General features: G+C 66.4%; 46 protein-coding genes. 28 read left to right on the forward strand and 18 right to left on the reverse strand.

The window, feature by feature from the left end; translation table 11 throughout:
• The coding region (locus F8S09_RS15615) for an IS630 family transposase (RefSeq protein WP_152872387.1) at window positions 1-644 on the forward strand (644 nt) is incomplete at its 5' end.
• Window positions 645-744: 100 nt separating this feature from the next.
• On the opposite strand, the gene F8S09_RS15620 is transcribed toward F8S09_RS15615, so the two are convergent.
• From F8S09_RS15620 to F8S09_RS15630, 3 genes are all read right to left on the reverse strand, one after another.
• On the reverse strand, window positions 745-2,040 hold the full coding sequence (locus F8S09_RS15620; RefSeq protein WP_092265861.1) for a DUF2254 domain-containing protein: 1,296 nt from the start codon (window positions 2,038-2,040) through the stop codon (window positions 745-747).
• On the reverse strand, window positions 2,037-2,990 hold the full coding sequence (locus F8S09_RS15625; protein WP_092265860.1) for a mechanosensitive ion channel family protein: 954 nt from the start codon (window positions 2,988-2,990) through the stop codon (window positions 2,037-2,039). Before F8S09_RS15625 ends, F8S09_RS15620 begins: the two co-directional genes overlap by 4 nt.
• 327 nt (window positions 2,991-3,317) lie before the next feature.
• The gene (locus F8S09_RS15630; RefSeq protein ID WP_152872388.1) at window positions 3,318-4,103 is read right to left on the reverse strand and encodes a hypothetical protein; all 786 of its coding nucleotides are present in this window, start codon (window positions 4,101-4,103) and stop codon (window positions 3,318-3,320) included.
• A gap of 351 nt (window positions 4,104-4,454) precedes the next feature.
• On the opposite strand from F8S09_RS15630, the gene F8S09_RS15635 reads away from it, so the two are divergent.
• From F8S09_RS15635 to F8S09_RS15665, 7 genes are all read left to right on the forward strand, one after another.
• Complete coding sequence (locus F8S09_RS15635) at window positions 4,455-5,933, forward strand: SEL1-like repeat protein (RefSeq protein ID WP_152872389.1); 1,479 nt, start codon at window positions 4,455-4,457, stop codon at window positions 5,931-5,933.
• 141 nt (window positions 5,934-6,074) lie between these two features.
• Entirely contained in the window at window positions 6,075-6,488 is a 414-nt protein-coding gene (locus F8S09_RS15640; protein WP_152872390.1) for a response regulator, read from the forward strand.
• A gap of 146 nt (window positions 6,489-6,634) precedes the next feature.
• On the forward strand, window positions 6,635-7,078 hold the full coding sequence (locus F8S09_RS15645; RefSeq protein ID WP_152872391.1) for a hypothetical protein: 444 nt from the start codon (window positions 6,635-6,637) through the stop codon (window positions 7,076-7,078).
• Window positions 7,079-7,106: 28 nt separating this feature from the next.
• Entirely contained in the window at window positions 7,107-7,625 is a 519-nt protein-coding gene (locus F8S09_RS15650; protein ID WP_227978741.1) for a WapI family immunity protein, read from the forward strand.
• Window positions 7,626-7,741: 116 nt separating this feature from the next.
• On the forward strand, window positions 7,742-8,605 hold the full coding sequence (locus F8S09_RS15655) for a hypothetical protein (protein ID WP_152872392.1): 864 nt from the start codon (window positions 7,742-7,744) through the stop codon (window positions 8,603-8,605).
• A complete protein-coding gene (locus F8S09_RS15660; RefSeq protein ID WP_152872393.1) occupies window positions 8,602-9,891 on the forward strand; it encodes a DUF4139 domain-containing protein in 1,290 nt (429 codons plus the stop codon). The genes F8S09_RS15655 and F8S09_RS15660 overlap by 4 nt, the downstream gene beginning before the upstream one ends.
• 110 nt (window positions 9,892-10,001) lie before the next feature.
• The gene (locus tag F8S09_RS15665; RefSeq protein ID WP_152872394.1) at window positions 10,002-11,657 is read left to right on the forward strand and encodes a tetratricopeptide repeat protein; all 1,656 of its coding nucleotides are present in this window, start codon (window positions 10,002-10,004) and stop codon (window positions 11,655-11,657) included.
• 4 nt (window positions 11,658-11,661) lie between these two features.
• Here the strand turns inward: F8S09_RS15665 and F8S09_RS15670 are convergent, their stop codons facing one another.
• Both F8S09_RS15670 and F8S09_RS15675 read right to left on the reverse strand, forming a co-directional pair.
• Window positions 11,662-12,291 carry a hypothetical protein gene (locus F8S09_RS15670; protein WP_152872395.1) on the reverse strand — a complete coding sequence of 210 codons (630 nt, stop codon included), beginning with the start codon at window positions 12,289-12,291 and terminating at the stop codon, window positions 11,662-11,664.
• Window positions 12,288-12,674, reverse strand: coding sequence for a hypothetical protein (locus F8S09_RS15675; protein WP_152872396.1), 387 nt, complete (start codon window positions 12,672-12,674; stop codon window positions 12,288-12,290). The genes F8S09_RS15670 and F8S09_RS15675 overlap by 4 nt, the downstream gene beginning before the upstream one ends.
• Before the next feature lie 382 nt (window positions 12,675-13,056).
• On the opposite strand from F8S09_RS15675, the gene F8S09_RS15680 reads away from it, so the two are divergent.
• Complete coding sequence (locus F8S09_RS15680) at window positions 13,057-14,445, forward strand: hypothetical protein (RefSeq protein ID WP_152872398.1); 1,389 nt, start codon at window positions 13,057-13,059, stop codon at window positions 14,443-14,445.
• Between the two features lie 577 nt (window positions 14,446-15,022).
• Window positions 15,023-15,349 (forward strand): hypothetical protein, encoded by a 327-nt coding sequence (locus F8S09_RS15685; protein WP_152872400.1) that lies wholly within the window; start codon window positions 15,023-15,025, stop codon window positions 15,347-15,349.
• A gap of 823 nt (window positions 15,350-16,172) precedes the next feature.
• Here F8S09_RS15685 and F8S09_RS15690 read toward each other — a convergent pair.
• From F8S09_RS15690 to F8S09_RS15710, 6 genes are all read right to left on the reverse strand, one after another.
• On the reverse strand, window positions 16,173-17,396 hold the full coding sequence (locus F8S09_RS15690) for a phosphotransferase (RefSeq protein WP_152872401.1): 1,224 nt from the start codon (window positions 17,394-17,396) through the stop codon (window positions 16,173-16,175).
• 11 nt (window positions 17,397-17,407) lie between these two features.
• Window positions 17,408-18,100 (reverse strand): HAD family hydrolase, encoded by a 693-nt coding sequence (locus tag F8S09_RS15695; protein ID WP_152872403.1) that lies wholly within the window; start codon window positions 18,098-18,100, stop codon window positions 17,408-17,410.
• 73 nt (window positions 18,101-18,173) lie between these two features.
• Window positions 18,174-18,341 carry a hypothetical protein gene (locus F8S09_RS17765; RefSeq protein ID WP_194165392.1) on the reverse strand — a complete coding sequence of 56 codons (168 nt, stop codon included), beginning with the start codon at window positions 18,339-18,341 and terminating at the stop codon, window positions 18,174-18,176.
• A gap of 93 nt (window positions 18,342-18,434) precedes the next feature.
• Window positions 18,435-18,965 (reverse strand): DUF6174 domain-containing protein, encoded by a 531-nt coding sequence (locus F8S09_RS15700; RefSeq protein WP_152872404.1) that lies wholly within the window; start codon window positions 18,963-18,965, stop codon window positions 18,435-18,437.
• Window positions 18,966-19,141: 176 nt separating this feature from the next.
• Entirely contained in the window at window positions 19,142-19,489 is a 348-nt protein-coding gene (locus tag F8S09_RS15705) for a hypothetical protein (RefSeq protein ID WP_152872406.1), read from the reverse strand.
• Entirely contained in the window at window positions 19,486-19,836 is a 351-nt protein-coding gene (locus F8S09_RS15710) for a hypothetical protein (RefSeq protein WP_152872408.1), read from the reverse strand. The genes F8S09_RS15705 and F8S09_RS15710 overlap by 4 nt, the downstream gene beginning before the upstream one ends.
• Before the next feature lie 260 nt (window positions 19,837-20,096).
• Between F8S09_RS15710 and F8S09_RS15715 the strand changes: the two genes are divergently transcribed.
• The 3 genes from F8S09_RS15715 (at window position 20,097) to F8S09_RS15725 (ending at window position 24,081) form a co-directional block, all read left to right on the forward strand.
• On the forward strand, window positions 20,097-21,635 hold the full coding sequence (locus tag F8S09_RS15715; RefSeq protein ID WP_152872410.1) for a hypothetical protein: 1,539 nt from the start codon (window positions 20,097-20,099) through the stop codon (window positions 21,633-21,635).
• Window positions 21,632-22,237, forward strand: coding sequence for a hypothetical protein (locus F8S09_RS15720; RefSeq protein WP_152872412.1), 606 nt, complete (start codon window positions 21,632-21,634; stop codon window positions 22,235-22,237). The genes F8S09_RS15715 and F8S09_RS15720 overlap by 4 nt, the downstream gene beginning before the upstream one ends.
• A gap of 104 nt (window positions 22,238-22,341) precedes the next feature.
• Entirely contained in the window at window positions 22,342-24,081 is a 1,740-nt protein-coding gene (locus tag F8S09_RS15725) for a DUF4153 domain-containing protein (protein WP_152872414.1), read from the forward strand.
• A gap of 18 nt (window positions 24,082-24,099) precedes the next feature.
• Here F8S09_RS15725 and F8S09_RS15730 read toward each other — a convergent pair whose 3' ends face one another.
• A complete protein-coding gene (locus F8S09_RS15730) occupies window positions 24,100-25,302 on the reverse strand; it encodes a DUF6624 domain-containing protein (protein ID WP_152872416.1) in 1,203 nt (400 codons plus the stop codon).
• Between the two features lie 260 nt (window positions 25,303-25,562).
• Here F8S09_RS15730 and F8S09_RS15735 point away from each other — a divergent pair, with 260 nt between their 5' ends.
• The 12 genes from F8S09_RS15735 (at window position 25,563) to F8S09_RS15790 (ending at window position 36,822) form a co-directional block, all read left to right on the forward strand.
• Window positions 25,563-26,669, forward strand: a complete 1,107-nt coding sequence (locus F8S09_RS15735; RefSeq protein WP_152872418.1) for a hypothetical protein — start codon at window positions 25,563-25,565, stop codon at window positions 26,667-26,669.
• 193 nt (window positions 26,670-26,862) lie between these two features.
• Complete coding sequence (locus tag F8S09_RS15740; protein WP_152872420.1) at window positions 26,863-27,777, forward strand: hypothetical protein; 915 nt, start codon at window positions 26,863-26,865, stop codon at window positions 27,775-27,777.
• Between the two features lie 23 nt (window positions 27,778-27,800).
• Window positions 27,801-28,352, forward strand: coding sequence for a hypothetical protein (locus F8S09_RS15745; RefSeq protein ID WP_152872422.1), 552 nt, complete (start codon window positions 27,801-27,803; stop codon window positions 28,350-28,352).
• Between the two features lie 107 nt (window positions 28,353-28,459).
• On the forward strand, window positions 28,460-29,830 hold the full coding sequence (locus tag F8S09_RS15750) for a replication initiator protein A (protein WP_194165393.1): 1,371 nt from the start codon (window positions 28,460-28,462) through the stop codon (window positions 29,828-29,830).
• Window positions 29,831-30,981: 1,151 nt separating this feature from the next.
• Entirely contained in the window at window positions 30,982-31,923 is a 942-nt protein-coding gene (locus tag F8S09_RS15755) for a recombinase XerD (RefSeq protein ID WP_152872425.1), read from the forward strand.
• A 347-nt stretch (window positions 31,924-32,270) separates the two neighbouring features.
• Window positions 32,271-33,209 carry a type IV toxin-antitoxin system AbiEi family antitoxin gene (locus tag F8S09_RS15760; protein WP_152872426.1) on the forward strand — a complete coding sequence of 313 codons (939 nt, stop codon included), beginning with the start codon at window positions 32,271-32,273 and terminating at the stop codon, window positions 33,207-33,209.
• On the forward strand, window positions 33,206-33,529 hold the full coding sequence (locus tag F8S09_RS15765) for a hypothetical protein (protein WP_152872427.1): 324 nt from the start codon (window positions 33,206-33,208) through the stop codon (window positions 33,527-33,529). The genes F8S09_RS15760 and F8S09_RS15765 overlap by 4 nt, the downstream gene beginning before the upstream one ends.
• 35 nt (window positions 33,530-33,564) lie before the next feature.
• Complete coding sequence (locus tag F8S09_RS15770) at window positions 33,565-34,008, forward strand: nucleotidyl transferase AbiEii/AbiGii toxin family protein (protein WP_194165394.1); 444 nt, start codon at window positions 33,565-33,567, stop codon at window positions 34,006-34,008.
• A 13-nt stretch (window positions 34,009-34,021) separates the two neighbouring features.
• Window positions 34,022-34,210: a hypothetical protein gene (locus tag F8S09_RS15775; protein WP_152872429.1), complete on the forward strand. Its 189-nt coding sequence runs from the start codon at window positions 34,022-34,024 to the stop codon at window positions 34,208-34,210.
• Window positions 34,211-34,391: 181 nt separating this feature from the next.
• A complete protein-coding gene (locus F8S09_RS15780; protein WP_227978742.1) occupies window positions 34,392-34,787 on the forward strand; it encodes a hypothetical protein in 396 nt (131 codons plus the stop codon).
• 78 nt (window positions 34,788-34,865) lie between these two features.
• Window positions 34,866-35,681: a hypothetical protein gene (locus F8S09_RS15785; RefSeq protein WP_152872430.1), complete on the forward strand. Its 816-nt coding sequence runs from the start codon at window positions 34,866-34,868 to the stop codon at window positions 35,679-35,681.
• 565 nt (window positions 35,682-36,246) lie between these two features.
• Window positions 36,247-36,822, forward strand: a complete 576-nt coding sequence (locus F8S09_RS15790) for a gluzincin family metallopeptidase (protein WP_152872431.1) — start codon at window positions 36,247-36,249, stop codon at window positions 36,820-36,822.
• Here F8S09_RS15790 and F8S09_RS15795 read toward each other — a convergent pair.
• Window positions 36,814-37,911, reverse strand: a complete 1,098-nt coding sequence (locus tag F8S09_RS15795; protein WP_227978745.1) for a transposase — start codon at window positions 37,909-37,911, stop codon at window positions 36,814-36,816. The two genes, F8S09_RS15790 and F8S09_RS15795, sit on opposite strands and share 9 nt — an antisense overlap.
• Here F8S09_RS15795 and F8S09_RS15800 point away from each other — a divergent pair.
• The 3 genes from F8S09_RS15800 (at window position 37,855) to F8S09_RS15805 (ending at window position 41,085) form a co-directional block, all read left to right on the forward strand.
• The gene (locus tag F8S09_RS15800; protein WP_407643670.1) at window positions 37,855-39,093 is read left to right on the forward strand and encodes a M3 family metallopeptidase; all 1,239 of its coding nucleotides are present in this window, start codon (window positions 37,855-37,857) and stop codon (window positions 39,091-39,093) included. The two genes, F8S09_RS15795 and F8S09_RS15800, sit on opposite strands and share 57 nt — an antisense overlap.
• Window positions 39,094-39,112: 19 nt before the next feature.
• Complete coding sequence (locus tag F8S09_RS18220) at window positions 39,113-39,238, forward strand: hypothetical protein (RefSeq protein ID WP_265469104.1); 126 nt, start codon at window positions 39,113-39,115, stop codon at window positions 39,236-39,238.
• 116 nt (window positions 39,239-39,354) lie between these two features.
• On the forward strand, window positions 39,355-41,085 hold the full coding sequence (locus F8S09_RS15805) for a hypothetical protein (protein ID WP_152872434.1): 1,731 nt from the start codon (window positions 39,355-39,357) through the stop codon (window positions 41,083-41,085).
• A gap of 309 nt (window positions 41,086-41,394) precedes the next feature.
• Here F8S09_RS15805 and F8S09_RS17770 read toward each other — a convergent pair whose 3' ends face one another.
• The 5 genes from F8S09_RS17770 to F8S09_RS15825 form a co-directional block, all read right to left on the reverse strand.
• A complete protein-coding gene (locus F8S09_RS17770) occupies window positions 41,395-41,589 on the reverse strand; it encodes a 3'-5' exonuclease (protein ID WP_194165397.1) in 195 nt (64 codons plus the stop codon).
• A 78-nt stretch (window positions 41,590-41,667) separates the two neighbouring features.
• Entirely contained in the window at window positions 41,668-41,994 is a 327-nt protein-coding gene (locus F8S09_RS17775; protein ID WP_194165398.1) for a CorA family divalent cation transporter, read from the reverse strand.
• Window positions 41,988-42,158: a hypothetical protein gene (locus F8S09_RS17780; RefSeq protein ID WP_194165399.1), complete on the reverse strand. Its 171-nt coding sequence runs from the start codon at window positions 42,156-42,158 to the stop codon at window positions 41,988-41,990. The genes F8S09_RS17775 and F8S09_RS17780 overlap by 7 nt, the downstream gene beginning before the upstream one ends.
• 2 nt (window positions 42,159-42,160) lie before the next feature.
• Window positions 42,161-42,988: a DUF2785 domain-containing protein gene (locus tag F8S09_RS15820; RefSeq protein ID WP_194165400.1), complete on the reverse strand. Its 828-nt coding sequence runs from the start codon at window positions 42,986-42,988 to the stop codon at window positions 42,161-42,163.
• Between the two features lie 720 nt (window positions 42,989-43,708).
• Window positions 43,709-44,644, reverse strand: a complete 936-nt coding sequence (locus F8S09_RS15825; protein WP_194165401.1) for a leucine-rich repeat domain-containing protein — start codon at window positions 44,642-44,644, stop codon at window positions 43,709-43,711.
• Window positions 44,645-45,137: the final 493 nt, after the last annotated feature.

Consider the following 45,137-nt stretch of genomic DNA (forward strand, 5'->3'; position numbering starts at 1 on the left):
CGAATTTCCTCTGCGAGATGGAACGCGTTCTGGACGTGTACTCTCGGCCCTACGACGACCGTTTTCCCGTGTTGTGCTTCGATGAGCAACCCTGCTTCCTGATCGGTGACGTCATGGCCCCGGTTCCGATGGAACCGGGGCGAGTCGCCAAACAAGACTACGAATACCAGCGCTTTGGGAGCGCTGCTGTGTTGCTGGCCGTCGAGCCGAAAACAGGCCGACGGTTTGTTAAGGTCTGTGCCCGACGGACCGCCGAGGAGTACACCGCCTTCATGCAGGACTTGGAACAGGCCTATCCGGCAGCCGTCCAGATCACTCTGGTTCAGGACCACCTCAATACGCATCACGGCGGCAGTTTCTACAAGTTCATGTCGCCACAGGCGGCCCACCGTCTGGTGGGCCGTTTCGAGTGGGTCCATACCCCCAAACATGCCTCTTGGCTGAACATGGCGGAATTAGAATTCAGTGCCCTTCAGCGGCAGTGCTTGAACCGGCGTATTCCAGTGCTGGAACGGCTTCGGTCGGAAGTCGAGGCTTGGGTGGCAGCGCGTTCACGCGCGGGCGTTACCCTCAACTGGCAGTTCTCCACCCAGGTCGCCCGGCGGACGCTCGGACGGCACTACGAAGCCATTCGTATTAAATGAACGCTGTACTAGGACGGAAAGACCCCCGCAACCTCCACTGACCATACCCGACCCCCGAGCGGCGCCCCCTCTCCTCTGGGCAAACGGTGAAGCCTGTCTCTCACCCGGCCGTCCCTTGCACGGCCGCCTGAAAGCGGCGGAACCGCTTCTCCAGGTCGCGCCGGTCGGCTTCCTCCCCGGTTTCGCGCAGGGCGGCCCGCAGGGTCAGGGCCGCGTGGCGGCGCAGGCTTGAACGCCGCCCAGGGTCGCGCTCCTGCTCAGCCACGATCGCCAGCACCTCCAGCAGCCGCAGCATCACCGCCGGGTGCGAAGCCCCGTTCTGCCGGATCTGGTGGAACATCACGTCGGTGAGGCCGCCGTAGTCGGTCGCCGGAATGACCAGACGGACCTGGCCGCCTTGGGCGTGCTCCCGCTGGGGCATCTCCCGCCCGCTGACCCGGCACAGGGCCGCACCCAGATGGTCGAGGACGGCGATGGCGGTGAAGGGGTCGTTGATGCCGGGCGACAGCGCCCGTACCGCGACCTCGACCAGTTGCTGGACCGCGAACTCCACGTCCTGCGGGGAGGTGCGCCGGGGCCCCGTGACCAGGGCTGCGCGGACCTGTCCCAGCGCTGCGGGCGCGGTGTGGGCGACGACCATGCCGGGAAAGACGAACTGGCCGGGGCGCACCGTCAGCCGGATCACGGCCCCGTGCCGCCCAGCCAAACGGAGCAGGCCCGCCACGTCCAGCGCTTGCAGGTAGCCGCCAGCACTGGCCCGCACTTCCCTGGCGTGGGCGGGGTCAGCGGGCGCGGCCGCCGCAGCCGGGGCCGGGTGGTCGCCCCGCTCCGGAAACTGCGCTTCAATGGTGCTCACGAGTTCGTCCGACACCAACCGGACCACCCGACCCACGTTGATGCTGCCCGCGATGTGCGCGATGAAATAGATCAGGATGGCCAGACTCACCAGCGCCAGCCCCAGCCCGAGGGTGACCGCCACATGCGGCACGAAGGGACTCTCGTCGCCGCCGCGCACGGTGCGCAAGACCAGCAAACAGTAGGCGAAGGTGGCGATGAAGGTGCCCAGCGTAATCTGGTTGCCCCGGTCGCGGGTGAAGTGCTCCAGCAGGCGGGGACCCATCTGACTGCTGGCGAGCGAGAGGGCCGCGATGGTGATGGAAAAGGTCGTGCCCGCCACCCCGATCACCGACCCCGCGATGGCCGCCAGCATCGAGCGCGCGCCGTCCGCGCTGCCGCCGTACACCCAGGGCCAGGCGCGCAGCGTCTCCAGTTCCACCCGCTCGTCCGCGTTCACGGCCCCCTCGGCGAGGAGGACGGCCAGCCCCACCATGACGGTGGGCAGGAACCAGAAGCTGTCCCGGAGAGTGGTCCACAGGACCGCGAGGCGGCCCCTCACTCCGCGTCCTGCCCGGTCTTCTCGGCCAGCACCCGCCAGCGGGGCCGGGGCGCGTCACCCTTCCCGGCGGGCCAGCCCTCGCGCTGCGCCGCGCGGTCACCGTCCGCGGCCTCGGTCTGGTCGTGCCACAGAATCTGCCGCGTCGGAAAGGGCAGGTCGATGCCGTGGGCCAGCAGGGCTTCCTTGATCCGCTGCAAGACCTCGTCCTGGCTGTCGAGCGCGTCCTTGCGCCGGGGCGGATCGATCCACCAGCGCACCCGCAGGTTCACGCTGCTCTCCGCGAGGTCCACCACCAGGACTTCCGGGGCCGGGTCCTGTCGAATGAGCTTCAGGCCCGCGAGCGTGTCCTGAATGACGCGCTTGGCCGTCCCGATGTCGTCGCCGTAGCCGATGCCCACGTCGTACTGAAGACGCCTGACCTCGTAGGCCGTCTTGACGGTGACCCGGCCCGTGAAGAGGTCAGCGTTGGGAATCACGACCTGAAGGTTGTCGTAGGTGCGGATGATGGTCGCGCGGACCTGAATGTCCTCCACGGTGCCCTCAGTGTCCCCCACGACGATCTGGTCTCCCAGCCGGAAGGGCCGGGTGAGCAGCAGCAGGATGCCCGCGAGCAAGTTTTGCAGGATGTCCCGGAAGGCGAAGCCGATGGCGACCCCGCCGACCCCCAGCAGGCTGAACAGGCTGGCGGGCGTGACCGAGGGAAAGACGATGGTCAGCCCCACCAGCACGCCCAGCGTCAGGATGCCCCCGGACGCCAGCCGCCCGAACAGCCGCCCCAGGTTGCCCTCGCGGCTTCCCCAGACGCGCTCCACCAGGCCCCGCGCGGCACGGGCAATCAGCCAGAACCCCAGCAAAACGACCAGGGCGATCAAGACGTTGGGCAGCGCGGCCACCACGTCCCGCCCGATGGCCTGCACTCGTTCCAGGGCGACATTCACATTGGCAGCCATGCCGCCCTTGATAGCGGCTTCACACTGAGGGCGCAAGGGCGTTCGGAGAATGGGGCCATGCCGCAGCGCGGTGCAGGAGGCCGCGCCTTCAGTCTGGCCCTGCCAGCTCTGGGGCGGAGCAGAGACCCGGGCCTTCCCGACTTCCTGCCTGGTTCATACTCAAACGTGGGCTTGGACGTGGCCCAGCGACATCCCGCAGGTCTCCGTCAGGAATTGGCTCCCCACATCCAGGAGATGGGCGAATGGGTTGCCAGAATTCCCTCGCTATAGCCTCCTCTACTGCCGAGCGTGGTCTGCGTCACTGTTGGCGTGACCCCGGAAAGGCCATTAAAACCCGACTTTCCGTTCCATTGCTACCGTGATGCCGACCTCAGCGCGTAGGTCACGGTCTCCCGTGCCGTCGCAACTGGACACCCGGTACCATTTGCCACTCGTCCAGCGCCCCTGGGCATCCAGCGTCCCGGGCTCAAACGCCTCCTGGAAGCAGGACGGGCCAGAGAACCGGACCAGATCCTTCCAGGCCACGCGCAGCGGATCCACGTCCCGGGAAAGGGACCCCCGGCGGTAGCGGACCACCTCGCCCTGGGGGTCCGCGCTCATCTCCTGCCACCACCATCCGGAACCGGTCCTCAGCACCGAGGTCCTCAGCGCCACCTCGCCATTCGCGTGGTAGGTCCAGCGTTCCCGTGAGTGCAGCGCCCCCTGCGCGTCCACGACGGTCCGTTCGGCCACACGGCCCTGGGCGTTCAGCCGCGAGGAGACGCGCTGCACCACCTCCCCGTTCCGATGCACCTCCCCGCTCTCCCGGCCCTGGGCATAGGTGAACGTCGATCGGCTGAGTTCCTCGCCCTTGGGATCCACTGTGCGGCTGCCGAGGACGTCACACGTGGCGTTCACCTGATACCGGGTGACGTTGACCCAGCTGTCCAGGGGACCATCCTGGGTGTGCAGGGCGGTCACGCAGCCCCGGGCGTCGTAGGTGTAGGTGTCCCGGGTGTCCACCAGGCCATAGCGGTCAAGGCGTTCCGAGATCAGCAGGCGGCCATCGCGGCCGAAGGTCTGGATGAGGGTGGAGGTAGCAGGCTCGTCGCGGCCCGCGTTGAACTGTTGCATCTTGACGGTCTGGACACCCGGGGCAGGCGCGGGGGTGGGCTCCAGACGTTCGGCCGCGGCCAAAGGCAGGACAAGTGCCGCCCAGAGGGGAAGCAGACGGAAGAGGGACATCGGGCGACGCTAACAAGACGGACTGACGCTTCCATGACGCCGCAAGGGCGGAACAGCCCGGAGCCGATGAACGTGGTTTTGGCTGTCCTGATCACTGTTGAACTTGAGGGCGTGCTCCATTCCGTCAGGCCAGCATCACCTCACCGTGGAGCATGGGCAAGCCGGCAACGGCGCTTGATCCACCCAGCCTTTCGTTCCCTCCATTCCTGTTCCGCATTCAGCAAGGGGGCCTTTCGTCCTATGACCTTCCGCCGCACCATCCTGACCCTCGCCCTGCTGCTCGCCTCACCCGCCCTCGCGGGCGTCGAGGAGGGGACCAAGTTCTACGAGCGCGGCCAGTACGCCCAGGCCTTCCGCGAGTTCGAGCCCGCCGCCCACCAGGGGGACGTGGAAGCCCAGTTCTGGCTGGGTTACCTGTACGCCGCGGGCGAGGGCGTCCCGCAAAACGTCTCGCTGGCCCGGCAGTGGTTCCTGAAAGCCGCCCAGCAAGGAGACTGGGACGCCCAGTACAACCTGGGGGTGCTCTACCGTGAGGGCCACGGCGTGACGCAGGACTACGCCCAGGCCGCGGGATGGTTCCGACGGGCGGCCGAGCAGGGCGATGCGGACGCGCAAAATGACCTCGGCTGGCTGTACGAGCACGGCCACGGGGTCGGGCAGGACTACGCCCAGGCGATGGAGTGGTACCGGCGGGCCGCGAAGCAGAATCATCCCTACGCTCAGCTCAATCTGGGCCTCCTCTACGCTTATGGGCGCGGGGTCAAGCAGGACGACACGCAGGCCATGACGTGGTTCCGCCGGGCGGCGGATCAGGGCGATCCCGACGCGCAGAATGAGATCGGGCTGCTCTACGAGTACGGCCGTGGGGTAGGGCAAAACGACGTTCAGGCCGCACGGTGGTACCGAAAGGCCGCGGAGCAAGGCCATCCCTCTGCCCAGGCCAATCTGGGGCTGCTTTACACCCTGGGACGCGGGGTGAAGCAGGATCACGCCTGGGCTCTGGCGTGGTTCCTCGAGGCGGCCGAGCAGGGACATGCGGACGCCATGAACGAGATCGGCCTGCTGTACGAGAACGGCCGGGGAGTGAAGCAGGATTACAGGGAGGCGATGAAGTGGTACCGGCGGGCGGCGGAGCAGAACCATCCCTATGCCCAGGGCAACATCGGTCTGTTCTACGAGTACGGGCGCGGCGTGCCGCAGGACTACGTCCAGGCCCTGGAGTGGTACCTCAAAGCCGCCGAGCAGGGCGAACCCGAGGCGCAAAACCGCGTTGGTCTTCTCTACGAGTACGGGCGTGGCGTGGAGCAGGACTACGTGCAGGCGATGAAGTGGTACCGGAAGGCCGCCGAGCAGGGCCAGCCGTACGCCCGCACGAACGTGGGGCTGCTGTATGCCCATGGGCGCGGTGTAGCCCGCGATGACGCGGAGGCGCTGCGGTGGATCATGCCGGGCGTTGAGGAAGGTCACCCATTTGCCCAGTTCAACCTGGGACGGCTCTATGCGCTGGGGCACGGGGTGGAGCAGGATTACGCGCAGGCCAAGCGGCTGTTCACGCTCGCGGCCGAACAGGGCTCCGCGGAAGGGCAGTATGCACTCGGCGTGCTGTACGAGGAGGGTTTCGGGGTACCGAAGGACGTGGACCAGGCGGTCATCTGGTACCGGAGGGCAGCCGAGCAAGGCTTTGAGATGGCCCAGGAAGCGTTGAACCGCCTGATGTAAGGGTTCGGGTCCGGGTCGCTGACCTCCGCCGCGTCTCGCCTGGCGGGATTGGCCACACCGCACCTCTCCACCATCCACCAAAGGCAGCGACAGACCGAAGGCGAGACCCTTTACCTTCATAGAACCTTTAATTTAGGAGGGATGACGCCTTCCCAACACTTCATGCTGATTGACGACAATGCGGCAGACCAGGTGCTGGCTCGGGAAGCTTTCGAGCAGCTTTGCCCGGACTGCACCCTCCAGATCTTCTCAGGTGGTCGACAGGCGTTGGCCTGGCTTCAGTCCGTACCAGACCACCCGGACGTGATCCTGCTCGACGTCAACATGCCCGAGATGAACGGCTTCGAGGTTCTGCAAGAACTGAAGCGGAACCCCCGCCTCGCCCTGATTCCGGTCGTGATGCTCTCGACGTCCGGAGCCCGGGGAGACGTCGCCACGGCCTACACGCTGCACGCGAGTTCCTATCTGGTCAAAGCTCCGGGCTTCGACGCGTTTCTCCAGCAGATCGACACCTTCCTGACGTACTGGAGGAAGACCCGACTCGCCTACGCTTGACCCCGTGTCGGGCGACGCGGTTCCTCTGGACAACGCCGTGCGCTGAGGGGCAGGACGGAGCCCCCGTCGTCCCACGGACTTGGCCTGACGGCCTTCGAGGACCGGCGGTTCATCCCACGTCAGGCGGACGCCCCCATGCTGAAGGCATGCTGCCCACGCCCATCCAGCGCCTGGCCCTGAGTCTCGCTCTCCTCACGGCCAGTGCGCAGGCCCAGCCGCCCCACGACCGGATCACGGTGCCCGTGGGGCCGGGTTCCTTTGTCACCACACTGGTGCTGCCCACTGGCGCGAAGGCCAGCAGGCCGCTGGACCTGCGGGTGGCCTTCCGGAACACGTCACGAAGCGCTGTCAGCGCGGACCTGCGGCTGTGCGGCCAGGGCCTCCTGATCCGGGACGTGAAAGGAAAGACGGTCTACGACAACACGCCCGAGGAGATGGCCTGCACAGCCGACTTGCGCCCCACCACCGTGGCTGCGGGGGCCGTCCATCTGGAATCCTGGGGCCGGCTTCCGGCCCTGAAAGCCGGGTGGTACACCGCCATCCTGTGGGGCAGCACTGTGGCCGTGAAGCGCTTCGAGGTCAAGCCCTGAGCGGCTCTGTCCGCCGTACCCTGACGCTGTGCACCTTCAGCAAGGTTCTGTGACCGCCGACATCCAAGTCGTGGACTACCAGTTCCCCGAATCCCACGATCAAAGCTGGGATGCGGACTGGCTGTTCGTGCGCCTCCGCCTTCAGGTCGGCGATCAGCGGTGGGAGCGCACGGACCCGGCCGTCACCACCTTCGAGCTCCAGGACCTGACCGTCTGGCTGGACCAGGTCGCCGAGCATGCCCAGGTCTTCGGGCGCTGGCAGCGTGGTCGCCTGACCACGCGCCTGGTTTTCACCGAGCCGAACCTGAGCTTTGAAGCGCTGAGTGGGCACGCGGCGGGCGCCCCGGTCACGCTGAGGCTCTCCCTCGCGGCCGAGTTTCTCCCGCCCTTCAAGGCCGAGCCAAGCAGCACGGGACTGGAAGACGACCCGTGGGAAGTCTGGCTGGACTTCGGGGTCGACGCCGCGCAGCTGCGGGCGCTGGCCGATGAGTTGCGGCAGCAACTCACGCGATTTCCGAGCCGGAGGGAACGCACCAGCCAGGACTAGAGAGGAGCGCTCTCTGCCCTCGGACGGCTCAGTGGGAGGGCAACGGTGGACCCCCGCTCGGTCGTCCCTTCAGGGCTGGCTCATCCTCGGTCAGCACCAGCCCGTAACGCTGGGGCATGCCCTCCAAACTGCTGGCCCTCCTGGGTGCTCTCGCGCTCTCCACCAGCCTCGCGCAGACGCCCGCCGTGTCCCCGGAACGCGAGCTGCTCCAGCGGGCCGTCACGCCACTCTGGGGGCCCGCCTCACTGCGCAGCAGTGTGCTGGTCGGCCAGCCCCCGGCCGATCTCGGCTTCGCTCTGCCCCAGGGGAGCCGCGTGATCGGCAGCGTCGTCACCGAGACGCCCGACCCGGCCTATCCCGCCGGGGTCACGGTCTACTTCGACACGGCGCTGACGCCCGAGCAGGTCGACGCCCATTTCGCCCGGGTGCTGGCTCCTGTGGGCTGGAAGGTCTTCCCCCTGCCCGCGGGTGGGCCTTATCCGGAAGGCGGCTTCCTGCCCAGCACGCCGGTTGGGGGCCGTCCCTACTACCGCCAGAACCCAGATCAGCAACTGAGCATCCAGACCCGGCGGGTCGGCGGGATCACGCAGGTCACGCTGGGGCGGCAACGTGCTCCAGACCTGGCGCAGACCCTGCGCTATGCCCAGGATGAGCGGTTCAATCCGGCCCAACTGCTGCCGAAGTTGATGCCTCCGGCTGGAGCGACCGTCTCTCCACGGGGAGGCGGAGGCAGTGGGGACAACGTCACCCAGTACGCGGGCATTGAGAGCACGCTCTCTCGCTCGGCGCTGTTCGACCACTACGCCAACCAACTGCGGCAGGGCGGGTGGACCCTGCGCAACCGGGCCGACGCGGGAACGCTGAGCAGTTCCCTGTGGAGCTTCACCCAGGACGGCAAGGAGCGGATCGGCCTGCTGCTGATCGGGGAAGCTGGCAAGGGACAGTACCGCGCCACCCTCGGCCTCCAGGGGCTGGAATGAAGGCCCACGCGCGGCGCGCCCTGCTGCTCACTCCCCTGTTGTTCGGCATGGCCGGGGCCACCGACCTGCGGGTCTATCCAGGCTTCAGCGAGGTCCGTGAGGGCGTCACCGTCCAAGGCCAGCGCCTAGAGATCACCCTCGCGGAAGGGGTCTGGCCCGGCTTATTGCCCGGATCGCTGGAGCTGCGTGGCCTGGGGCTGACCGGGATCGTGCAGGACCGTGCCCCCGGCTGGCTGGAGCGGTTCCAGGGCCAGACGGTCAAGCTGCGCGAGAATGGGCAGTCCCAGCCTGTCACCCTGGTGCGGGCTTCCGACCTCACCATCCGGGACGCAGCAGGGGATTACCGCCAGGTGCGGCTCGACCAACTCGCCTTCCCCACCCTGCCGCCCCAGGAGCCGCTCGCCGGACCCCGGCGCCTGATCTTCGAGGTGGCCCAGCCCGGCCAGGGGGTGTTCAGCTACCTCACCCGCTCGGTGACCTGGTCGCCCCGCTACATCCTCTCGGCGGCGGGGAACAACGCGGGCCTCAACGCCCTGGCCGACATCCGCAACACGGGGACGGTCCCCTACACGTCCCGGACCACCGAGCTGTTCTCCGGCGAGGCGAATCTGGCGAGGGGTCAGGCGGGATTCGGCAGTGCTCCCGTTCCAGTGACGACCGTGACGACTGGCTTCTTCACCGACACAGAGGATGCCGCTGCTCCCCCACCGACCCTCAACCCGGCGGCGAGTCTGGGCGGGCTGTACCGGTATGCCCTGGACCGCCCGCTGACCCTGCCCGCTGGGGGGACGGTCACCTTGCCCTTCCTGAAGACCCGCCTGACCACCTTCGAGCGCTTCGCCGTGCTGAACACGTACTTCTCGCCGCAGAGCAGCCGGGGCGCCCTGAACCGCACCTACCGCCTGACAGCCGACCAGCCCCTGCCCGGCGGCGTGCTGACCGTGCGGGAGGAGGGGCGTGTGGTGGGGCAGACGACACTGCTGGAGACCGAAAAGGGCGAGAAGATCGAGTTCACGCTGGGCCGTGACCCGGAGGTGCGCTACGGGCGGGTGGTGAAGGTGCTGGAGCCGGGAGAGCGGGGCAGCGGCAGGTATCAGGTGACCTACACCTTCGAGAACAGCAAGGAACGCCCCCTCCGGGTGGAGTTGACCGAGCGGGTGTACGGCCGGGTCGCGCTCCGGATCAACGGGGTGGAGAAAACCGGGGAGGCGCGGATGGAACTGCGGGTGGACGTGCCCGCGAGGGGGAGCGTCACCCGCAGCTTCACCGTCGAGATTGAGAATTGAACCAGGGCGCCCTAGGCGTGAGGGCCCGGCGTGAATTCAAAGGTCAAGCACAGAGGTTGCCCCCTGTGCCCCCTCACGCTTTGTCAGCCCCCGTCGGCCAGTCTGGACCCATGCGCCTGCTTCCCGCCGCCCTGCTGCTGGGTGTCTTGCTGTTTTCCAGCGCCCAAGCGCGTGACCTGACTCCCGCCGAGCGCCGCGCCGTCGCCTCCCAGGTCCTGACCTGGCCCGCGAGTACCGCCCTGCCCGAACTGCCCCACCTGGCCCGGGCCGAGCTGGGCCAGCATGACGCCTGGCTGGCTGCGCTGCGCCCGCTCCCGTCCCAGGCCCGCCGGGACGCGGTGATGCTGAGCATGCCCGCCCTGGCCCGGCAGGGCGCGGTGGACGCCGCCCGCCGGGCCCTGGCCCTGGTGGATCGGCTAGACCGGGTGCGGACGTGGGCTGTGTCGGCCCTGCCGTTCTTGCAGGCGAGGGGCAGCGCTGCGGCAGTTCAGGTGCTGGGCACGCTGGGGACACCGGTGGAACGGGTGCAGGCCCTCGCCATCCTGACCCAGGTGGCAATGAGTTCCCCAGCGCCGAAAACGGAGGTGCGCGCCGTGGCGGACGCGACCTGGGCAGCCTACGGTCGCCTGACCCCCGAGGAGCGGGCACGGCTCGTTCCCCTCATCGCTCCCACCATCGCCATCACGGGGACTCTGAGCCGAGCACAGCAACTGATCCCCAGCCTGAAGGACTTCCAAGATCAGGGGCGCTGGCTGGCGGTTACGGAAGCCTTCTATCAGGCGGGCTTTCCACAACTGGCGCGTCAGGCACTAGATCAGCTTCCGCTCCAGCAGGCGGACGATTTTGTCCGCATTCGCAGCGCCCTCCTGCTGCTCAAGCTGGGAGACGCTGAGCGGGCGTTTCGGGTGGCAACCTCCGCACCGCTCCCCTGGACCATGCGTGGGCACCTCGCCCGCGAACTGGCGACGGCGGGACACCCTGCCGAGGCCGCCCGCTTGGCCCGGACCCTCTCGCCCGACTCCCTCCGCGTCCAGAGCCTGGCGGAACTCGGCGGGATCCTGGCGGGTCAGGGCCAGACCGATGTGGCGCGGCGGTTGGTCGAGGAGGCGCGGGTGACCCTGCAAAGCAGCGACGCCCCCGACAGCACCTCTGCCGTGGTCCGGGCGCTGGCACGGCTGGGTCAGACGTCCGCCGCCGACGCCCTGATCCAGGGCTGGAAGGGGCGTAACCCGCAGGGACCGGATCGCCTGCGAGGAGCGCTGGTGCAGGGTCTGGCCGAGCAGGGCAATGTGGGGGAGGCCATCCGGCGTGCTCAGACCTCACCCTCGCTGCCAACCGTCTACGCCCTGGTCAATGGGGCCGAGGCCCGGGCGAAACAAGGCAGGCAGGAACAGGCCAGCCTCCTGCTGATGGCCGCCTTGGAACTGTCGACCAAGGTCCCGGACGAGGCGAGAAGGAGCGTGCTGGCGACACTCGCGCGCGTCTTGCCCTCCACCCTGGACACACTGGCCACCCACACGCCGCTGCCGGACGACACCTGGGTAGAGGTGGCCGAGATCCGGGCGAGAAAGGGGAACGTGACCGGGGCGAGGGCGGCCCTTTCCCGGTTGCCCGCAGAGAGGCGGTCACTGGGAGCGTTCTCACTGGCGAGGGGGCTGGTGGAAGGAGGTCACGCCGACCGGGCGCTGCCCCTGTTGCAAGACCCAGCCCTTCGGGACGCCGTCGCCCGGGTCCTGCTGGGCGAGGAAGTCCAGGCGAGGGAGTGAGGACTCAGGCGTCTCTCCCCGAAGGGCGCCACAACCCAGCCCCGGCTGTGACGAGGACGCCGACGAGGCCCCAGAGGGTGGGGTTGGGAAAAGTGGAGCGTTGAATGTCCTGGCAACCGGGCGCCGCATGGCTTTCCACCCAGCGCCCGCAGCTCCACAGGTGCAGCGTCAGCGGCGAGGCGGAGGTCATGCTCACGGGCCGCTCCAGACCCACGGTGTCGGCTGACAGCATGCGGCCATGCTTCCAGGTTGCCACGAACAGGGTGGCGCCACCGACCACGACCACCAGTGCCAGAGCCACCACACTGACCCGTAAGGCACGCCGGGCCGAGGCGACCGCCCACCGCCGCCAGAGTCCCCACATCAGCAGGGTGCTGAGCGCCAGCCAGCCCAGCGTCAGGAGCAGCGAGCGGTGCGGCCCGGTGAGCACCTGGTCCCCGTGGAGGTACGTCAGGCCAGCCAGGGTGTAGCGCACCCGGTCCACACGGGGATGCGGGTTGTCGCTATCTATGGCTAACCCCATATCCCCTGCGAAGGCCGTATCCAGGAAGCTGTAGCCCATCATCCCCACGGCCACGAACAGCCCCAGCACGCTCCAGAGCGTCACGATCAGCCCAGGCCAGCGCCCTTTCACCAAGACCCGGCCTCCCGGGTGACATGCCTGCTGGCCTGCACTGGCTGGAAGGTCAGATGCAGCGTAACCGGCGTTCCGGTGAGGATTCCGCCGCATCCCCCGGCGTCGCGGCCCGGAATGTTCACCTCGACCGACTGCACCGCGGCGCCGGGCGCGCTGACGTCGAAACGGTACCGGCCCGGCTGCCCGAAGCTGCATGCCACATCGCACACCAGCCGGTCCGCCTCCACCCGGATGCCAGAGATCGTCCCGCCCACCGAGCCGCTGTACCCGGCCGCCTCCCAGGGGGTCACCGGCTGACCATTCCTCGACACATTCCGGATGTCCACCGTGGGCAAGGCGGTACCAGCCCCCGCAATCCTCGCGGATTCGACGCGGATCATTCCGGGGACGCCTCCTGCAGGACAGGGAGCGCCCCCACGAATGCCACAGCCCATCAACAGGAAGGGAATCGTTAGGAGGATGCGCTTCATGGCCCAATGGTACCCGGCCGGGTTCAGCGGCTGTGGCCATCTGCCATCTACTGTGGCAGCCGTCTTCCCGGGCGTGGTGGACCTGCGTGCCTGCGCTACAGCCGCTTCCAGTCATGTCCGTGCGGTTGGCACTGGCATGCGCAATACCCACGCGCGCCTCGGTATGGCCAGTTCGCCCAGATTCACCTTCAAGCGGGATCAGGAGCGATCGCTGGACGCACGGTGTTCCCAAGGCCGTCCGTGGGCTGCACAGTTGAGCCGCGAAGCGCAGACCTCACGGGTACACTCAGCCATGAAAGCCTCAGCCTGGAGGGCGCTCGCGGTGACGCTCGTCCTGTGGTCGTCCGGCGTGCCCGCACAGGCCCGGCAAGGTCAGGCGCTCCCGGGCGTGGCCCTCGGCAGCGTCATTCATGACCTCGCCCGCAAGAACGGGGTCCTGGTGCCCCACCTTAATGCCCTCTGGCCGGGGGGCGACCAAGCCAATACCACCCTGGTCCTCACCGACGGGGCCGAGGTCTATGAGATCACCGGCTCCATGGTCAAGCGCCTGCCAGACTCGGCCCTGGCCGAGGTCCGGACCCAGATCGACGTCAACCAGCCGCGCTCTTTTCAGGTCGTGCCGTCCCAGCGCAAGGCGTACTACCGCTTCTCGCTCCACCTGCTTCCCACCCAGGCCGCGCCGCCCCTGATCGCCGACGCCCTGGACGAATTTCTGGGTTTCGTCTACCACGAGCAGTTTCATTTTCTCGTGCAGCCAGAGTGGCCACGCTCCCCCGACACCCTGAACCCGGACATCTACGAGGACTATCCGAGCGACCCCCTTCCCCGGGCCTACCGCCGTGCCCTCGCGCAGTCGCTGCGGACGGCCCTGCTGAGCCGTGAGCCGGCGGGCCGGCAAGCGGCCCTGAGGCAGGCCGCCGGACTGTTCACCGGCTGGAAGACCCAGTACCCGGACGAGGTCCGGCGGAGCCGCTCCACCGACCTCCTCGAGGGGACGGCGACCTACTTCGAGGCCAGACTGCGTCTCCTCGCGCAGGGCCTGGACGGGGACCCCGCGGCGCTGGGAGACCGACTGGACCAGATCACCCGGGTGACGCCTCCTGGCCTGAGGGTGGAGGGCTACCAGTTGGGAGCGCTGGCAGGCCTGCTGCTCGATCAGGTGGACCCGGAACGGCAGTGGACCGGGGAAGTTCAGGGGGGCCAGACACCCGTGGAAGTCCTGCTTCGCCGCTTCCCCCAGCCCAGTCAGGCACCTCCAGCAGCGGTCGTGGAGGCAGTCCGGACGCTGGCCGGGCAACTGGAGAGCGCTGTGGCTCCGCGGCTTGACCCGGTCATCGCAGGGTACGAGGCGGGACAGCCCCTGCTGCGCGTCCCCGGGGAGATCGTGGGGTCGTTTCATGTGCGGGGCGGCTTCTACCGGTCGGCCCGGATGCCGGGCTGGGGCCTGGTGACCCTGTCGTCCATCCGGGTGCGGACGGAAGCGGGAGAGGTGGAGGTCAAGGATGTGGTGTGGATGCAGAACCTCGACCAGGTGGAGGAGCGGGGGCTGACGGTACTGCTCGATCCCACGTGGGTGAGCGAGGAAGGGGGGGTGCTGACCGTACGCAGTCCCCATTTTTCCCGGCCGCTCTTGGCCACCGTCAAGGACGAGCAGGGCCGCACGATCTACACCGCCCGGTAACCGCGCAGCAGGAGGTCCATGGACAGAGGGGCCTTCGCGCCGATTTCCACGGCCTGAGGGCTCACCCTGGCACGGTCCGAAGTGCCGGCGACGTGTCGTCTGAAGAGGGTGCGGGGGGCAGGACAGCGTCTACGTGGCCGCGTCCTGCCCGGTCCAGTGGCCCCGCGAGCGGCACCCGACTTGCCGGAGGGTTGCCTCCCTGCGTGGGCCACACCAGCGGCGGCCTCGGAGGCTGGTCCCCCAGGGTGAGGGATAGGAGAGGCGAGCGCAACACGCCGAACGGCTCAGCTCAAGACAGGAGGAGCGTTCGGCGTGTTTCAGAACAGGCCGCTGAACTGGCGAATGTCGTCATCCTTATGGGCTGAACCTGGGCCTGGAGGTTACGCCACTCCTGGGATGATCCACACCTGCGAGGTGATCTGTCCCTGGCGCTTGGGCGCGGACTTCTGGCAGTGTGGCAGACGTGAGTCCCACAGGATCGGCAGGCTCCCACCGCTCTTCTGGGACCCTTTTGGCCGTGGGAGGAGGACGCTGGAATCGGAAGTTCGCACGGTTCAGCGGCCTGTTGGCTCTCGTGATGTTGCTGGCAGGCTGCACGATGGGCGGTATCTCTGACGAGCCGCTGGCCGGTGAGTACGTGCTGATCACAGACGACGAGGACCTCAATGAGTACTCGATAGGCAGACGCCGCCAAGAAAACTGGACCCTGCTGATCGGAGCAGTAACTCACATCGCCCACGATCAGAACTTCATCCTGGCGATCGGTTATGACGGGTACTTCATCGTGCGGGTGCGCGAGCAACAGACTTTCGGGCCATTGAGCGCCCGGGAATTTCAGGAGAAGCGCAAGACCCTCCAGGTTCCCCCCGGGCTCCACCTCAAGGTCCTCCCGCCGCTTGACTGACTGGGAGAAACGGAGAAGGGACCGGCCTCACTTCTGCCTGCGTCCGTATTCCCTCGGTCTCCCGGTCCGTCGGGGACAGCGAGTTCCTGCGCTCGGCCAAGGCAGCGGCCTGAGCCGGGGGAAGGCTGCGGAGCACGCGTCCACCTGCTCGTCGGCCGCGTGGCAGCATGCGTCCCGTAATGGACGCTGTCCAAAAGCACCGCCGGCTCCGTCAGCTTACCCTGGCCATGGCCTTCCTTCTGGTCGCCTGCGCAGGGCCAAGCCCTGTGACCGCAGCCGACGTCGTCGGCACGTACCGCAATGGAACTGGCTACGTCATTACCCTCCAGCAAGGTGGATCGTACGAGGCGGTGGATGCCCAGGGGCAACGGGTCGAGCGGGGGGAATGGACCCTGGAGCCTGGTGGTCAGCGAATCTCCCTCCGACGTTGCCGCGTGGTGGCGCCCGCCGAGAGGGCCGACCGGGGGTGCTTGGAATTCTCGGGATACACGGTGAACACAGTCATCGCTCATCTCGGCGACGAGGTCATCATTGGGACAGGCGAGCCGCCGGAGGACGACTACCGTCGGGTCCTGAGAGCACGCTGACGCGGGAGAGGTGAGGCCATCTGACGAGGTCCTCTGGATTTGATGGGCGAGGTTGGGAGGCACCTCCAATAGGCACACGAACCCACTGGGAGGTAGTGCCCAGAAAGAACGACGGACTGAGGGTATTGGCGGCCTTGAGGTGAGTCAGCAGCATCTCGGACCTTGAGAGGAACGTGACCGACCTGGTCCTTGAGCGACACCCTCAGGAACACGCAGTGCCTTCCCGTGGTTGGGTGCTATGCCTCTTCTGCCAGCTTGATCAGCAGCTTCAAGTAGTACGGCACGTAAGGTCGTGCGCCCGAGACCGTCCCCTCCCACGAGCGGAACCGCTGTTCGTAGGCCAGGACCCGGTGCGCCAGAGCCAGCAGGCGAGCATCCTGCCAGGCAGCTCCTGTCTTTGCAGTCCCCAGTGCTCTGAGGTAGTCCTCCCACAGCGTCTCGACCAACTGCGGGTGAGTGGTGCGCACCGGCAGGGAAGGACGCAGGGAGACCCAGGCCAGCAGCCAGCCGATATCCAGGAAGGGATGCGCGACGCCCGCTTCACTCCAGTCGAACCAGCGCACGCCGTCCGCACCAACGAGGGCATTCATCGGCTGCGCATCGCCGTGGACCGTCCGCTCGGGAAGGTCAAGGGCCAGGATTCGGCCATGCGCTTGCCGGATGGTGGGAAGAGCTTCCCGGAGTCGCGTACGTGTCGCTTCATCTTGGTCCCAGACCCTGGTCAGGGCCTCACTCTTCACCAGAGCTTCCAGCTCTTCCACCAGCCTCCGGAAGGGAAATTCAGGGCACCCAAGGCCCCGAAGCACGCTGGGATCGACCTCACGGTGAATAGCGGCCAGGTGCGTGACGGCTTCCTGCCAGGGGTTCAGCTCGGCCACCTCACTCAGCCGCTGCCCTCCGGCGCGGGTAGCCAGCCAGTCCCGGGACAGCGCGGCCCGCAAGACCGGGACGGTCAGCTCTGGCTGAAGGGCGGCCAGACGCGTGGTCACGGCGGCCTCCCGGGACCCATCACCCGCTTTGAGATAGGCGCCGCCCGCTGCGGTCTCCACGTAGAGGACACAAGCGAGGTCGTAGGTGCTGATTTGACGCACGGGGCCTGTAGCCGTGTCTCCACTGGCATGTACCGCACCAAGCAGCCACGCCGCAGCCTGAGTGAACCAGCCGGGCTGCTGCCAGGGTCGGGCATGGGGAGGGAGGTCCGTAATGCAGGTCGCCGTTGGTAGCCCTTGTACCGAGGTCAGCGCTTCCATGCGAACGGTGGGGGAGGGTTGTCGAAACAGCGCTTCTGCATCGTGCAGGACAATGGCGTCCAGGCCGCTGAGTTCGCGAACGTAGACTTGCAGGCCAGAGACGGAAAGCTGCGTGGCGGAGACCGCTTGGTCGGCAAACTCGACCCAGGTACCGTCCGCAAGAGAAATTAGGAAGCGCACGCGGACCGCGTCGGAAGCAGCACTGGTCATGTTCGATGAACTTAGCGCGTCCAGCCTTCCGCAAGTGCCAGCAACGAGGGCACGGTGCGCCAGGCCCCCGGATGGGGCGTGCGCCGCCCGACCAGCACCGCCCGCAGGCCCGCCAAGGCGGCCCCCCGCACGTCATGGGTGGGCGAGTCCCCCACGTACAGGGCCTGCTTCGGCGTCACGCCCAGCAACTCCAGGGTGTGCTGGAAGATGCGAGGGTCGGGCTTGAAGACCCCCACCTCCCCGGAGACCACAACCACGTCGAAATACCCTTCCAGCCCACTGTGACGTAGACGGGCACGCTGCTCGGCGCCGTCGTACGCGTTGGTCAGCAGCGCGAGCTTGAACCGGGGCCGCAGCGCCGTCAGCAGGGCCTGAGCGCCTGGCAGTGGGGCGCAGGCCCGCAGCAGGTGCGTGCGATAGGCCTCCAGGTACCCGGCGTGCCACGCCACGCCGCAGGTGTCCAGCACCTCGCGCAGCCGGACCTCGTGCATGCGCAGCGGATCGGCCTCGCCCCTCTCGACACGCCCGTGAAACGCCAGGATGGCTTCCACGGCCATGTCCACGAAGGTCTCGCGGGAATGGGGAACGCCCGCGAGGCGACGTACCTGCTCCAAGGCCGCCAGGTCCGCGGCGACGAAGTCGGTCAGGGTGCCGTCGAAGTCGAAGCAGACGGCCTTGAGCTCGGGCAGGTCACGGTCAGGCATGGGGTCGGAGCTCAAGGTAACCCCTGCTGGGCCACCGGGAGGTCCGTCTCCCTGGAACGCGACGGTCTTGCGCCTACTTGCCCTTGCGGATCGGCAGAATGACCCCCAGACCAACCAGCACCAGCACAACGGCCGCCGGCCGTTCCCAGCCGGTCAGGCCTTCATGGGTCAACCCGAAGAAGGCCAGGATCACGAGACTGAGCAGAATAGGCATGACGACCCGCGCGTAACTCCAGTGCATGGCTCTCCTTGGTCAAGCTTGAGTCGAACCACCCGGCCGGACTGGGCGGGTTCTGCTGTTCCGCCTGGGCGCTCAGCCCTGGCCCGCTGAGTCTCAGGGCCTGGGCGTGTAGTCCGTGAGCGTGATGGACCCGAAAGCGTCTTGCAGCCCCCGGGTCACGTCCCCGCTGCTGATCTGGTTCGGAATCGGGAAGACCGGGTCGAAGGTGATGCTCAGAGTCACGCAGCTCTCGGGGCTCTGACGCTCACGCTCAATCAAGCCCGTGTAATACGCGTAGAGCTCATCGATCGTGTCAAAGGCCGACCGATTGCCCTCTGGGACTGCCTGGCCGGTGGACACGACCGTCGCGGAGACCACTTGATTCCCCCGGACTTCAACCCGGGTGGGAGGCAGAAAGAGGGTGGGAATGGCCTGGGTCACGTCGTAGTTCTTCTGGCCCAGGGCGTCCCAGCGGGCGCGCTGCTCGCCGAGGGTCCGTGCGAGGGCGTCCCAATCTGGCGTGCGGTAGCTGGATTCGCAGCGGGGGTTGACGGGCGGCAAGGGGGGAATCCCGGGTGGGGACACGACCTGCGTGCAACTGCCCAGCAGGACGCTTAAGCCTATGAGAAGGTGGAGAGGGCGCATGGGTGCTCCTTGTCGACAACGCGGAAGGTGGAAGGGTGGATGTCTCCGTGAGGGTACGCCGAGCAGAGCCGGTCAGCAGTGCAGGTTTGCGTGCCCTCTGGTCTTCACGTCCTATAGATGAAGACTTCGGCATCCTTCCCTGGGCAGCGGCCTGGGCCACGGTCCCCACTGCACCCTCACCGGAAGGCCCGGATCATGGACTCCACGTGCTGTTCGGTGGCCCGCACCTGACGCTCCAAATCCCTGGTTGTCTGGTCTTCCAGCCCCCGGGCACGGCGCTGGTCCAGTTCCCGCCGAAGCTGGCGTTCCATCTCGCGCATATGGGTCAGCACGACCGCCGAGCCCAGGGCACCCTCGGCCCTGAAGGAGAAGTGATGTCCATCCGGGTCTTCACGGACATACGCGTAGGGGCTGAGCTTGCGGTACCCCTCGGCGAGCAATCGGGGTTCGTCCCGGCTGAGGCTGCTCTGGCAAGCCGCCAACACCAGGGGAAAGATCAACGCCAGCGGGCGCAACTGCTTCATGACTCCTCCACACCTGCCCGGCCCGCCCAGTCACAGGTCACCGTCACCTCGGCCATGGGGAGCCCGAAGAGGGTCACGGCCGTGACCTGAGCCTGATAGGGACGAAGGGCCGGTTCACAGTCCCCGTTGGACGGGCGAGGAGGAACTTCACCCAGCTTCCGGACGACATATCGGCGGATCAGCAGGCTCTCCACAGGGTGGCTGAGCAACTGCCCACTGGCTATCACGGCATGCGCCACGAACGCTCGCTCACCTGAGGTCCCTCCGCGCTCGCTGCGAAGCACGAACGGCAGACCGAACGCGGCGGCCAGCAGGAGGGCCAGGCTCCAGGTTCTGAAGTGGCGCATGGGTCAAGCGTACGGCGCTTTGGCCAGAGAGATTCGGAGTGGAGCCCCGCTGGGGAGGGTCAAGCCGTGCGAACGCCAGCGGCCTCTTCTGGGTGGGGAGCGGCGCTGCTGCATCTGGGATCGGGGCTGCGCGGCAGGCCGCGGGCCAGTTGAGGCACCGGGTGGAGGTGCCCTGAGGGGCCCCCTCCCACGTGAAGGCCAGACGCTGCGGCGCTGACCTGGCCTCATCTGCGGTCAGCCACGCTCCCGAAAGCTGAAGCATGCCCTGGCCCCGCCTTCTGCTGCTCTCGGCCCTGCTGTCCGGCTCTGCGCTGGGTCAGGTCACGCCCCCTCCTGGGCCGCCCGCCCGCTCCCAGCCTGCCCCACGCCTGAATATCGACGAGCTGAACGCGGAGATCGCCCGCCAGGCTCCAGCGTATGGGGGCTTTTTCGTCCGGGATGGCCTGCTCTCCGTGTACGTCACTTCCACTGACCCTGCCCAGCGTCAGGCCGCCGTGCGCGAGCTGTTCGCGGTTCAGGGCGAGGAACTGAGGCGACGGGGCTTCTCTCCGGAGACGGTCGTCTTCGTGCCTGGCCAGTTCAACGCTGAACAGCTCCTGGAAGCGAAGGTGGCCGCCCGGGGCATCGACGGTTGGCAGAGCATCGACATCGACGAGACCCGCAACCGTGTAGTCGTTCAGTTGCGTCTGCCCGGTATGGAGGAGCGTGCCCGGGCCTTTCTCGCCGAGCAGGGTCTGGCCCCGGGCATTGTCGTCATCGCGCCGATTCCTCACGGGAAGCTCCCGGAGGCCCCAGCCTTCATCACTCCACACCAGGCCCAGTTGAAGGTGCCTGTTCTCGTCGCTCAGGGGAACACCCTCCCCATTGAGCTGAGGGTTACCAATCCAACCGGAAAACCCCTGCACCTCGAACATGGCTCCTGCGCCTTCACAGTGGAGATTCAGAACGTGGCCACCGGTGAGCTGGTCCTGCCAGTTCCGGGGGCCCAGATCTGCACTATGGAACTGCGGCTCGCTTCCGTCCCAGCTCACAGCACGGTGACGGTTGACAGCCGGGAGTGGAACCTGCGGAGCCCTGGGGGTGGGGTGGTGCCACCGGGCCGTTACGTGGTCCGGGCGGCCTTCGCGGTCGGGGCAAGAGATCCCCAGTTCATCCGCCCTCCCGATCAGACGTTCGAGGTGGTCGCCGGTACTCAGGAGACGGGGACGGCCCAGCTTCGCAACGTGCTGCGCGACGGCGCCTATGGCATCGCCTTCCACACTCTGCTGGGCGAGGAGCAGGGGCAGCCGGTCGTGTTCGTCTTCGTGCCTGACCGCCGGGCACAGGCGGGTGTGGAACAGAGATTGCGTGAGCAGAAGCTGCCCCTGGACCGGGTGCGCTTCCGGGTGCTGCCTCCACTCCGCGTCCCGCCCAGTGGACAGGGAGGAGCGCGGCTGCAGGTGGGGAGCCATACCTGGCGAGGGAACGCTCAACATCTCTTCGAGCTCTCGGCGAACGTGACGCCTTGGCTGGCCCAGGGGGCCTGGCGCTGCCAACCCGTGATCAACGTGGTCGACCCCCGCAGTGGGGACGTGGTGGGGGGCTGGCCCGGCTTCTGGATGAGTCGGGTGCCGCATCCATGCTCAGGGGGCGGCCGGCTGTCACTCAGCTCCTGGAGAGGGGTGTGGGACGAGCGCCGGAGTGACGGCACACCGCTGCATGCGGGGAGGTATGAGGTCCACGCGGGCCTGAAGGTGACCCTGAAGACGGGCCGGGTCGTGTGGTTGCTGGCCCCGGTTCAGGAGCTGACGGTCCCGTGAGGCGCCTTTTCCTGCTGGCCGGAGTCCCCCTCTCCCTGGCCTCCGCCGCCCCCTCCGAGGTGCTGTACGCCAAGCGTCTGGACTTCCTGACGCACGTCGAGACCCGCCGTGACCTCGATCTGGGGAAAGGCCTGCGCGTCGGGGTCGAGAGCGCACCGGGCGAGTACGTCTACGAACCTCGCGTGAGCTTTCTCTTCCAGAAGCTGCGCCCCGCCTTGCCCGCACCCTTCGCCAAGGGGTACATCCTGAACGAGGTGCCCTTCCGGGTGATCGGCCATTACCGCATCTATGCCCAGCGGATGATGACGCCCAGTGTCCTGACCCTGGTCCTGCCGCTGGAGAACACGCGTCCGGGGGACCTGCACTTCGTTTACCTCTGGGACGGCGAGCGCTACCTGAACTGGGGGCAGGCCGACGGGCGAGGGGCGTTCGTGGCCCTGGCGCAGTTCTCACCGTTGCTGAAGACCACAGACTTCGGCTACGGGGTCCGGATCGTGATCGCTGCCGTGAGCCGTCAGGCCCTGACGCCCGTGTGTCGGCGTCGAGGAGGCACGGTCGGTGTAGACGGCTGCAACGCCTCAGGCTTTCCGGGGTCGCCGTGAGGGAGCAGCTGCCGTTCCTGGGCCGAGGCCTACTCGTCCTCCCTGCGGTCAGGGTCACCCTTAGGTCGGATGCTCCTGTCGACCTCTCCCCGGGAGACTGAGCCGTGCCTCCCTCCGCCTCAGCGGTGCCCGCCCCGTGGCTCTCCCTCCTCGTGGGCCTCATGCAAGGCCTGCTGTTCTGGTGGCTCCAGCAGGGGGCTGAGGAGGCCCCGTTCCCCGCGCCCTGGGCCACCGTCCTGACAGTCCCCGTGGTGATGCTCCCCCTGGCCTTCTCCTTGCTGGGCGCCTTCCTGACCCGGGACGCCCGACTCACCTGGGGCACCCTGGGCGTGACCGCTCTGACCACCCTCGCCGTCCTCTCGCACCTGACCCTGGGCACCGCGGGAACGGCGGCCCTGGGGGGCGTCATCGGCGTGGTCGGCCTGCTGTTCGTCCAGGCGGCCTCCCTCGCCGGAACCTGGCGCTTCCCCTATCCCCTGCTGTTCCGCGGCCTGGGCATGACCGCCACCCTGCTGGTCGGGGGCACCCTGTTCACCGGCGTGATGGGCCTGCTGATCGTGCTGGTGTCGGCCCTCTTCGGTGGCATCGGCCTGGACGCCGTGCCCCGCTTCCTGGGAGAGCCCTGGGTCTTCTTGCCCCTCGCAGGAGCGGCCTTCGCCTTCAGCGTGACCCGGCTGCGCACCCGCCCCGAGTTGCTGGAGACCCCGGTACGGATCCTGCTGACGGTGCTGTCGTGGCTGCTGCCCCCCGCGGCCGTGCTCACCGGGCTCTTCGTGCTGGCCCTGCCGGTCGCCGGCCTCCAAAGCACTGAACGCCTGTTCGAGGGCCTGCTCTCGTCCTCGACCTACCTCGCCCTGACCCTGGCCGTGCTGCTGCTCACCCAGGTGGCCTATCAGGATGGAGAGGAGCGCCCGGCCCTGCCCGACTGGGCGCAGCGGCTCGCGTCGGGGACCCTGTTTCTGCTGCCCCTCTTTCCGATGCTCGCGCTGTATGGCCTTTCCCGGCGGGTCATAGAGTACGGCCTGACGGAAGCGCGGGTCCTTGGCCTCGCCGCGGCCGCCGTGCTGCTGATCGCGGCTGCGGGGACCGCTTGGACCGCCCGGCGGGCGTCTCCTTGGCTCGCTGGCCTGGGGCGGGTCAATACGGTCGCGCTGGCCCTCTTGGGAGCCGTCACGCTGGGGCTGAGTCTGCCGGGCCTGCTCCCGCTGCACTTCACCGTGCGCGATCAGGCCGCGAGACTGGCGACTGAACCCTCGCCGGAGACCCTGGACCGGGTGCGCTTCCTGGCGTACGAGAGCGGCGAGGCCGGGCGCGGGGCGTTGCAGGCCGCGCTTGACCGTCCGCTCCCGGTGGCTGTGGCAGCGCAGGCGCAGGATGCCCTGACCTACGAGGCGCCGGAGTTCAGCGAGCGCTACCGGGAGACGGGGGCTCCGGTGCCCGCCTGGGTCTTCAGTAGCGCCCCACTGGCTGGATCGGCCCTGTCAGACGTTCAAGCAGCAGCCTTGGTGCGGGTGATGCAAGCGTTTCCGGCCTTTGAACAGTATTGCGGTGGGGGACGACCGACCTGCCGCTTCCGATATGTGGTGACCGCTTCGGCCGGCCTAGACCGGGCACTGGTGTTCCAGAACTCGTCGTGGCCCAAGGGGCTGTGGTTTGAGTGGGAAGGGGGCGAATGGGTGCGGCGTGGCCGCTTCCGGCCGACCTACCCCGCGACCGAGGTCCGCCCCTTGCTGCCCAGTCGACTGGCAGGTGCACCCGTGAGCTCCGAGACGCTGGCCTTGCAGATCGTGCGGGTGGGCGAACAGATCCTCTTTCTGTCCGCGCCGGAGAGCCGCTTACCGTGAGAGAACGTCTCGTCCGGTTCAGGGCCGAAGCGGCTCGAACCGCTTGAGGTACTCCTCGATGCTCTCTAGGCCGATCCTGGCCCGACGCTCGTTGACGTGCTCCGGGTCCGCCAGCATCCGTGGCGTCGCGCGGCCCCGCACGCTGTCGTAGCTGACCTGGGTCCCGTACAGTTGGGGTTCGCCCTGCGCGAGGCGCACTCGGTCGGTGAGGTACGCGAAGTTCTGCGCCTCGGCCTGGGTGGTCTGTTGCTGGCCGATCAGGTCCAGGATGCAGTCTTGCAGATCATTCGCGGCGTCGGCGTGCTGGGCCAGCAGCCAGGCATTAAAGGCCAGTTGCGAGTCACCGCGGTTGGTGCTGGGCCACCCGTATTTTCTCAGCACGTCCCTCAGCCAGGCGGTGGACTCGGCGTCCACCGCATTCATCCTGCGCGCCCCCGGCTCGCCCCGTCGGCTGGCCTGATCCTGCTCCACCAGGCGGTCGGCTTGCTGGGCCAGGGTGTCTCGCTGGGCCTCCGTCAGGGGAGTATTCAGGGCGGCCGTGGTGGTGAAGCGCTGGCAGACCGGGCGCAAGACCACCGGGCGGTGCAGGCCAGCGGGCGCCGTTCGCGGAGGGAGGGCGGCCTGGGTCTGGGCCAGGGCCTGGGCCAGAGGGGGGAGTCCGGCGGCGGCCCGCCGAACATCGACGTTCGCTGCGTCCTCCAGGGGCAAGGGCTTCACCCTGCGTCCGACCAGCTTGGTCAGGGTGCCGTAGCGCTGCTTGCGTCCCAGTCCGGTCAAACCACCATCGATCAGGCGGGCGGCCTGCTGGCGCTCCTCCAGATTGGTGGCGACGCCCAGCGCCACCTGCCCGGCGCACCACATCAGCTCGGGTTCGTTGAGCAGCCGCGCCAGCGAGGTCCGCAGGTCCGGGTCACCTGGCCAGCCATACGCGCTCAGCAGTCGGCGCAGGTAGGGGGCGGCCTCACGCCCCAGGGCGTCGAGCTGACGGCGTTCCGCAAGGCTGGGGGGACGGGTCGCCAGTAGGCCAACGAAACGCTCGACCTGCGTGCGGTAGGTGCCCAGCGTGGTCTGAACTGCCGCGGTGAGGGCCGGGGACATCGGCCGGGTCTGGGGCGCGATCAGCCGGGTGCAGGCGGCCGCGTCGGGAGGTGACTCGAACTGCAACTGCGCGAGGGCCGAGCTGCAACCCGCCAGGACCGCTGTGAGCAACACCTTTCGCATAGCTCCTTCACTCTCACACAAGCAAGGCTGCCCGGTGACAGCGGTACAGCCCTGGTTCAGGTCCTGGTGGCCGAGTCGACGGGTTGAACCATCGGGGGAGCCGTCAAGCACAACTGTCCTGGCGTCCCCTCATCCTCGTTCGGGCTGCCCTGCGGCGGGCGCCCCGCCTTGGAAGACGGGACTGCCCCTGTGACAGCAGGGCAGGGAAGAGAAGTCCCGGAAAGAACCACTCCCAATCCATGCTGGGAAGCATGCGCACCATGTGTCTTTCCCTGCTGCTCCTTTCCCTGGGAGGCCCGGCCCAGGCCGCGCCCACACCCTCGCTCCGCCTCGTCGCCGTCGGGCAGACCCTGAACTGGCCGACGGGCAATCAGCACCTGACCCTGGACGTGCGGGAACGAGGTGTCGTCACCTTGACGGTCGATCATCCCGGCTTCGACCCCACCAGGTACGCCACGCGCCAGGGGGTGGGCGGCGACGAGCAGTACCGGCCGGGCGTGGTCACCACCACCTACCAACTCGCGGACGCGGCCGGGCGGGTCCTCCTGCGGCGCGACGACCTCCCCGGGCAGGGGTCGCCGCAGGCGATCTTCTCCGGCGTGCTGGAGCCCGGCCAGTACCGGCTCACCCTGTCGGTCAGCGGCGCGGCCAAGCGCGCGGTCGGCCTGAGCGTGACCGGCCCGGTCGAGGTCAGCGCCACGACCATCAACACCACCGTGAGGGGGCGTCAGTGGACGTCGGTGAACGCCGTGCGTCTGGGGAGGCAGGCCACGCTGCGGCTCTACAACGGGGACAGTGCCCGGGAGCTGGAGTTGCGCCTTCGGTACGACAATGGGCAGATCGTGCCGCTTCCCAGCGGCATGCGCGGCCGCTGGACCGAGGCTACGCTCGCCGCCGGGACCGGGATGATTGAAGCCCGCCAGGGTCCGGGGGCGAAGCAGTGGAGCAAGTCCTTCGCGCTGTCCCTGCTGGGCGGGCAGGCCCAGGCCGTGCCCCAGGTCCTGCAAGCCTGGACGGCTTCCGCGCCGCAACAGGTGGTGCAGGTGACGCCCGCGCGCACCCAGGTCGTCAAGATCCAGGACATGCGCGCTCCGGCCCGCGAGGTGCTGGTGCGCGACGTCACACCGGTCGGCCCTCCGGCGCAGGCAGCCTCCAGCTCGCCGCCCCTCGGCCCGGTGCAGGCGGGCACGCTGGCTCCCCCGGTGGGCCAGAGTAGGGGCACCGTCACGACGGGCGTTCCGGTCAGCCCCACGGCCGTGGACAGCCACTTGCAGAAGACGGGCACGCTCAATCTCGCCGCGCAGGACCCTTTCCGCTTCAGGTATGACCTGTGGCCTGCTGAGATTTCCGGCCTCCGCCTGCCGTAGAAAACTGCCCTTTCGTTGGAACTTGATCCTGGGATTGGTGCTGGGTACGGTGGCGGCGGCCGCAGGTGGCAGCTTCGGTAGAACGCGGGGTGGACAGGCACAGACTTCCGGTCTGGGCTCTGAAGTCATGAGGGAATGGGTCCCGCTCGCATTCATAGGTTGATGCGGATTGATGTTCGTTATAGGGTGGGGCATGAACGCGGTCGACCTCCCCCTGCTGGGTGAGCCACCGGAACCCCAGTCCCTGCTGGCGACCGAGGTGGTGCGCCACACCCTCAGCCTGCCCAGGGGCGTCTCGGAGTACTTCGCGGCGCAGGGGCGGCCGCTGGGGCTGAGCGGGGCCTCCATGATGGCGCTGGTGCTCAGCCGTCTGACCCACCAACTCGCCCTGCCCACGGCGCCGCTGCAAGACACGCACCGGCGCCTGATCGCCTTGCTGTCCTGGCACGGCGCAGGGCCCGCCGACCTGGACCGCCTGCTGCCTCCCTCGGCGCGGGCGACCCCCCTGCCCTGGGCGACGCTCGCGAGCAACGAGGCGGCGCTGGAGCTGTTGCAAAGGCGCGTGCCCGACTCCGGCACGGCCGCCTCTCCCACGCTCCTGGCCTACATCGCGGACGAGTGGCAGGTTGAGCCCGACTGGCTCCTCGGCGTCCAACCCCGTCCGGGCCGCGAGGTCCGTGTCCTGACGACTGGGGCCGCCTTGGCCGAGGCGCTCGCGGCGGACGTTCTTGAGCAGGCCGCCCACCACGGCAGCCTGGAACTGGCTCTGCTGACCAGCCCTCCCGGCGAGGTGCTGGCCGCCCTGCCCGGAAGTCTCCTGTTGCTGACTGCCTGCTACGGGGACCTCCCGGAGTTGCCCCGCCACCAGGTCCTCGCCCTCGTCGACGTCGCCGACCGTTCTCAGCTCGGCACCCTGCGCGAGCTGGCCCGGCGCGTCGCCGCCGGTTCCCCCGGCGTGCAGGTCACGGGCGAGCGGGTCGCCCCCGACGACTTCCAGGCCCTGGTCACCGGTCGGCGCCACATCGCCGAGGTCCGCCGCCAGGCCGCTCCCACCCGCTGGCCCGCCGACGAACTTCTCGAGCTTCATCAGCCGGGTGCCGCCGACTGACGGCCCCACTCCAGGAGACCCAGATGACCGATCCCTTCACCGCCTACCGTGACGCCGTGGCCACCATGAAGGTGCCGCTGCTGGAGAGTCCCCTGCGTCCCGTGATCAGCGGCCTGACCGTCGAGGCCCCCTCACGCCACAGCCAGGTGCGGCTGCATGTCACCTTGCAGGGCAGCCTCCCGGTGGCCGCTCTGCTCGGCGACGAGACGTTCCGGAGCCTGCTGGCCCCCATGCTGACTCCGGAGGACGTGGAGCGTGGCCAGGTGCAGTTCGAGCATGTCGACCTGGCCACGCTGCAATACAGCACCCGCGTGACCGGCGTCGATGTCGGCGCGGCGGCCCTGCTGGAGGCCGTGGTTCGGGAGTACGTGCAGAGGCTGCGCTCCCGGGGTGAGGTGCAGGCCGGTCTGCACGCCCCTGTGAAGCACACGGAGGCGGAAGTCGCCGCCAGCAGCAGCCTCAACCCTCAGTGGCGTGAGCCGGTCCTCACCGCCCACGGCCCCGTGTCCCTGTCTCAACCGGAGACCGGAGTTGAGCCAGAAGCCCTGAGCGGCAACGGGTCGCCCCCCTTCTGATGGCCGCCTCGAAGGGGCGGGGGCGCGCCGGTTCTTCGGCGGCACCCACGCTGGACAAAACCACGTCCTCCGTACACTTCCCGCATGGAGACGGCAGGGAAGGGGACATGTTGAGGGGGCATGACGAGAAGAATGTCGCGTCCCTGATTTTCGTTCCAACTCAGGAACGGCTGCCTGAGGACATGCTGCGGCTCGAACGCATCGTGTTTCGCCCCAGCGGCCAGCCCGCCCGGATCGTCTGCGTCGGCGTGGCCGACATCGGGCTCGCCCGTGGCAGCGACAACGATCTGCTGGTCGCCTTGATCAACACCTACATCGAGGCGGGCTGCCCAGCAGACGGGGTCATCACCACCACGGCCTATGCCCTGCTGAAGCTGGCCGGCCTGGACACCGGCGGTCAACACTACCAGGCGCTGGGGCAGGGTCTGGAGCGGATGCTGCACACCACCTACCACGTGACGGACGGGTGGTTCGACGTGCGGGAGAAGCGCTACACCACCGTGTCCTTCCGGATCATCGACAACCTGAGCCGCACCCACGGCGAGCCCGAAAAAGGGCGAATTCGCCTCGACCGCCGTTCGACGTTGCGGATTCGGCTGAACGAGGAGATCACCAAGAGCATCAACGCCGGGTACATCAAGCCCCTGAACCTCACGGTCTACCAACATCTGCCCTCGGTCGGGTCGCGCGCGCTCTACCGCCTGCTGGACGTGTACCTCGATGAGGCGGCCGGGCGGGGCGACTCAAAGCCGTACCGGGTGGTGGTCCCGATGATGGCCCTCGCGGAGAGTTGTGGCCTGCTGGGGCGCCGGACCGACCATGTCCGCAAGTCGCTGGAGAGCATGCACGCCCCCCTCCTGGGCATCGGGTATCTCCAGGAGGTGGACTTCATCGGGCGGGGCAGCAAGACCACCGTGCAGTACACGTACGGCGAGGCCAGCTCCCCGATCAACCCGGAGCACGTGGCGCGGTTGACCCGGTACGGAGTGCACCGGGGCGTGGCCGAGAAGTACGTCCGCAACCTGGGTGACGACGTGCTCCCGGTGATCGAGAAGTTCGAGGAGCGTCGGCGAACAGGGGAGAAGATCAACAATGAGGGCGGGTACCTCTCCAAACTGCTGAAGGAGGCCGCCTCCATCGTCGAGGAGGCCCGGGTCGGAGCCCTGAGGGCACAGGAGGTGCAGCGCACCCGCAAGGCCGCCCAGGGGGCTCAGGGCAAGGCGGAGGCGGAGCAACACCAGCTCTTCGAGGCCCAGCGCCAGAGTGTGCTGGAGGCCACCCCGGACGCGGCCCTGGAGGTGGTGCTGTCTCCCTTCAAGGCCAAGCAGCTCGAGCGCCGTGGGCTCAGCTTGCAGGAACTGGACCAGGTGCGGTCCCGGGTCCTGGAAGGCCGGGTCACCGCCCTGGAGATGGACGCCGCGGTGAACCGGGCGTTGATGTCGCCTGGAGGCCTGGAAGCGCTCCGTCAGCTGCTGTGAGCTGGACCTGACCTGGGACCGAGGCGCTTCGCTCTCAGCCTCGGGGGATCTGTCGCCCGTGTGTTCCCCACCGGGAGCGGGTGGAACCGCCCTGGTGTTCTCTGTGACCAGAGCGCATTGAAATCCTAGACGCCGGGTATCGGGTAACTTCGGGGGTTTGACGGCCCAAGCTCTCGGGTAACTTCGGGGAAATTCCCGGTTTTTGCCCTTCAGAACGCCAAGCGGCTCCTCCGGCAGACACCATCGGGTAACTTCGGGAGTTTGGCCGCCGGACTATCGGGTAACTTCGGGAATTTTGACGCTGTGTATCGGGTAACTTCGGGAGTTGAGTGGCGCAAACTGTCGGGTAACTTCGGGGAAAAGTATCGGGTAACTTCGGGAGTTTGGTCGCCGGACTATCGGGTAACTTCGGGGAAAAGTATCGGGTAACTTCGGGGAAAGTGTCGGGTAACTTCGGGGAAAAACAGAAAAAAAGCCGTCCTGGACGATGGGCCGTGCGCTCCTATGATGATGTCATCAATCTTTTAGAGTCTTTAAGAAGAAACAACATCAATCAGCGGTCGCCGGTTCGCCAAGAGCAGGATTGTCGCTGGCCCTCACCAGGGAAACCGTCATGCACCTATCCCGCCTGCCAGTCTCCGACCGGCCTCTTTCCCCTGGATGTCGCCTCAGAGGTGGTCACGCTCGCGTCCGGTCTCACCTCCGTGTTGCCTCCTTCGGTGCAGGTGACTTTTCATCGGCCGCCGCCTGCCCTGTATCCGTGGTGGGGGAGGGGCCGTCGCAGCCCCCCTTGCTGGCCCGGGCAGGTTCCCTCAGCCTCGTCGTGGCCCCGGGCGTGAGCGACGCAGAGTACCGCTGCTGCTCACCGCTCACCCGGGGCATCTGGGACTCCGGCGCGTCGACAGCGAGGAGGCCCTTGCCCAAGTGCTGCGTCAGGCCTGAGTCTGACCATGTTCGCAAACTTACTTAAGAATATGCGCTCAGCCTAAGTGGGTGACTTTGCTTCTGCCGCTCCCGTTTTTAAATTGGGAGGTGTACCTCGCCTTGCCCTTCTTCTTTCGCTTTGGCCTAGGCTGAGGCGTGCTGTTTGTTTGAAGGAGGGAGAGGGTGCTTAAGCGCATATTCCTAGATAGGTATTACACTGCGGTGTGATGAAGACGGCAGAGCAAGCCAAGGTCTTGACGGCCCTGTTCCGCGATCCCCGCACGCCGCCTGCGGAAAGGCCGCTGCTGATCGCCCGGCACCTCGGCCTGGTGGGGGACTCGCTGACCAAGCAGGACATCGCCTTTCTCTCCAACCTGCGACCCTTTTTCGAACACGCCGAGGAAACGGGAACCGACCTGCTCCACCCGCCCGAGGACTTTCACGGCTGGCTGGCGGTGCCGCTGACCCTGTCGCGCAAGGCTGGAGTGTCCCGGATCAGCAACAACACCTACAACGCCCGCGCGACTGCGCTCTCCCGCCTCTACGCGGCCCTGCGTCAGCAGGGGGCCGTCCGGTACAACCCGGTCCATGACCTGCCCCGCCGGAAGCCGGAGCAGTCGGGGACCAAGCTCCCCGGTGCCGGGGAACTCCAGGTCCTGCGGGACGCCTTGGGGCGCAAAAGGGAGCCTCACACCCTGGCCCTGTTCCTGCTGATCTACCGCCTGGGTTTCACCGCGCAGGCCGTCTTCGAGTTGCGCTGGGACGCGCTGGACCTGACGGCAGGTACCGTGCGCCGCGGCGAGGTACTCAGCCGCCTGCCCGCCGACATGCGTGGGGTCCTGCTGCGGCTGCGGACCCCCGACCCCCTGCTGGTCGATCCGACCGTCCGGCCCCGGCGAGGCGGGGAAAGCCCGAACCGGCAGGACCACGTGTTTCCCGGCCTGCACGAGGTGGACGAGGTGCGGGAGTTCCTGTGGCAGGCCACGGGATTCGGGAGGGGGACCGCCGGAGGCGCCGTCGTGCCGTCGACCCTGCGGCTCGCGGGCCTGCGCGACGCTCAGCTCGAAGGGGACCTCGGCGAGCAGGCCCGGCAGTTCGGGTACCGCGACGTGGTCGCCTTCCACAAGGCCCGGGAGAATGCCCGCGCCCGCCAGTCCCGGCTCACCTGAGGAGAGTGCTGTTGAAGGGGTGCGTGGGGAAGCGGTCCAGATGCTCAAATGTGCGCCATCAAAAGCAGCAACCGGTGCTGTGTCGAAAAACTTTCACCAAAAATGCTATGCTCAACGATGTAGTGAAACCAACCTCCCCAGTGAAATTCACTTCCTCGTCCGAGCAGCGACGAGAAGTGTTCCAGCGGCTTGGTGCGGCACTGGAGCGCATTCCTGGATTCAAGCCCCTGAGGTCAGACCGTGCCCTTCCCAGTGAGGGTGGCCCCGCCGGGTGGTTCGAGTTCCAGGTGGGCAAGAGACACCACCGCCTCCAATTCGTTGTGCTGCCCGCTGGCTACCCAAAGCGAGTGCAGACGGCAATGGAAGAATTGGAAGCGAACCCGTTGCCCGGCCAGACGCCCGACACCTACACCGTCCTCGTCGCCTCCTGGTTCTCGCCAGAGACGGTCACCCTCTGCGCGGAGCGTGGCTACGGCACCCTCGATTTCAGCGGGAACTATCGCCTGCACTTTGGTCACGTGTTCCTCGAGCGGGTCGGGGCGCCCCCACCTGCCTCCGAACAGCGTCAGGCCGCCTCGGTGTTCGCCCCGAAGTCGGCACGCATTCTGCGAGCGCTCCTGGCCGTCCCGGAACACCCCTGGAAGGTCACCGAGTTGACGGCCGTGACCGGGGTCAGTGCTGGCCTGGTGAGTCGGGTGCGGCAGCAACTCCTCGAGCGGCAGTGGGTCGAGGAGGTGCCGGGCGGCATCCGCCTGCTGGCTCCCGAACCGCTGCTGAGTGCCTGGGCCGAACAGGGCAAGGATGTGGAGGCGCGCCTCTATAGGGGGTACACCCTGCTGCACGGCCAAGCCCTGGGGGCCCGGCTCCTGCGCGTCATGCAAGGGCCGAACGCGGGAGAACAGGTCATTGCGGCCGGTGTCTCGGCTGCACAATGGATGGCCCCCTTCTTGAGAGAGTCCCGCGAGCAGTTCTACGTCACGGAGAAGGGGTTTGACCTTGTCCGTGACGAACTCGACCTCGAGCCGCAGGCGACTGGGGAGAACATCGTCCTCAGGGTCGTGGAGGAACCCGAAGTCTTCTTCGACCGCGTCCAGCCGAGCCCCCTGAGCTGGACGACCAGCCCGGTACAGACGTACCTCGACCTCCGCCGCGAGGGCGAATGGGGTGAGGAGGCCGCCGAGCATCTGCGGCAGAAGTACCTGCTTCCCCTGATTCACGGGGAGATCCCCGCGCCCGTGTCCCCCCTCCGCGAACGGCTTGAGGCCCTCCAGAGGCAACGAGCATGACCGAGCCCACCTCTGCCGAGCAGTACGGCGACCGGGGCAACGAGGCCACGCGGCGGGTCCTGCTGGACCTGGCGCATGTGCTGGGCGCCTACCTCGACCGCCTCGTCGTGATCGGGGGCATCGTGCCCACGTTGCTGTTGGAGGGGGCGGAGATGCCGCACGTTGGCACGTTGGACATCGATCTGACCCTGGACGCGGAGGCGCTTCGGGAGGACGACGAGTACGCGCGGATGATCGAGCTGCTGGAGGAAAGCGGCTACATGCACAATGTCGAGGACAGCGCCCCTGACCTGCGGCCCTTTCAAGGGGCACCCGGCTGACGAAGCACCGCCCGCCCCTGGTTCCGGCGTTGCGGGTGCAGGAGATCGACGGCGGGCGCCTCGCGCTCGACCAGACGGTGGAGTACCGCATTCAAGGCCGGACGCCGGAGGGCTGGACGGATCAAGCACGGTTGCGCGTAGTAAGCATCCCGGCCTTCCTGGCTCTCAAGGGGAACGCCCTGGGGCGGCGGCGCAAACAGAAAGACGCCTACGACGTGTACTACGTCATCCACAACTACCCCGAGGGCCTGGACGTGCTCGTGGAGGCCTGCCGCGACCTCCTGCCGGACCCGCTGGTACAGGGTGCGTTCCGCCAGATCGCCGAGAAGTTCGGGACGGCCGAGTCCTACGGCCCGGGAACGGTGAGTACCTTCCTGCGCTCCCGGTTGCCGCTCGGCTTCACGGAGGAGCAGGTGCGGGTGGACGCCTACCGTCAGGTCTCCGCGTGGGCCCGGCGACTGGGGGTGTTCGGTGCCTGACGAGGGGAGGGACATGAACGATCTGAAACTCCAGGAACTGGACGAGGGCGACCGTCAGGATTTCGCCCTCGCCGCTTCCCGCTCCCGTTGCTGCCCGGCAGGGGTCGAAAGCGAACACCCTGTCGTGCACCTGCTGCAACACCCCGAAGTGCGCCCCGAGCCGGAAGACGAACGCTCCGCCGAGACCACGTCGCGGGCCTGACCAGCGCCGGGAGTTGCCGGTTACTGAGCCCGCCGATCCTCCACACCCGAGAGATCGGTGGGGTGTGCTCGGTCTTCCCGACCAGCCGGTGTGGTGTGAAAATAGCGGTCACGGCGTGTCTTGAGCAAGCTGAGCTTTTGATCTGAATTAGAGGGAACCACCCGGCGCGGACACTGCGCTTATGGCCTCCCCACCATCCTCTTCCTGGCGGCGCGGCGCGCGGTGGCTTGTTCTGTACCTCACCGCGGCCGTCCTCCTGATCGGCAGCGTGCTCGCGTTGGTGACGCATGGGCGGCTTCCGGTTTCCAGCCTGCCGGTCACGGTCTTCCTCCTGGGCCTGAGTGGCGCCGTTCTGGGGCTGGTCTTCACCTTCAGCCTCACCGGACCAGCCCTCAGTCGCCGCCGGGAGCTGGCCCTGGCCAGGGTCCTGGCCGACGTGACCGCTGGAAAGTACCGGGCCGCTCCCGACGAGGTGTGGCTGTTCAAGCGCCGCGGCTGGTGGACCCACACGCGTGAACTCACCTCACTCGGCCAGGCCGTGCTCGACGGGCGCAGGGGAGAGGAGCGCCGTGTCTGAGGTGATCCGCGCGCAGGGCCTGGCCGAGGTCTCGACCAAGCTTGAATCCGGCGGTCACTCCCCGGTCAGGGGCTGGGCATGAGGGCCTGGGAGCGGCGCCGATTGGAGGGTGGACGGGAACGGGTGCAACGCTTTCTCTCGGCGGCGGAGCCGGTCCACGACGGAGCGACACTCCTGCTCTGCCTGCCGCCGGAGGTGCGTCCCCTGGCTCAGGCCCTGGGACGTGATCCAGACGCGGCGTATCAGCAACTCTGGAGCGACGGCTTTCTCCAGCTCGCCCCACCCGAACCGGAGCTGCCGACCGTGCACCGCGGCTGGCTCACCCTGCTCGCCAGCCTTCAGGATAGCCGGACGGGCGCGGCGACCGACAACCGCGCTCTGCGGGAGAAGGTGCTGGGCACGGTCCTGAATCAGGAAAGGTGCGCCCACCCTCCCCTGTGGACCTTGGGAGAGCCCTGGTTCGCCCTGCGGGTCCTGCACACCACGGTCGGCCCCTCCTGGGACCTGACGATGGTGAGCGGCGAGAGAAGCTGCACCTACGTGTTCGAGGTGCCGGACTGGGCCTGGGAGGACACCCACCTGCGCCCCGTCCGCCTACTGAACACGCCGGGCGAGACCTGGGCGCAGAGCGCGGTGGTGTTCTGCCCTTCGGAAGTGACGCAGGCCGAATTGCGCCGCCAGGTGAGGGCGCTCCTGGCCGTGTTCGACGAGGTGGTCGGTCGGACCTTCGGGCTGCGCCCCACGGCGGCGCAGATGGCGGCGATGCTCGGCACTCGGCATGGTCTGGACGTGACGGACCTCCCGCTGGAAATCGAGACGCACGACGTGCTGTGTCTGGACGAGCTGGCGCGCCCCGGCCTCGACACTCCGGCCTCCCGGGCGGCCCACCCATGATCCGGCGCGACCACGGGCGGGCCGCCCTCCTAGCGAGGTCTTCCATTCTGCCCGCGTCCTGCTAGGACGCGCTGGACGGCCTGCGCCCGGACGGGTGGCCTTCCGGCGAGAAGGTCCCGCTGGACTTGGGCGAGATCGTCCGGGCAGCCGAGGCGCGTGACCGTGCCGCGCGGCTGGGACGCCTTGCTCGCCAGTTCACGCCGCGAACCGTTGGCGGTCACGGCCACCCGCTGGCAGCGCTCCCCGGAATGCGTGCGGCAGCTCGAGGGACGGGCCTGGTGTTTCGCCAGGGTACTGAAGGTGACGCTGCGAGAGTCATCGCCCTCCACATGTTGAGCACGTATTGGTCAAATTTTCTGCGTTTACGACTTTACTTTCTCGGGTTGGGAATAAGGCCTTTTGGGGACCGTATGCTGCAGCGGAGCGAGGAACCTTCTGCCATCCAGGTCCAGGGATGACCATCGTTGAGGAGCAGTGGGGGCCGTCCGGCCGAAGTTGTTCATCGTCCTTCGCAGTTCAATGTGACCCGCCCACGCCGACGACCCAAGCCTTGAAGGTGGTGGAGATGACACAACCGACCTGGGAGCATCTGAATCAACGTTTCTCTGCCCTTCTGGCCGCACCTCTCACTGCCCAGACCGCGCCGCAGTACCTGGAGGAGTGGAGGCAACTGAACCGCGCCATCTATCAGGCACGTGGCGAACTCATCCGCGCTTACTACGCGCACTCGACCGATGCTCAGGCCAAGGAGAATCACGACCAGTTTGTCCGCGACCACTTCCCCAGGCTGAACGCGGCGTCCACTCAGTTTATTCAACGCCTCGCGGCGAGTGGCGTGGACTACCCGGCTACCTGGCAGCAGTTTATAGCCCACACACCCTCTGGGGCTCCGTCGGAGGAATTGCTGGCCCTGTTCGGGGAAGAGAATCAGTTGGGAAAGTCTTTCCAGCAGATTCGCGCCTCGACGGTGTACCGCGTAGATGGGGAAGAAGTTCAACCCGGTCAACTGGCCGCAAAACTCCAGCACCCTGACCGTGAAGAGCGGCGCAAGGCTTACCTGGGATTAATCGGGAGCGAACATCAGAAGGATGACGAGCTCAACGAGCTGTTTGTCAAACTGACATCTTGCAGTTTAGGTTGAGGACGCAGGAAGAGCCTGCTGGAAGGCGTTGAGCGCATCAAGTTCCAGTTGGAGTGCTCGGCGACGCACCTCGGGAACGAACGAGAACCGAACGGTTCTCGCCAGGTCGCCCCAATCCGGCCAGGTCTCCCGCAGGTTCACAGGGAGATCGAGGTTCTGGAGATGGCATAGAAGAAAGGCCATCCCGGAGAGACACCACCAGCGCATGACCCCCTGTTTGCTGTGCTGGGCGAAGCGTTCGAGTCCGAACCGGCCCTTGACGGTCTTGAAGAAGGCTTCGATGCGCCAGCGGCGCTTTCCCACGCGGGCGAGATACTTCCCGCCCAGGTCGAGATTTGACATCACGAAACGTTGCTCCGGTTCCTTGTTGCGGTACAGCCAGACCCAGGAGACGCACATGGTCTGGTTAAGCCCGCTGGGCTTAACCAGAGTGCCTCGCACCATCAGGTCACGTACTTGGCGACCATCCTCCAGTTTCCGGGTGCAGCGCACTCCCACCACGATGTCCAACCCCCGACTCAGCACACCCCGAATGAACTCGACGCTCTCGAACCCCCCGTCTGCGTGCAGACGAGGACGCCGTTTTCCAGCGAGCAGGGCGGCAGGAACAGTGCGGAGCAGCTTCAACGCGAGCTGCGCGGGGGAAGGGGACCCCTTCCCCCGCCAGACTTGAAAGGCCCAGGGGAGACGCAGCTCTCCACAGCACAGGTACAGCACCACCAGGTGCACGCCATGGACGCTGTTGAAGGTATGGACCCAGTCGGCAAGTTCAGCGAACTTGCCAGTCTTTCCCAGGCTGGTCAGGTCCACCAGCAGTTCCAGCCGGGGGCGCTGGTGAGGCTGGGTGCGCCACCGATCCTGCAACGTCTCCAGAGCGTGCTGACGCATCACCCGACACAGTTGTCGGGTGTTCCAGGCGGCGTGGTTCAGGAAACGGCTGATGGCGGAGGGGGATTTGACGGTGGCTCCTGCTGGCAAGGGCTTGCCGGAACCATCCAGCAGCAAGTCGAGGAAGACCTCGAAGGATTCCCGGTGCTGCTTGCGAGAAAAGCAGGGCAGGATGTCAGAATAAAGCCGTCTGGAACGCATCTCTTTTGGGTTCACACCCCAATATGGGGCCAAAAGCACGTTCCAGACGTCCTTTTTGAAAACTGCAAGATGTCAGTCAAACTCCACGGTATCCGGACGCGCATCTCCCATCTCTGCGGGTTCAGAACCTATTACGAGTATGCCGTCAACAGAGGGCCGTTACACAACAAGGCCTATACACCAAATGAAGTTTTCGCATTCCGCGAGGCCATCAAGAAACATATCGTCCCCCTCTTCCTGGAACTCCGCCGAATCCGGAAGAGCTCTCTGGGAGTCCAGGAACTGCGGCCGTGGGACAACATGCTGAATCCTTTTGGGATCACGCCTATGGCGCAGTTCTCTGATGACGAAGACGTCCTTAACCGGACACAGCAGGTTCTGAACAGGCTTGATCCTGAACTTGGGACTCTCTTCGGCAATCTCAGGTCGGAGCAGCTTATAGATATAGAGTCACGCCCGGACAAGGCCAGAAACGGGTATTCGAGCATTCTGCCGGAGACGGAACAGCCCTTTGTCATTATGCACATAGGACCCAGGGCCTTTAATATACATCTTTTATTCCATGAGCTTGGCCATGCTTTACATTATGCAATGATGCCTAAAAATCAACCCTACGAGGTGTACGCAACTCCCTTGGAGTTTGCAGAATTTGTCTCTCAAACATTTGAAATAATCACAGTTCCTTTATTAAAGGAGTTCTTTAACAAGAAAGAATTGGGGGTTGTTGATTATCTCCTGTTAGAGCGTGTGTGTTTTGATATAATCAATACCTCTAAGTTGGATGAGTTTCAGGAGCGAATTTACAAGGAGGAGGCAGTTGATTCAAAGATTGTCTCCGAAATTTACGATGAAGTAGATGCCTCTTATCCAACAGGGGTCGAGTGGGGCGAGACGGCTTACCTCCGGCCGTACTTCTGGAAAAATTTGACACTCTTCAGCAGTCCATTTTATAGATTTGAGTATGGTGTGGCCTGGGTCGCGGCTCTCAAGTTCCAAGCGATGTATCAGGAAGACCCTCAACGCTCCCTCAATCGCTTCAAAGACTCCATGCGTCTTGGCTTCACCCGATCACCGCGGGAGTTGTTCCAAACTGCGGGGATACATCTTGACTTTGGTGAAGAAACTCTCGCGCAGACGGCTCAAGAACTTCGAAGGCGTATGCTGGTCAGACAAACCAACTAACCGAAAGGTGGAGGTAGAAATGAAGAACATGTTGCGTATCCTTCTGGTCATCCTCGTGACACTCGGTATGGCTTCGGCCATGAGTGGAGCCCCTGGCAATGCCCCGGACGACACAGGTGGCAACGATTACGGTGTGATGAACTGATAAGCTGGACGTCGTTCAACTCCCGTCAAATCGAGACCACCAGGGCGACTGTGGCGCGTGGGGCATTTTTGCCTTCCGTGCCACAATACTCTTTTGACAAGCCCCCGAGGGATCAGGTGACTCTTGAACTTGATACAACTCTTGATCTGGCGAACTGGCCGGATGTGCTCTCCTGGGCGGCAGAAGCTTCGGCGAGAGGGCACTCCCAGCTGGATATCGCCACTGCCTTCCTGTCGCAAGGCAGTGCCCTGGGGAATATCCGCGCTTTTACGCACTTGATGCGAGATCCCAGTTTCACCAAAGAACGGGGTCTCTCCATTCTCAAGGAAGCGTACACAACCACCACCGATCAGCTTGTGAAGATCATTGTCCTCGTCACAGCGCATCACACCGGAGCTCGGGAAAGCTTACATTCCGGCGAGAGAAACGAGAAGACGAATAAAAGCGGAATGCAGATCCTGCAAGAGTACTTGCGAGATATTCAGGGAATGGGGCGCATAGGGATGCTGCCCCTGGAAGCCGAATACCGGATCTTTCATGCCATGCTGGTGACCGCCCTCACCCTGAATGCCTCCCAGGATGTTCAACAACTGATCAGTCGGCTGATGGGCATTGCAGAAATTATTGGCCATAAGGAATTGACCAACCGCACCACAGACTTTTGCACCACAGCCCTGGTATCCACAAGCAACTACAGTGAGAGTATTGCCCTTGGAAGGCCGCAACTGCAGAAACCCCTTGTGCCGGGCATGCAGAGTTCCTATGTGGGGGTCATCGTCGACATGGCGAATGCCTTTCTCCATATTGGGGCGTACAAGAAGTCAAGGCAGTTTCTCCAGGAAGGTCTGGAGAAGATTCCCAACTCCTCCTCGCTTCTCGGTTACTTCCAATGGATCGAGGCGCAGTCCGGCCATCTCAGCCAGACAGAGGAACTGCCGAAGAACTGGGACCGGGTTGCCCGATACGGATGGCAGATTGAGGCCTTTCGGGAACTGAGTCGCGCCCTGGCGGAAGGTCCACACCGCGCCCATCATCGGCGACAACACTTTCTGCGGATCGTGGAGATCACGAATGAAGGTGTGGACACCCGTCTGTCCCACGATTCGACGGTTGAACGGTGGCTGAGGGCGCGTGCTCGTCTGGGTTTGGGTGAATACTCGCTGGCCCGCAGTGAACTGAGCAGAGGAGAACCATGTCGACCGGAGGACCTGCTGCACCGGGCCTGGACCAACGCCTTGCATCTTGAACTGGGAATGACCGTTCTTCCCCAACTGCTCAAGCCCATGCAGGAACTGGAGGAGGAGGCGCGCCGGATCTATGCGGATCTTCAGAAGATCGAGCATGCCGACCCGGAAGGACTGACGCAGCTCACCGCGCGGTGGATGCCCGCGGCAGTCGCCTACCTAGGACTGATGCCGGACGCCATTCCCGACTGCCGCAAAGCGCTGGAGAACGTCTTTCGGATCAAAGATCGCAAGAGTCGTTGGAGCATGACCGTCCTCCCCCCGGCACTCGCGCTGAGTTTGACGTTGGACGCCCTTGGACAGGAGTACCAGCCGGGCTTCAGCACCAACACGAACTACCAGTTGCGGCCCCTCAAACAGAAGGTTGGGGACGCGGAGGTCTGGGGTCCTGTCGTCGCTCCTGTCACTCTTGCCCTGGGGCTGTTAAGGGGGGGTTACCTTGATGCCGCCCGGGAGTGGCTGTCGGTCACCCGTATGGCGCCCGAAGCAAGGGGGGACTTGGGTGAGATCGCCGAGAACATCCAGGTGTCGTTTAAGCAGGCGGCTCAAGGCGTCTTGTCGTTCCACCAACTTCTTCAAAGGCTGGAAGTACTCATGGTGTAGCTGGCAGAGACCCCACCCCTCCCCCAACGCTTGACGGGCTACAGCCAGCGGCCAAGCCTAGTCGTGTTCTGAAGAACCTTGACGCGCTCGCTCAGAGGTATGTTTTTTGATTGCCGCATAGACTTGGAGGTGAGGGTTGCACCTCGCCGCGTCCACACTCCGGGCAACTCCACCTTTACGAAAGACGCCCCATGTCTCAGGGCCAGCCGCAACGTCTGGTCCTGTACGTCAGGCACCCCGGGCAGGGACCGCACGGCCGCGAACAGCAACCGCTCATCCCACGTAGGGTGTCCCGCTTTCGCAAGCGTCTCAGCCACAGCCGGTAGCCAGGCGGCGGAACGAGGCATTCCACGCCACCAGTTCGCGGCCTCGCAGGAGCGGAACGATTTGGGGGTACACCTGGGGCCAGCTCGGCGCCGCCAACTCCTCGCCGGTGATGTCCTGCACCGCCTGCACCCCCTCGCTCACCGGCCCGAGCGGGCGAACCAGGGATTCAAACAGCACCTCGCCGGTAGGGGAGACCGGGGCGACTGAGGGTCACCTCGGCGTCCTCGTTGATCCCCGTCGTCTCAGTGTCCAGGCTCAGCCAGTGGTTCCGAGCCACGATCCCCCGCAGGGCAGCCTGCCCCTCAGCAGCCTGCTCGGAAACCCCGCCAGAGTCGCCAGCAAGCCCAGCGCCACCGTCGCCAGCGTCAGGACGGACACCACGTCGTTCGTCCGCAGGGTGGCCCGCGCCGTGTACAGGTCGAACGAGCCCAGCACCAGGGAGCGCGCACTCTCCAGGGAATCCACGGTGTGCTCGTACTCCACCGCCAACGCCCGCAGGTGCCGCTCCGGTTCGTCGCCCACAAAGGCCACGAAGTCCGGCCGGGCCAGCGCGCTGTACACCCGGCGGTGGGACGTCAGCAACCGGCAGAGGTCCCCCACCTGCCCCGCAGCCGGGCCAGGTCCGCCAGCAGCTCCGATCCGACCGGCGCGGTCAGGGTGCGGGCGCGGTGGATCGCCCCCTCGCGCTCGTAATGGTAGTAGGAGTTGGGGGAAGGGGCACACAGCGCACGATCTCCTTCGGCCAAGCTCAGGCCGGGTACACGGGGAAGGCACTCCGAAGGGCTGCCAGAAGGGGTTTCTGGAGGACAGGGGCGGGAGGTGCCGCCACGGGTGCTTCACCCGGAAGCTGGGCGCCCAGGTGCGCGAACACCAGCAGGCTCCGCGCCACCTGGACGGCGAAGGCCGCCACCACGGTGCGCGGTCGCCCGGACAGGGGCCGCCAGAGGGCTTCCAACTCGCCCAACCAGGTGGTCAGGTCCGGCGGGGTGACCTCGGGACGGCGGAGCAGGAGAAACGCCGCCAGGGCGAGGCGGTCCTCCTCCCACTGGGTGGGCAGCGCGGGCAGGTCACGCAGGCGCGCGGTCAGGGTCGCCAGCACGGCGAGTAACTCCACACGGGTCAGGGCGGGATGCTGGGCCAGCCGCGCGGCCACGTCCGCCCCATGCGCCAGAGCGTGCAACCATCCCAGCCCGTCCACCCAGTCCCGCAGGTCACGCTCCTGGACGTACCACCTGGCCCACGCCCCCTGCCAGGTGCGGAGGGACGCCGCCCCCAGACGCCGCACACGGGCATCCCGGGCGAGCACCTCGGCCAACACTAGGGCCGCGAAGGACCGGGCCTGCACCTCGGGGGCGGCGAGCAGGTGACTGGCCCGCTCCCCCACGTCCTCCAGGTACTCGTCCAACCGCCCGGAGGTCAGCCACGTCGCCAGAGCGGCGTAGGCCCACTCGTCCCGTGCCGTGGCCTCCGGCGAGGCCAGCAGCGTGAAGGCCGCACCGACGAGCGAGGGAAGATCGGCGCCGTCCGGCAGGGTGAACCCGGCCTTCCTCAGCGCGTCCCAATCGACTAGGTTCATGACCTTCAGCCTCCCATGTTGGCCTTCAACTGTCATCGCCCCGCTTGAGGAAACACGCTTTTAATGACCTGCACGGTCACCGCCACATCAGAAGCAGCCCATTCCCGATCTGCGGAGAGCGTGGGCAGGCCGAGGCGTTGTGTCAGGCGAGGCGGGACCAATCACTGAGGAAAAACCCAGCGCCGCGCGTCACCCGAAGAGGTCGGGTTGCCTTCGACTGGCGGGAGGTGCCCGAGGACGTGGGCGTGAGCGTGCCGAGCGGAGGCGGGTCCGTCCGGCCACGCCCCAGCCCGAGGAGCCCAGGCCCGTCGTCCCCTCTCTGCCCGGACCATGAGCTTCGGATGAGTCAGCGGAAGAGGTTCTTCGGCCTGCGGCTCAGGCTGGTGGAGAAGTTGCTGAACTTCAGCGCACCGAAAAGCCCATCCCCGCACCGGTACCCAGCGGCATACTTCCCCTCCAATGAACGGGAAGGGGGGCGTCCACCTTCTGAAAAACGGACGTGCGAGCGGGTTGGGTGTCGGCTCCCGACTGGTTCGAGTCCAGTCACCTGCCCCCGTCGAAAGCGAGAACCGCTGAGGTTCTTGCTTTCATCCTTCGTTCTCTCTCGGTACGGGCGCCTGCCTGATGGTCCACGACTTGCCGGAGGCCGACCGCTTCCGGGGCCGGTTGACCAGGCGTCCGGCGTGTGCAGAGCAGCCACTTCGAGCGTTGCAGGCCAGCTCAGGCGTACACGAGGCAGCCCCGCGCCTTGAGCCGCTCGAACACCGGGGGCAACTCCGTCAGCCGGTTCCACCGAACGTCCAGCTTTTCCAGGTTGGGCAGGAAGGCCAGGGCCTCGGGCAGGGTGGACAGAGCATTCGCCCGGAGGTCCAGAAAGCGCAACTGCGTCAACTTCCCGACGGACTGCGGGAGGGCCGTGAGCTGGTTGAAGCGCAGGTCGAGTTCTGCAAGGGCCACGAGATCACCGAGGCTCTCCGGGAGGGTGACGAGTTGATTGCCTTGCAGCATGACCTTCTCCAGACGCGCGCACCTCCTCAGGGCTTCGGGCAGGTGCTGGAGTTGGTTTTTCATGACGTGCAGCTCTCGAAGCTGGCTGCAATCGCCGAGGGCGTCGGGCAGCGAGGTCAAGGCATTGTTGTATGCGCGGAACTCGACGAGGCTCTCCAGTTCGCCGAGCCACTCGGGCAGGGCCGTGAAGGTGTTGTCCGTGATGTTCAGGTACGCCAGGTGGCTCAGATGCCGAATGGAGGCGGGGAGACGGGTCAGCCGGTTGTTGCTGAGATAAAGGAACTCCAGCTTTGGGAGGGAGGCGAAGACCTCGGGCAGCGCCTCCAGCCGGTTGTGGCCCAGGTCGAGCATGCCCAATTCGGTCAACCGCCCGAGGTCCTCGGAAAGCTCTTCGAGGTGGTTGCCGGACAGGTTGAGCGTGTGCAGCCGCGTGAACTCCCACAGCCAGGCCGGCACATCCGCCAGGTCATTGTCGTACACGCTGAACACTCGGGCGTCCACGCAGCGCCGCAGGGTCTCCGGCAACGCCTTCAGGTGCGAGCTGTTAAGATTAATATGGTCGGTCACGAATTCCGGTTGAGCCTGGAGGGCGGCCAGCAAGTCGTGGCCCCGGTGATGTGGGGTGTGCTGATGCAGGAGTGAGGTCATTGAGGGAGGGGCTGGGGAGGTCGAGCGGGACATGGGCCACTGTACCCGACGGTCGGGAGACGCTGGGCGCAGTTGAGCGGCAGCTCTGGATGACACACGCCGGTCGAGAACCCTTTCGCCACCAAAAGTTTGTTCACGTTCTTGGAGAAAAACAACGTTCGGTGTGAGACTCCTCGGGCTTACGTGGCAAGGCATGGAGGTAGCGCCGTGCAGCCGCGTCGCTTCGCAGTTCCACGACAGACAGATGCGGGAACGTGCGGAGTTGTTCCAGTTGCTGCTGTGCCAGCTTCGGGAACGCCCAGATGAACGACAGGAACTCGCGGTTCAGGGGCTCACGCCCGAGGTCCTTCCGGTCCGGTCGGCGATGGTAATGCTCCAGGAAATCCTTCCAAAATCACCCGCCCCCTTGCGAGGGTCGGGCACACTGGAGGGAAAGTATGGGGAAGCAACGGAAAAACTGGCCGACGGACACCAAGGAGCAGATCGTCCTGGC

This window comes from Deinococcus terrestris, assembly GCF_009377345.1.
Taxonomy (GTDB): domain Bacteria; phylum Deinococcota; class Deinococci; order Deinococcales; family Deinococcaceae; genus Deinococcus; species Deinococcus terrestris.

What these genes read in the sequence shown, in the direction of transcription:
- F8S09_RS15695 (WP_152872403.1), bottom strand. Translation starts at nt 18,100, where the DNA reads ATGCCTGACCGTGACCTGCCCGAGCTCAAGGCCGTCTGCTTCGACTTC.
- F8S09_RS15705 (WP_152872406.1), bottom strand. Translation starts at nt 19,489, where the DNA reads ATGAAGCAGTTGCGCCCGCTGGCGTTGATCTTTCCCCTGGTGTTGGCG.
- F8S09_RS15640 (WP_152872390.1), top strand. Translation starts at nt 6,075, where the DNA reads ATGACGCCTTCCCAACACTTCATGCTGATTGACGACAATGCGGCAGAC.
- F8S09_RS15745 (WP_152872422.1), top strand. Translation starts at nt 27,801, where the DNA reads ATGACCGATCCCTTCACCGCCTACCGTGACGCCGTGGCCACCATGAAG.
- F8S09_RS15730 (WP_152872416.1), bottom strand. Translation starts at nt 25,302, where the DNA reads ATGCGAAAGGTGTTGCTCACAGCGGTCCTGGCGGGTTGCAGCTCGGCC.
- F8S09_RS15765 (WP_152872427.1), top strand. Translation starts at nt 33,206, where the DNA reads ATGACCGAGCCCACCTCTGCCGAGCAGTACGGCGACCGGGGCAACGAG.
- F8S09_RS15655 (WP_152872392.1), top strand. Translation starts at nt 7,742, where the DNA reads ATGCCCTCCAAACTGCTGGCCCTCCTGGGTGCTCTCGCGCTCTCCACC.
- F8S09_RS15675 (WP_152872396.1), bottom strand. Translation starts at nt 12,674, where the DNA reads ATGATCCGCGTCGAATCCGCGAGGATTGCGGGGGCTGGTACCGCCTTG.
- F8S09_RS15660 (WP_152872393.1), top strand. Translation starts at nt 8,602, where the DNA reads ATGAAGGCCCACGCGCGGCGCGCCCTGCTGCTCACTCCCCTGTTGTTC.
- F8S09_RS15785 (WP_152872430.1), top strand. Translation starts at nt 34,866, where the DNA reads ATGAGGGCCTGGGAGCGGCGCCGATTGGAGGGTGGACGGGAACGGGTG.
- F8S09_RS15700 (WP_152872404.1), bottom strand. Translation starts at nt 18,965, where the DNA reads ATGCGCCCTCTCCACCTTCTCATAGGCTTAAGCGTCCTGCTGGGCAGT.
- F8S09_RS15715 (WP_152872410.1), top strand. Translation starts at nt 20,097, where the DNA reads ATGCCCTGGCCCCGCCTTCTGCTGCTCTCGGCCCTGCTGTCCGGCTCT.
- F8S09_RS15795 (WP_227978745.1), bottom strand. Translation starts at nt 37,911, where the DNA reads ATGCGTTCCAGACGGCTTTATTCTGACATCCTGCCCTGCTTTTCTCGC.
- F8S09_RS17765 (WP_194165392.1), bottom strand. Translation starts at nt 18,341, where the DNA reads ATGCACTGGAGTTACGCGCGGGTCGTCATGCCTATTCTGCTCAGTCTC.
- F8S09_RS15820 (WP_194165400.1), bottom strand. Translation starts at nt 42,988, where the DNA reads ATGAACCTAGTCGATTGGGACGCGCTGAGGAAGGCCGGGTTCACCCTG.
- F8S09_RS15735 (WP_152872418.1), top strand. Translation starts at nt 25,563, where the DNA reads ATGTGTCTTTCCCTGCTGCTCCTTTCCCTGGGAGGCCCGGCCCAGGCC.
- F8S09_RS15825 (WP_194165401.1), bottom strand. Translation starts at nt 44,644, where the DNA reads ATGACCTCACTCCTGCATCAGCACACCCCACATCACCGGGGCCACGAC.
- F8S09_RS15755 (WP_152872425.1), top strand. Translation starts at nt 30,982, where the DNA reads ATGAAGACGGCAGAGCAAGCCAAGGTCTTGACGGCCCTGTTCCGCGAT.
- F8S09_RS18220 (WP_265469104.1), top strand. Translation starts at nt 39,113, where the DNA reads ATGAAGAACATGTTGCGTATCCTTCTGGTCATCCTCGTGACACTCGGT.
- F8S09_RS15685 (WP_152872400.1), top strand. Translation starts at nt 15,023, where the DNA reads ATGTTGCTGGCAGGCTGCACGATGGGCGGTATCTCTGACGAGCCGCTG.
- F8S09_RS15645 (WP_152872391.1), top strand. Translation starts at nt 6,635, where the DNA reads ATGCTGCCCACGCCCATCCAGCGCCTGGCCCTGAGTCTCGCTCTCCTC.
- F8S09_RS15750 (WP_194165393.1), top strand. Translation starts at nt 28,460, where the DNA reads ATGTTGAGGGGGCATGACGAGAAGAATGTCGCGTCCCTGATTTTCGTT.
- F8S09_RS15630 (WP_152872388.1), bottom strand. Translation starts at nt 4,103, where the DNA reads ATGCAACAGTTCAACGCGGGCCGCGACGAGCCTGCTACCTCCACCCTC.
- F8S09_RS15690 (WP_152872401.1), bottom strand. Translation starts at nt 17,396, where the DNA reads ATGACCAGTGCTGCTTCCGACGCGGTCCGCGTGCGCTTCCTAATTTCT.
- F8S09_RS15665 (WP_152872394.1), top strand. Translation starts at nt 10,002, where the DNA reads ATGCGCCTGCTTCCCGCCGCCCTGCTGCTGGGTGTCTTGCTGTTTTCC.
- F8S09_RS15780 (WP_227978742.1), top strand. Translation starts at nt 34,392, where the DNA reads ATGGCCTCCCCACCATCCTCTTCCTGGCGGCGCGGCGCGCGGTGGCTT.
- F8S09_RS15625 (WP_092265860.1), bottom strand. Translation starts at nt 2,990, where the DNA reads ATGGCTGCCAATGTGAATGTCGCCCTGGAACGAGTGCAGGCCATCGGG.
- F8S09_RS15710 (WP_152872408.1), bottom strand. Translation starts at nt 19,836, where the DNA reads ATGCGCCACTTCAGAACCTGGAGCCTGGCCCTCCTGCTGGCCGCCGCG.
- F8S09_RS15740 (WP_152872420.1), top strand. Translation starts at nt 26,863, where the DNA reads ATGAACGCGGTCGACCTCCCCCTGCTGGGTGAGCCACCGGAACCCCAG.
- F8S09_RS15790 (WP_152872431.1), top strand. Translation starts at nt 36,247, where the DNA reads ATGACACAACCGACCTGGGAGCATCTGAATCAACGTTTCTCTGCCCTT.
- F8S09_RS15635 (WP_152872389.1), top strand. Translation starts at nt 4,455, where the DNA reads ATGACCTTCCGCCGCACCATCCTGACCCTCGCCCTGCTGCTCGCCTCA.
- F8S09_RS15680 (WP_152872398.1), top strand. Translation starts at nt 13,057, where the DNA reads ATGAAAGCCTCAGCCTGGAGGGCGCTCGCGGTGACGCTCGTCCTGTGG.
- F8S09_RS15775 (WP_152872429.1), top strand. Translation starts at nt 34,022, where the DNA reads ATGAACGATCTGAAACTCCAGGAACTGGACGAGGGCGACCGTCAGGAT.